The 56,223-nt window shown below is 72.5% G+C and carries 53 protein-coding genes, 1 pseudogene and 1 riboswitch (2 of these 55 cut by a window edge); of the genes and pseudogenes, 26 read left to right on the plus strand and 28 right to left on the minus strand.

What is annotated here, in order from left to right:
- From rpsF to rplI, 4 genes are all read left to right on the plus strand, one after another.
- Positions 1-65 carry the 3' portion of a 30S ribosomal protein S6 gene (gene rpsF, locus PV364_RS29135; RefSeq protein ID WP_319663375.1) on the plus strand. It extends 226 nt beyond the left edge of the window, so only the last 65 of its 291 coding nucleotides appear in the window; its start codon lies beyond the left edge, outside the window; it ends in the stop codon at positions 63-65.
- A 63-nt stretch (positions 66-128) separates the two neighbouring features.
- The gene (locus PV364_RS29140; RefSeq protein WP_319663376.1) at positions 129-716 is read left to right on the plus strand and encodes a single-stranded DNA-binding protein; all 588 of its coding nucleotides are present in this window, start codon (positions 129-131) and stop codon (positions 714-716) included.
- A gap of 41 nt (positions 717-757) precedes the next feature.
- On the plus strand, positions 758-994 hold the full coding sequence (gene rpsR / locus PV364_RS29145; RefSeq protein ID WP_026250812.1) for a 30S ribosomal protein S18: 237 nt from the start codon (positions 758-760) through the stop codon (positions 992-994).
- Positions 995-1,011: 17 nt separating this feature from the next.
- The gene (rplI, locus tag PV364_RS29150; protein ID WP_319663377.1) at positions 1,012-1,461 is read left to right on the plus strand and encodes a 50S ribosomal protein L9; all 450 of its coding nucleotides are present in this window, start codon (positions 1,012-1,014) and stop codon (positions 1,459-1,461) included.
- Between the two features lie 86 nt (positions 1,462-1,547).
- Here the strand turns inward: rplI and PV364_RS29155 are convergent, their stop codons facing one another.
- Positions 1,548-2,891, minus strand: coding sequence for an MATE family efflux transporter (locus PV364_RS29155; RefSeq protein WP_319663379.1), 1,344 nt, complete (start codon positions 2,889-2,891; stop codon positions 1,548-1,550).
- 452 nt (positions 2,892-3,343) lie between these two features.
- On the opposite strand from PV364_RS29155, the gene dnaB reads away from it, so the two are divergent.
- Positions 3,344-4,819, plus strand: coding sequence for a replicative DNA helicase (gene dnaB / locus PV364_RS29160; RefSeq protein WP_319663381.1), 1,476 nt, complete (start codon positions 3,344-3,346; stop codon positions 4,817-4,819).
- 72 nt (positions 4,820-4,891) lie between these two features.
- On the opposite strand, the gene PV364_RS29165 is transcribed toward dnaB, so the two are convergent.
- Entirely contained in the window at positions 4,892-5,761 is an 870-nt protein-coding gene (locus PV364_RS29165; protein ID WP_319663382.1) for a GNAT family N-acetyltransferase, read from the minus strand.
- Between the two features lie 375 nt (positions 5,762-6,136).
- Here PV364_RS29165 and PV364_RS29170 point away from each other — a divergent pair, with 375 nt between their 5' ends.
- Complete coding sequence (locus PV364_RS29170) at positions 6,137-6,769, plus strand: HAD-IB family phosphatase (protein WP_319663384.1); 633 nt, start codon at positions 6,137-6,139, stop codon at positions 6,767-6,769.
- A 255-nt stretch (positions 6,770-7,024) separates the two neighbouring features.
- Entirely contained in the window at positions 7,025-8,500 is a 1,476-nt protein-coding gene (locus tag PV364_RS29175; protein ID WP_319663442.1) for a globin domain-containing protein, read from the plus strand.
- Positions 8,501-8,563: 63 nt separating this feature from the next.
- On the opposite strand, the gene PV364_RS29180 is transcribed toward PV364_RS29175, so the two are convergent.
- The 6 genes from PV364_RS29180 to PV364_RS29205 form a co-directional block, all read right to left on the minus strand.
- Positions 8,564-9,091 carry an NUDIX hydrolase gene (locus tag PV364_RS29180; RefSeq protein WP_319663385.1) on the minus strand — a complete coding sequence of 176 codons (528 nt, stop codon included), beginning with the start codon at positions 9,089-9,091 and terminating at the stop codon, positions 8,564-8,566.
- Between the two features lie 103 nt (positions 9,092-9,194).
- Positions 9,195-10,091, minus strand: coding sequence for a LysR family transcriptional regulator (locus PV364_RS29185; RefSeq protein WP_319663386.1), 897 nt, complete (start codon positions 10,089-10,091; stop codon positions 9,195-9,197).
- Positions 10,092-10,316: 225 nt separating this feature from the next.
- Positions 10,317-11,450, minus strand: coding sequence for a cystathionine gamma-lyase (locus tag PV364_RS29190; RefSeq protein ID WP_319663387.1), 1,134 nt, complete (start codon positions 11,448-11,450; stop codon positions 10,317-10,319).
- A gap of 81 nt (positions 11,451-11,531) precedes the next feature.
- Entirely contained in the window at positions 11,532-12,443 is a 912-nt protein-coding gene (locus PV364_RS29195; RefSeq protein WP_319663389.1) for a fructosamine kinase family protein, read from the minus strand.
- Positions 12,440-12,976 carry a low molecular weight protein-tyrosine-phosphatase gene (locus PV364_RS29200; RefSeq protein WP_319663390.1) on the minus strand — a complete coding sequence of 179 codons (537 nt, stop codon included), beginning with the start codon at positions 12,974-12,976 and terminating at the stop codon, positions 12,440-12,442. The genes PV364_RS29195 and PV364_RS29200 overlap by 4 nt, the downstream gene beginning before the upstream one ends.
- Before the next feature lie 25 nt (positions 12,977-13,001).
- Complete coding sequence (locus PV364_RS29205) at positions 13,002-13,379, minus strand: phage holin family protein (RefSeq protein WP_319663391.1); 378 nt, start codon at positions 13,377-13,379, stop codon at positions 13,002-13,004.
- A gap of 57 nt (positions 13,380-13,436) precedes the next feature.
- Between PV364_RS29205 and PV364_RS29210 the strand changes: the two genes are divergently transcribed.
- Together PV364_RS29210 and PV364_RS29215 are read left to right on the plus strand one after the other, a co-directional pair.
- Positions 13,437-13,754 (plus strand): cupin domain-containing protein, encoded by a 318-nt coding sequence (locus tag PV364_RS29210; RefSeq protein WP_319663392.1) that lies wholly within the window; start codon positions 13,437-13,439, stop codon positions 13,752-13,754.
- Between the two features lie 118 nt (positions 13,755-13,872).
- Positions 13,873-14,091, plus strand: coding sequence for a DUF5326 family protein (locus tag PV364_RS29215; protein WP_319663393.1), 219 nt, complete (start codon positions 13,873-13,875; stop codon positions 14,089-14,091).
- 46 nt (positions 14,092-14,137) lie between these two features.
- Here PV364_RS29215 and PV364_RS29220 read toward each other — a convergent pair whose 3' ends face one another.
- The 3 genes from PV364_RS29220 to PV364_RS29230 form a co-directional block, all read right to left on the minus strand.
- Positions 14,138-15,601: an SPFH domain-containing protein gene (locus PV364_RS29220; RefSeq protein ID WP_319663394.1), complete on the minus strand. Its 1,464-nt coding sequence runs from the start codon at positions 15,599-15,601 to the stop codon at positions 14,138-14,140.
- 156 nt (positions 15,602-15,757) lie between these two features.
- Positions 15,758-15,958 (minus strand): hypothetical protein, encoded by a 201-nt coding sequence (locus tag PV364_RS29225; RefSeq protein ID WP_319663396.1) that lies wholly within the window; start codon positions 15,956-15,958, stop codon positions 15,758-15,760.
- Between the two features lie 29 nt (positions 15,959-15,987).
- Positions 15,988-17,346: a YibE/F family protein gene (locus tag PV364_RS29230; protein ID WP_319663397.1), complete on the minus strand. Its 1,359-nt coding sequence runs from the start codon at positions 17,344-17,346 to the stop codon at positions 15,988-15,990.
- A 62-nt stretch (positions 17,347-17,408) separates the two neighbouring features.
- Positions 17,409-17,536: riboswitch (TPP riboswitch) on the plus strand.
- On the opposite strand from PV364_RS29230, the gene thiC reads away from it, so the two are divergent.
- A complete protein-coding gene (thiC, locus tag PV364_RS29235) occupies positions 17,528-19,294 on the plus strand; it encodes a phosphomethylpyrimidine synthase ThiC (protein ID WP_319663399.1) in 1,767 nt (588 codons plus the stop codon). (Overlaps the previous riboswitch by 9 nt.)
- Positions 19,295-19,393: 99 nt before the next feature.
- On the opposite strand, the gene PV364_RS29240 is transcribed toward thiC, so the two are convergent.
- The 3 genes from PV364_RS29240 to PV364_RS29250 all read right to left on the minus strand — a co-directional run bounded on the left by PV364_RS29240 (position 19,394) and on the right by PV364_RS29250 (position 22,741).
- Positions 19,394-20,251, minus strand: a complete 858-nt coding sequence (locus PV364_RS29240; protein ID WP_319663400.1) for a hypothetical protein — start codon at positions 20,249-20,251, stop codon at positions 19,394-19,396.
- Between the two features lie 158 nt (positions 20,252-20,409).
- Positions 20,410-21,414 (minus strand): metallophosphoesterase, encoded by a 1,005-nt coding sequence (locus PV364_RS29245; RefSeq protein ID WP_319663401.1) that lies wholly within the window; start codon positions 21,412-21,414, stop codon positions 20,410-20,412.
- Between the two features lie 226 nt (positions 21,415-21,640).
- Complete coding sequence (locus tag PV364_RS29250) at positions 21,641-22,741, minus strand: LacI family DNA-binding transcriptional regulator (protein ID WP_319663402.1); 1,101 nt, start codon at positions 22,739-22,741, stop codon at positions 21,641-21,643.
- A 336-nt stretch (positions 22,742-23,077) separates the two neighbouring features.
- Between PV364_RS29250 and hisC the strand changes: the two genes are divergently transcribed.
- The 5 genes and pseudogenes from hisC to PV364_RS29275 all read left to right on the plus strand — a co-directional run.
- The gene (hisC, locus tag PV364_RS29255; RefSeq protein WP_319663403.1) at positions 23,078-24,151 is read left to right on the plus strand and encodes a histidinol-phosphate transaminase; all 1,074 of its coding nucleotides are present in this window, start codon (positions 23,078-23,080) and stop codon (positions 24,149-24,151) included.
- A gap of 124 nt (positions 24,152-24,275) precedes the next feature.
- On the plus strand, positions 24,276-25,781 hold the full coding sequence (locus PV364_RS29260) for a cytochrome ubiquinol oxidase subunit I (RefSeq protein WP_319663404.1): 1,506 nt from the start codon (positions 24,276-24,278) through the stop codon (positions 25,779-25,781).
- 11 nt (positions 25,782-25,792) lie between these two features.
- On the plus strand, positions 25,793-26,794 hold the full coding sequence (gene cydB / locus PV364_RS29265) for a cytochrome d ubiquinol oxidase subunit II (protein ID WP_319663406.1): 1,002 nt from the start codon (positions 25,793-25,795) through the stop codon (positions 26,792-26,794).
- Between the two features lie 22 nt (positions 26,795-26,816).
- Positions 26,817-30,308, plus strand: coding sequence for a thiol reductant ABC exporter subunit CydD (gene cydD / locus PV364_RS29270; protein WP_319663407.1), 3,492 nt, complete (start codon positions 26,817-26,819; stop codon positions 30,306-30,308).
- Between the two features lie 51 nt (positions 30,309-30,359).
- Positions 30,360-31,460: pseudogene (locus PV364_RS29275) on the plus strand (GAF domain-containing sensor histidine kinase); the annotation flags it as partial.
- A 27-nt stretch (positions 31,461-31,487) separates the two neighbouring features.
- Here PV364_RS29275 and PV364_RS29280 read toward each other — a convergent pair.
- The gene (locus PV364_RS29280) at positions 31,488-32,345 is read right to left on the minus strand and encodes an HAD family hydrolase (protein ID WP_319663408.1); all 858 of its coding nucleotides are present in this window, start codon (positions 32,343-32,345) and stop codon (positions 31,488-31,490) included.
- A 110-nt stretch (positions 32,346-32,455) separates the two neighbouring features.
- Here PV364_RS29280 and PV364_RS29285 point away from each other — a divergent pair, with 110 nt between their 5' ends.
- Positions 32,456-32,782, plus strand: a complete 327-nt coding sequence (locus tag PV364_RS29285) for a hypothetical protein (RefSeq protein WP_319663410.1) — start codon at positions 32,456-32,458, stop codon at positions 32,780-32,782.
- Here the strand turns inward: PV364_RS29285 and PV364_RS29290 are convergent.
- Positions 32,775-33,665: an LLM class flavin-dependent oxidoreductase gene (locus PV364_RS29290; RefSeq protein WP_319663411.1), complete on the minus strand. Its 891-nt coding sequence runs from the start codon at positions 33,663-33,665 to the stop codon at positions 32,775-32,777. The two genes, PV364_RS29285 and PV364_RS29290, sit on opposite strands and share 8 nt — an antisense overlap.
- Before the next feature lie 488 nt (positions 33,666-34,153).
- Between PV364_RS29290 and PV364_RS29295 the strand changes: the two genes are divergently transcribed.
- Positions 34,154-34,807, plus strand: coding sequence for a DUF6344 domain-containing protein (locus tag PV364_RS29295; RefSeq protein WP_319663412.1), 654 nt, complete (start codon positions 34,154-34,156; stop codon positions 34,805-34,807).
- 143 nt (positions 34,808-34,950) lie between these two features.
- Here the strand turns inward: PV364_RS29295 and PV364_RS29300 are convergent, their stop codons facing one another.
- Complete coding sequence (locus tag PV364_RS29300) at positions 34,951-35,784, minus strand: DUF6159 family protein (RefSeq protein ID WP_319663413.1); 834 nt, start codon at positions 35,782-35,784, stop codon at positions 34,951-34,953.
- A gap of 160 nt (positions 35,785-35,944) precedes the next feature.
- Here PV364_RS29300 and PV364_RS29305 point away from each other — a divergent pair, with 160 nt between their 5' ends.
- The 6 genes from PV364_RS29305 to PV364_RS29330 all read left to right on the plus strand — a co-directional run bounded on the left by PV364_RS29305 (position 35,945) and on the right by PV364_RS29330 (position 41,150).
- On the plus strand, positions 35,945-36,859 hold the full coding sequence (locus tag PV364_RS29305) for an ABC transporter ATP-binding protein (protein WP_319663414.1): 915 nt from the start codon (positions 35,945-35,947) through the stop codon (positions 36,857-36,859).
- On the plus strand, positions 36,846-37,763 hold the full coding sequence (locus PV364_RS29310) for an ABC transporter permease (RefSeq protein WP_319663415.1): 918 nt from the start codon (positions 36,846-36,848) through the stop codon (positions 37,761-37,763). The genes PV364_RS29305 and PV364_RS29310 overlap by 14 nt, the downstream gene beginning before the upstream one ends.
- Entirely contained in the window at positions 37,760-38,677 is a 918-nt protein-coding gene (locus PV364_RS29315; RefSeq protein WP_319663416.1) for an ABC transporter ATP-binding protein, read from the plus strand. The genes PV364_RS29310 and PV364_RS29315 overlap by 4 nt, the downstream gene beginning before the upstream one ends.
- 24 nt (positions 38,678-38,701) lie before the next feature.
- Complete coding sequence (locus PV364_RS29320) at positions 38,702-39,421, plus strand: ABC transporter permease subunit (RefSeq protein WP_319663443.1); 720 nt, start codon at positions 38,702-38,704, stop codon at positions 39,419-39,421.
- A 354-nt stretch (positions 39,422-39,775) separates the two neighbouring features.
- The gene (locus tag PV364_RS29325) at positions 39,776-40,384 is read left to right on the plus strand and encodes a YceI family protein (protein ID WP_319663417.1); all 609 of its coding nucleotides are present in this window, start codon (positions 39,776-39,778) and stop codon (positions 40,382-40,384) included.
- Positions 40,385-40,427: 43 nt separating this feature from the next.
- Entirely contained in the window at positions 40,428-41,150 is a 723-nt protein-coding gene (locus PV364_RS29330) for a rhomboid-like protein (RefSeq protein WP_319663418.1), read from the plus strand.
- Here the strand turns inward: PV364_RS29330 and PV364_RS29335 are convergent.
- The 9 genes from PV364_RS29335 to PV364_RS29375 form a co-directional block, all read right to left on the minus strand.
- On the minus strand, positions 41,086-41,907 hold the full coding sequence (locus tag PV364_RS29335) for an HAD family hydrolase (RefSeq protein ID WP_319663419.1): 822 nt from the start codon (positions 41,905-41,907) through the stop codon (positions 41,086-41,088). The two genes, PV364_RS29330 and PV364_RS29335, sit on opposite strands and share 65 nt — an antisense overlap.
- Entirely contained in the window at positions 41,904-43,181 is a 1,278-nt protein-coding gene (serS, locus tag PV364_RS29340; protein ID WP_319663420.1) for a serine--tRNA ligase, read from the minus strand. Before serS ends, PV364_RS29335 begins: the two co-directional genes overlap by 4 nt.
- Before the next feature lie 587 nt (positions 43,182-43,768).
- Positions 43,769-44,698 (minus strand): prephenate dehydratase, encoded by a 930-nt coding sequence (pheA, locus tag PV364_RS29345; protein WP_319663421.1) that lies wholly within the window; start codon positions 44,696-44,698, stop codon positions 43,769-43,771.
- A gap of 140 nt (positions 44,699-44,838) precedes the next feature.
- A complete protein-coding gene (gene efeB / locus PV364_RS29350) occupies positions 44,839-46,077 on the minus strand; it encodes an iron uptake transporter deferrochelatase/peroxidase subunit (protein ID WP_319663422.1) in 1,239 nt (412 codons plus the stop codon).
- Positions 46,074-47,969, minus strand: coding sequence for a copper resistance CopC/CopD family protein (locus PV364_RS29355; protein WP_319663423.1), 1,896 nt, complete (start codon positions 47,967-47,969; stop codon positions 46,074-46,076). The genes efeB and PV364_RS29355 overlap by 4 nt, the downstream gene beginning before the upstream one ends.
- 10 nt (positions 47,970-47,979) lie before the next feature.
- The gene (locus tag PV364_RS29360) at positions 47,980-48,435 is read right to left on the minus strand and encodes a copper chaperone PCu(A)C (RefSeq protein WP_319663424.1); all 456 of its coding nucleotides are present in this window, start codon (positions 48,433-48,435) and stop codon (positions 47,980-47,982) included.
- On the minus strand, positions 48,432-49,097 hold the full coding sequence (locus PV364_RS29365) for an SCO family protein (RefSeq protein WP_319663425.1): 666 nt from the start codon (positions 49,095-49,097) through the stop codon (positions 48,432-48,434). The genes PV364_RS29360 and PV364_RS29365 overlap by 4 nt, the downstream gene beginning before the upstream one ends.
- Positions 49,098-49,174: 77 nt before the next feature.
- Positions 49,175-49,939: a YcnI family protein gene (locus PV364_RS29370; RefSeq protein WP_319663426.1), complete on the minus strand. Its 765-nt coding sequence runs from the start codon at positions 49,937-49,939 to the stop codon at positions 49,175-49,177.
- A 97-nt stretch (positions 49,940-50,036) separates the two neighbouring features.
- On the minus strand, positions 50,037-50,843 hold the full coding sequence (locus tag PV364_RS29375; protein ID WP_319663427.1) for a hypothetical protein: 807 nt from the start codon (positions 50,841-50,843) through the stop codon (positions 50,037-50,039).
- A gap of 200 nt (positions 50,844-51,043) precedes the next feature.
- Between PV364_RS29375 and PV364_RS29380 the strand changes: the two genes are divergently transcribed.
- Complete coding sequence (locus PV364_RS29380; protein ID WP_319663428.1) at positions 51,044-51,490, plus strand: ATP-binding protein; 447 nt, start codon at positions 51,044-51,046, stop codon at positions 51,488-51,490.
- A gap of 114 nt (positions 51,491-51,604) precedes the next feature.
- Here PV364_RS29380 and PV364_RS29385 read toward each other — a convergent pair whose 3' ends face one another.
- Positions 51,605-53,074 carry an aminopeptidase P family protein gene (locus tag PV364_RS29385; RefSeq protein ID WP_319663444.1) on the minus strand — a complete coding sequence of 490 codons (1,470 nt, stop codon included), beginning with the start codon at positions 53,072-53,074 and terminating at the stop codon, positions 51,605-51,607.
- Positions 53,075-53,132: 58 nt separating this feature from the next.
- Complete coding sequence (locus PV364_RS29390; RefSeq protein ID WP_319663429.1) at positions 53,133-54,533, minus strand: PP2C family protein-serine/threonine phosphatase; 1,401 nt, start codon at positions 54,531-54,533, stop codon at positions 53,133-53,135.
- A 577-nt stretch (positions 54,534-55,110) separates the two neighbouring features.
- Between PV364_RS29390 and PV364_RS29395 the strand changes: the two genes are divergently transcribed.
- Both PV364_RS29395 and PV364_RS29400 read left to right on the plus strand, forming a co-directional pair.
- The gene (locus tag PV364_RS29395; RefSeq protein ID WP_319663430.1) at positions 55,111-55,755 is read left to right on the plus strand and encodes a bifunctional DNA primase/polymerase; all 645 of its coding nucleotides are present in this window, start codon (positions 55,111-55,113) and stop codon (positions 55,753-55,755) included.
- Positions 55,756-55,871: 116 nt separating this feature from the next.
- On the plus strand, positions 55,872-56,223 hold the 5' portion of the coding sequence (locus PV364_RS29400) for a hypothetical protein (protein WP_319663431.1). Its footprint extends 176 nt past the window's final position; 352 of the gene's 528 nt are visible here — the first part of the coding sequence; the start codon lies at positions 55,872-55,874; the stop codon falls past the right edge of the window.

The raw sequence follows: 56,223 nt of genomic DNA on the forward strand, positions 1-56,223 counted from the left end.
ACCGTCAGATGAACCTGAACGAGTCGGTCCTCCGGACCAAGGTCCTCCGCCCCGAAACCCACTGAGCCTGACGGCTCACGGCATTTCGGGATACCGAGCAGCCAAGAAAAGCCGAGAGGTCACCCACCATGGCAGGCGAGACCGTCATCACGGTCGTCGGCAATCTCGTCGACGACCCCGAGCTGCGCTTCACCCCCTCCGGTGCGGCGGTCGCGAAGTTCCGTGTCGCGTCCACCCCCCGCACCTTCGACCGGCAGACCAACGAGTGGAAGGACGGCGAGAGCCTCTTCCTCACGTGCTCGGTCTGGCGGCAGGCGGCGGAGAACGTGGCGGAGTCCCTTCAGAAGGGCATGCGCGTCATCGTGCAGGGCCGGCTGAAGCAGCGGACCTACGACGACCGTGAGGGCGTCAAGCGGACGGTCTACGAGCTGGACGTCGACGAGGTCGGCGCCAGCCTGCGCAGCGCGACCGCGAAGATCACCCGGGCGAGCGGCGGCGGTGCCGGCGGCGCCCGCGGCGGTCAGGGCGGTTACGGCGGCGGCGGTCAGGGTGGTGGCGGCAACTGGGGCGGTGGCTCCGGTGGCGGCCAGGGCGGCGCTCCCGCCGACGACCCCTGGGCGACCAGTGCTCCGGCCGGTGGCGGCCAGGGTGGTGGCGGGAACTGGGGCGGTGGCTCCGGTTCCGGCGGCGGCTACTCGGACGAGCCTCCCTTCTAAGGGCGGCGCACCACACTTCTTGATCACACTGGAGAGAGACAATGGCGAAGCCGCCTGCTCGCAAGCCGAAGAAGAAGGTTTGCGTGTTCTGCAAGGACAAGATCACGTACGTCGACTACAAGGACACGAACCTGCTGCGGAAGTTCATTTCCGACCGCGGCAAGATCCGTGCCCGCCGGGTCACCGGCAACTGCACCCAGCACCAGCGCGACGTCGCCACGGCCGTGAAGAACAGCCGTGAGATGGCGCTGCTGCCCTACACCTCGACCGCTCGCTAAGGAAGGGTGACTGAGCAATGGCGAAGATCATCCTCACCAATGAGGTCAGCGGCCTCGGCGCCGCAGGCGACGTCGTAGAGGTCAAGAGCGGCTACGCCCGCAACTACCTGATCCCCCGCGGTTTCGCGATCGCGTGGACCAAGGGTGGCGAGAAGGACGTCGAGCAGATCCGCCGCGCGCGCCGGATCCGTGAGATCGCGACCATCGAGCAGGCCAACGCCGTCAAGGCGCAGCTCGCCGGTGTCAAGGTCAAGCTGGCGACCCGCGCGGGTGAAGCCGGCCGTCTGTTCGGCTCGGTGACCCCGGCCGACATCGCCGTGGCCATCAAGGCCGCGGGCGGTCCGGACGTCGACAAGCGCCGGGTCGAGATCGGTTCGCCGATCAAGACGCTGGGCTCGCACAAGGTGTCGGTGCGCCTGCACCCCGAGGTCGAGGCCGGGCTCGACGTCGAGGTCGTCGCGAGCTGACCCGCACCGCGTGAGCGAAGGGCCCGGAACCACTGGTTCCGGGCCCTTCGTCCGTGCCGGTGTTCCGATCGGGCGGACCGGGCCGGTCAGGCGCGGACCGCCCCGGTGACGGCCCACTTGCCGGAACGGGCGCGCAGTCGCAGGGTGACCAGCCGGGTCAGCATCATCAGGTCCATCGCCCACCACAGTGCCGTCAGGCCGCCCCCGAGGGCGGGCACGGCCAGCGCGACCGGGGCGAAGACCACCAGGGTGACGATCGTGGAGCCGGCGAGGTAGGCGCCGTCCCCCGCGCCGATCAGTACGCCGTCCAGCACGAAGACGGCCCCGCAGACCGGCTGCGCCAGTGCCGCGACCAGCAGCACCGGCACGAGGGCGGAGTGCACCGCCGGGTCGGAGGTGAACAGCGGCGCGATCAGCGGCCGGCCCACCGCCGTCAGCAGCCCGATCAGGACACCGGCGGCGACACCCCACTGGACCATGCGGCGGCAGGCGGCCCTTGCCGCCTCGGCGTCACCGGCGCCCAGGTGGCGGCCGATGATCGCCTGCCCCGCGATGGCGAGGGCGTCGAGGGCGTAGGCGGCGAGTGTCCACAGGGCGAAGGTGATCTGGTGGGCGGCGATCGACACGTCCCCGAGCCGGGCCGCGACGGCCGTGGCGATCATGAGCACGGCGCGCAGGCTCAGTGTGCGGATCAGCAGCGGCGTTCCGGCCTGGGCGCTGGCCCGGACACCCGCCGGATCGGGCCGGAGGGAGGCGCCGTGCCGCCGGGCGCCGCGGACCACGACCGTGAGGTAGACGGCCGCCATGGCGTTCTGGGCGATCACCGTTCCCCAGGCGGAGCCGGCGATGCCGAACCCGGCGCCGTAGACCAGCAGCACATTGAGCGCGGCGTTGGCGGCGAAGCCGCCGACGGCCACGTGAAGGGGGGTCCTGGTGTTCTGCAGGCCCCGCAGGACGCCGGTCGCCGCGAGGACGACGAGCATCGCGGGGATGCCGAGCGCGCTGATCCGCAGATAGGTGACGGCGTACGGGGCCGCGGTGCCCGACGCGCCGAACAGGCCGGTGAGGGCGGGCGCCGCGGGGACGGTCACGGCCACGGCGGCGACGCTGATCAGGAGGGCGAGCCAGATGCCGTCCATGCCCTGGCGTATCGCGGCGGGCAGGTCGCCGGCGCCGACCCGGCGGGCCACGGCGGCCGTGGTGGCGTAGGCGAGGAAGACGAAGACGCCGACGACGGTGGTGAGGAGCGCGCCGGCCACGCCGAGGCCGGCGAGCTGCGCGGTGCCGAGGTGGCCGACGATGGCGCTGTCGGCCAGGAGGAAGAGCGGTTCGGCGACCAGGGCGCCGAAGGCGGGCAGGGCGAGGCCGAAGATCTCGCGGTCGTGGCGGCGGGCGGACTGCTGACGGGAGAACTCGGCGGTCTGAGGCACGCGGCCAGCGTAATCATCCACATGTAATAGGTGCAAGGGGTCTTCGTCCATTACCTGTCGCTGCACAGGGTGATCTGCTCCGCGTCGTTTGTCGCGATCTTGAGCCGAAGGGGGAAGTTTTTCTTGTCCACAGCGGGTGGATGAAGAAAGTGCAGGTCAGAGCCGTGATCATTGGGTGATTGTGTGCTTGTCCACGTCGCTGTCCCCCGGCCTGTACACAGCTTGGGCGGGCTTCTCCACAGGCGAAGCGGTTTCTTCAACAGGTCGTCCCCAGCCCCTGTGGATAACCGTCTTGGCTCCGGGCCCCGAGGACCCCTACCGTGGGGCGTCGCCCGACGCGCCACAGGCGTGCGCGGGCGTCTCGAATTCGTCAGAACTGTCAGAGCGATGGCGTAGGAAAGTACAGCCACGCCGCGGTAGCGGTGCGCGTCCACGGGAGGAGGTGGCAGGGGGTGAGCCAGCCAGAACCCGCGGAGGACCACTGGGGAGGAGAGCCGCCCTTCCCGCCGGACGGTCCCGGCGACCGGCTGCCCGTCGCCCGGTTCCGCCGCAAGGACGACCGCGACCGTGACCGCGACCGCGACGAGGACCGCGGTGGCGGCGGCTTCGAGCGCGTCCCCCCGCAGGACCTGGACGCGGAGATGTCGGTACTGGGCGGCATGCTGCTGTCCAAGGACGCCATCGCCGACGTCGTCGAGGTGCTCAAGGGCGCCGACTTCTACCGTCCCGCGCACGAGACGGTCTACGCGGCGATCCTCGACCTGTACGCGCGCGGCGAGCCCGCCGACCCGATCACGGTGGCCGCCGAGCTCACCAAGCGCGGCGAGCTCACCCGTGTCGGCGGCTCCCCCTATCTGCACAGCCTCGTCAACGCGGTGCCCACCGCGGCGAACGCCGAGTACTACGCCGAGATCGTGCACGAACGCGCGGTCCTGCGGCGGCTGGTCGAGGCCGGCACCCGCATCACGCAGATGGGGTACGCCGCCGACGGCGACGTGGACGAGATCGTCAACTCCGCCCAGGCCGAGATCTACGCCGTCACCGAGCAGCGCACCAGTGAGGACTACCTGCCGCTCTCCGAGATCATGGAGGGCGCCCTCGACGAGATCGAGGCCATCGGCTCCCGCAGCGGCCAGATGTCCGGCGTGCCCACCGGTTTCGCCGACCTGGACTCGCTCACCAACGGCCTGCACCCCGGCCAGATGATCGTCATCGCCGCCCGTCCCGCGATGGGCAAGTCCACGCTCGCGCTGGACTTCGCCCGCGCCTGCTCGGTCGGCAGCGGCATGCCCAGCGTCTTCTTCTCCCTCGAAATGGGCCGCAACGAGATCGCGATGCGCCTGCTGTCCGCCGAGGCCCGCGTGGCGCTGCACCACATGCGCTCGGGCAACATGACCGACGACGACTGGACCCGGCTCGCCCGCCGGATGCCCGACGTCTCCGCGGCCCCCCTCTACATCGACGACTCCCCGAACCTGTCGATGATGGAGATCCGCGCCAAGTGCCGCCGCCTGAAGCAGCGCAACGACCTGCGGCTGGTCGTCATCGACTACCTCCAGCTGATGCAGGCGGGCGGCTCGCGCCGCCCCGAGAGCCGCCAGCAGGAGGTCTCCGACATGTCCCGTAACCTCAAGCTCCTCGCCAAGGAGCTCGAGGTGCCGGTCATCGCGCTCTCCCAGCTGAACCGTGGCCCCGAACAGCGCACGGACAAACGGCCGATGGTCAGCGACCTGCGTGAGTCCGGCTCCATCGAGCAGGACGCCGACATGGTGATCCTGCTCCACCGCGAGGACGCCTACGAGAAGGAGTCCCCCCGCGCGGGCGAGGCCGACCTGATCGTGGCCAAGCACCGCAACGGCCCCACGGCGACGATCACCGTGGCCTTCCAGGGCCACTACTCCCGCTTCGTGGACATGGCCCAGACCTGACCGGCCGGTGCCGCCCGCCCGGACCCGGGCACGTCCCGCTCCTCCCCGTACGGCGTGCGGAGCCGCGGGGAGTCAGCCCAGGGCCAGCATGAGCGGGGTGTGGCGCCGGGCGTCGTCGCCGGGAAGGTTGCGGTCGCCCAGCACCATCAGGGTGTTCGGGAAGGCGGGCAGGACGCCGTGTGCGGCCGCCCAGGCGGGGAGGGTGTGGCGCAGGGGGTCCTCGGTGCGCAGGTCGAGGCGGACGGGGCCCTCGGCGTCGCGGGCGATCGCCGTGACGAGCCGCCGGGCGGCGGCCGTGGTGTCCGCGACGATCGGGCCGAGGACGAGGGTGCCGTCGTTGCGCCAGGCGGAGGCGTAGCCGGTGAGCCTGCCGTCCTCTTCGGTCACCAGGGTGCGTTCGGCGAACCGGGGGAGATCCCGCAGCAGCGGCGAGCGGTCGGCGCCGAACACCTCGGCGTCCAGGGCGAGCAGGGCCGGCAGGTCGGCCTCCCCGGCGGGCCGGGGCGCGGCTGGGTCCGGTTCGTCGGCGGCCGGCGGGCGGAAGCCGCCGCGGTGGGTGACGACGGTGCCGACGGTGCGGAAGCCGAGCTTCTCGTACAGCGGCCGGCCGCGGTCCGTGGCGTGCAGGGTGACGGTGTCGTCGCCCGCTTCGCCGAGGACGTGCGTCATGATGCGCCGGCCGACGCCGCGCCCCTCGTAGCGCGCGGCGACGAGCACCATGCTCACGGCGGCGAGGCCGCCCGCGTAGCGGGTGAGGACGGTGGTGGCGGCCAGGCCGCGGCCGTCGGGGGCGTCGATGCCCCAGCCGGTGCCGTGGGTGAGCAGGAAGCGCCACTTGCGCTCCTCGGCGCCCCAGTCACGGCTGACGGCGAGCTCCGAGCAGGCGGCGAGGTCGCCGGGGCCGAGGCGGCGGACGGGCAGTGGCGGCAAGGGGGATGTCATGCGGGAAGCGTGGCCGGGGGTGGCTGGGCGGCGGGCATAGTTTTCCCCTATGGGCATCGGCCGGGCCGGATGTCCTCCGCCCGTGGAACCCGGGACCTGCCGCGGGCCGCGGAGGCGACGGCTGTCCGGGCAGTCCGACCGGCCGTCGTGTGGCTGCCGTTGCACGCGTCGGGGCCGGGGACGGTGACGCATCACGGCCGACCGGCGCTGCGCCCCCGTCGGTACGTCCACCGCCGAGCACTGCGCGCGCTCCCACGTGCTGGTCGTGCCCTTCGCCGGGGACGTGCGCGAGCCGGCGGAAGAGGCGATGCGGCTGTTCGGCGCCGGCCGGGTGGTCGCGTACCGTCGCGGAGGGACCGGCGAGGGAGAGGGAACGTGGGACGGCTGCACATCTTCGACATGGACGGGACGCTGATGCACGGCTCCTCGGCGAGCATGGAACTCGCCCGGGAGCTGGGCCTGGTGGCCGAGTTCCGCGAGCTGGAGACGGCGCTGGCGGGCGGCCTCCTCGACCCGCCCGGCTTTGCCGAGCGGGCCTGGGGGATGTACGGCCTGCTGACCGACGCGCACCTTGCGGCGGCCTTCGAGGGCGCGCCGTGGCTCACCGGGATACGCGAGGTGTGGGCGGACATCGCCTCCCGCGGCGAGCACTGCGCCGTGATCTCGCTCTCGCCGGACTTCTTCGTCCGGCGGCTGCTGGCCTGGGGTGTGCACGAGGTGCGGGCGTCGGTCTTCCCCGAGGTGCCGTTCGCGCCGGACGCGCTGCTGGACCGGTCGGGGATCCTGCTCCCGCAGTCCAAGGTGACGGCGGCGGACGAGCTGTGCGCCCGGTTCGGGGTGAGCCGGCGGGAGTGCGTGGCGTACGGGGACTCGATGTCGGACACCGCGCTCTTCGCCGCGGTGCCGGTCTCGGTGGCCGTCAACGGCGACCACCACGTGAGCGGCCTGGCGACCCACGCCTACGCGGGACGTGATCTGCGCGAGGCGTATGCACTCGTCACCGGGTGACGGTGAATTCCCCGCCGGGAAGGGTGCCGCGGCGCTGGGGAATGCATAACTCCGGGTAATGCCCGCAGCGTACGCGGCGTTCCGTGTCGCATGGGGGCGGGCCCCGTAGGCAACCGAGCCTAACGGGATTCGTATCCGCGTTTCCCGTTCTTCCGGCTATTTGTCCATTCGGCGTGATGCGCCTGGCAGGCTCTCCGTGCAGAACGTGTGCCGACGACGGACACCGACCGGGAGAAGCTCGAGGCGAACCTGATCATGGACGCTCTGACCACGAACGTTACCGGGCCCGGCAAGGGGGCCGACGCCGACGCCGACGGATGGTTCAGTCCCCGCCGGCCCCCGGACGGACCGCGGACGCAGCACGACGGGACGGTGGGCGGCACGGGCGCGAGGGGCCTCGCGAACGGGACGCCCAGCAGACCGGTGCGGCCGATCCGGCCGGTGGGGACGGGTGCCCACCGGATATCCGCGCGGCCGGACGCCGGCGACGGCGGCACCGCGGTGCCGCGGCCGGTCCCGGACCCGCCGCCCCCGCCCCCCTCCCCGCCCTCACCGGTCCCGGACCCGCCGGCGCGGTCCGGGCCGCGTACCGCGGAACACGGGCCGAGCCCGGACGCGGTACTGATCCGCAGGACCATGGAGACCGTCGCCCCCGTCGCTGACAAAACGACGTCGTATTTCTATGCGCTTTTGTTCATACGGCACCCGGAATTGCGCGAACTCTTCCCGGCGGCGATGGACAGCCAGCGCGACCGATTGCTGAAAGCGCTTCTCACCGCCGCAGAACACATCGACGACGCCGAGACGCTGACCGAATACCTCGCCCATCTGGGCCGCGGGCACCGCAAGTACGGCACCCGCCCCGAGCACTACCCGGCCGTCGGCGAATGCCTGATCGGCGCCCTGACCCGCTACGCCGCCGACATCTGGGACGACGAGGTCGAGGCCGCCTGGGTGCGCGCCTACACGGCGATCTCGCAGATCATGATCAACGCCGCGGCCGCCGACGAGAAGCACGCTCCGCCCTGGTGGCACGCCGAGATCGTCTCGCACGACCTGCGCACCCCGGACATAGCCGTGGTCACCGTGCGGCCCGACCAGCCCTACCCCTTCCTCGCCGGGCAGTACACGACACTGGAGACCCCCTGGTGGCCGCGCGTGTGGCGGCACTACTCCTTCGCGTCGGCCCCCCGCGGCGACGGCCTGCTCGTCTTCCACGTCAAGGCCGTCCCGGCCGGATGGGTCAGCGGGGCGCTGGTGCACCGCGCCCGGCCGGGCGACATCGTCCGGCTCGGCCCCCCGTCCGGTTCGATGGTCGTGGACCACAGCGCCGACAACGGCCTGCTCTGCCTCGGCGGGGGCACAGGCATCGCCCCGATCAAGGCGCTGGTGGAGGACGTCGCCGAGCACGGCAGGCGGCGCGCCATGGAGGTCTTCTACGGCGCCCGCAGCGACCACGACCTGTACGACCTCGACACCCTGCTGCGGCTGGACCGCACGCACCCATGGCTGTCCGTCCGCCCGGTGGTCTCCGAGGGCGGCCCCGGCAGTCTGCACGGTCAACTGCCGGAGATCGTGCACCAGTACGGCCCCTGGCCGGAGTTCGACGCGTATCTGAGCGGTCCGCCCGGGATGATCCGCCGGGGCGTGGACAGTCTGCTGCGCAGCGGCATCCCCTCGCAGCGCATCCGCCACGACCTGATCGAGGAACTGGTCGCGGCAGGCGACTGACACCCTCCGGCCCCGCCCCCGCCTCACGAGGAAAAACGTTGCCGCACCACCGCCCGGCCCGGATCAGCCCAGATCGGAGGAGAGCAGCCCCAGCACGCCCTCGATGTTGCCGTCCAGGTAGTGCCGCAGGGTGAGCGGGACGACCTCCACCGAGGCGAGCCCCACCCGGCTGAAGGGGACGCGCACGATCTCGTACGTCCCCGAGGGCTCGTCCACCTCGGGGCCGTGCCGCCGGGCCGGGTCCATGGACGCCAGCCGGCAGACGAAGAAGTGCTGCACCTTCACGCCGTGCGAGCCGTCGCCGGAGATGTGCTCGACGGTGTCGACGAAGGCGGGGACGACGTCGGTGACCTTGGCCCCGAGCTCCTCGTCGAGCTCACGGTGGAGGGCCTCCACCACGGTGGCGTCCTCGGCCTCCACGCCGCCGCCGGGGGTGACCCAGTACGGGTTGAGACCGGGCTTGGTGCGCTTGATGAGCACGAGGGAGTCGCCGTCCAGCAGGATGGCGCGGGCGGTGCGCTTGACCACGGGACGGGTGGCCGGGGCGGTCGGCGGAGCGGGTGGGGCAGGTGTTCCGGTGTCCGGGGGCATGCCTGAGATCTGCCGCGGCGCGGGAGGGCGCAAACGCCTCCGGGACGGCGAATCGGAACGCGCAGTTCCCCCGGACGTCACCCGCCGGCCGCCCGGCGCCCGCTCACCAGCCGGCCGCCGCCCGGATGAGCCGCTCGTGCACCCGCGCGATGTGCGGCAGGGCGAGCGTCCCGGCGCGCACGGAGACGAAGTAGGTGCGCAGCGGGGGCACCGGCGGCTCCAGCAGCGCCGCGGCGGCCCCTCCGGTCAGCGCCTCGCAGCACAGGTAGCGCGGCAGTACGGCCATGCCGACGCCGGCCAGTACGCACTCCAGCACCGCCCGCAGGTCCGGCACCACGATCGCCGGCACGATCGCGGGGCTGCTGTCGAAGACCGCCGACCAGTAGTGGTCGAGCAGCGGCATGCCCTCGTCGTAGGAGATCACCGGGACGTCGTCCAGGGCCCGAACGCCGTGGGTGTGCACGGCCTGCGGCCCGCCGATGCGCTCCTGCCAGGCGGGGGCCGCGACCAGGATCTGCTCCTCGTCCCACAGCGGGGTGGCGGCCAGCAGGCGGTCCCGCGGGCGGATGGTGCCCAGGGACACGTCGTGGTGCCCGGCGGCGAGACCGGCCAGCGCCTCGTCCTCGCCCGCGAGCGCTATGCGCAGTTGCAGGCCCTCGGCGACCAGCGGCGCCAGCGCGGGCAGGGCGCGCAGCGAGGTGAAGGTGGGGGGTCCGGCGAGGTGGAGGGTGCGGTGGCCGGAGTCCTCGGCGATGTCCCCCTCGGTGATCTCCAGGAGGGCGTCGAGGTGCGGGGCGACCCGGTGGGCCAGGTCGTCGCCGACCGGCGTGGGGCTGACCCCGCGCGGCAGCCGCAGGAACAGCGGGCGGCCGACCTGCCGTTCGAGGCTGCGGATCTGGCTGGTGACCGCGGGCTGGGACAGGCCCAGCAACTGGGCGGCCCTGGTGAAGGATCCGGCTCGGTGCACCGTGACGAACGTGCGCAGCAGAGCCAGATCCATGGAACCGCTCCCTTGAAGCGTCTGTCGTGCCCGCAACTATAAATATATCGATAGGTCTGCATCGCAACTGTGATTGGACACTGACGCAGAGTCAACTAGCCTTGTTCGAGCGGATCTCCGCGCGTAAAGCCAGGGTGGTCCGAGCCACGAGGGGGGAGGCTCGGGCCACCCATTCTGCGTAGCACCGCCTACGTAGATATATCTGTTCTGCGTGAACGGCGGGCGCTACTTGGCGGCGTCGAGCGCGTGCAGCACGTCCCGCACGATGTCGGCCGCGTCCTCCACACCCACCGAGAAGCGGACAAAGCCCTCGGGCACCGCGTCCCCGCCCCAGCGCGCCCGGCGCTCGGCCGTGCTCGTCACGCTGCCGAAACTGGTCGCCTCGGTCGTCAGCAGCAGCGCGGACAGGAAGCGTTCGGCGTGCGCCTTGTCCGGGAGCGTGAAGGAGACGACGCTGCCGAAGCGGGCCATCTGCGCTGCCGCCACGGCGTGCGCGGGGTCCTCGGGGTGGCCGGGGTGGCGCACATCGGTGACCTCGGGGCGCTCCAGCAACGCGGCGGTCAGCGCCAGCGCGTTGGCGGCCTGCCGGTCCACGCGCAGCGCGAGCGTGGACAGCGAGCGGTGCGCCAGCCAGGCCTCCATCGGGCCCGGAATGGCGCCCACCGTCTTGCGCCACAGCCGTACCTGGGCGGCGAGTTCGGGGCGGCGGGTGGTCACGTAGCCCAGCAGCAGGTCACCGTGGCCGGACAGCGCCTTGGTGCCGCTGGCCACCGAGAAGTCCGCGCCGAGGTCGAGCGGGCGCTGACCGAGCGGCGTGGCCAGGGTGTTGTCCACGGCGACCAGCGCCCCGGCGGCGTGGGCCGCGTCGGCCAGGCGCCGGATGTCGCACACGTCCAGGCCCGGGTTGGACGGGGTCTCGATCCACAGCAGCTTCGCGCCGTGGAGCACCTCCGCCTGTGCGTCGCCCGCGGTCGGGGCGAGCCGTACCTCCACCCCGTACTCCTCCAGACGCCCCCGCAGGGAGCGGGTGGCCTGGTAGCAGTCCGAGGGGAGCACCACGGTGTCCCCGGTGCGCACCTGGGAGAGCAGCACGGAGGAGATCGCGCCCATGCCGGAGGAGAAGACCAGTGTCTCGGCGTCGGCGTCCGGGGACTCCAGGGCGGAGATGGCCTCCTCCAGCCGGGTCCACGTGGGGTTCTCGTCACGTCCGTAGGTGTACGGACCGGAGACGTCGCCCGGCAGGTGGAAATGCGCGGCGAAGACCGGGCCGGGCAGCGCGGGCTCGTGCGGCCGGGCCTCCGGGCGCCCGGCGTGCACGCTGCGCGTGCTGTCCCCGGGCGCGTTCTCGTACTCCGTCATCGCGCTCTCCTCGCTCTCCCCGCGACGTCGGACGTCACGGCGGACCATGTCGGTGTACGGCCCATCCAACCCGATCGGCCCTCAGGCCCGCGACAGGGCCTCCCGGGCGGCGCGGCCGGCGGCGGCGCCGTAGTGGCCGCCGAAGAGCGCCGCGTGCACCAGCAGCGGGTGCAACTGGTGCAGCGCCACCCGCTCCCGCCGCCCCGGAACCGGGCGCACCTCCTCGTACGCCGCGAGGATCCGCGGCATCTGCGGGCAGCCGAACAGCTCCAGCATCGCCAGGTCCGCCTCGGGGTCGCCGCCCTGCGCGGCGGGGTCGACCAGCCGGGCGCGGCCGTCGGCGGCGAACAGGACGTTGCCGGACCACAGGTCGCCGTGGATCAGCGCGGGCGGCCGCGGGGCTCCCGCGATCCGCGGCAGCAGCTCGCAGACCCGCTCCACCGACCGCACATCGGCCGGGGCCATCGCCCCGTCGCCGGCGGCCTGCCGCAGGAAGGGCAGCAGCCGGTGCTCGGCGTGGAAGGCCGCCCAGTCCTCCGGGGCGGCCGGCGGCGGCCCGGTGGGGGACGGCAGCGGGAGCCGGCCGAGGAAACCGGGGCCGGCGGGGCCCCAGGCCGCGGCCCGTACGTCGTGCAGTGCGGCCAGTTCACGGCCCAGCCGCTCGGCCTGGGAGGGCGTGGCGGGTCCGGGCTCGATCCACTCCAGGACCAGGGTGTTCCGGTCGGCCGCCAGCACCTGCGGCACCGCGACCGTGCCGGTGGAGCCGAGCAACCGCAGTCCCGCGGCCTCCGCGGCGAAGAAACCGTCCGGGGCGTCGTGGAGCGTCTTGGCGAAGACCGCGCCGGGTCCGCCGGGCCCGTCCAGCCGGGCCGCCGTGCAGATGGAACCGCCGCCCACCGGGACGGGATCGCCGGCGTCCCGGCCCAGCAGGGCCGACACGTCGGCAGCGAGGCCGGCGAGGCCGCCCCCGCCGGCGACGGCGGGCGGGTTCATGGCGCCGGGGCGGGCTCGCCGAGGGCGTCGCGCACGGTGTCCAGCAGGCCGTCGGCGGCGGCCTCGCACATCTCCAGGCAGAGCGCGAAGCCGTCCATGTCCCCGTAGTAGGGGTCCGGCACGTCGAGTGCGCCGGCGTCCGCCGAGCCCGCGACCGCCGGGTCCCAGCTGCGCAGCAGCCGTACCTTGGCGGCGTCCTGCGGGGTCGGCGCGAGGCGCCGCAGGGCCCGCAGGTGCCCGGCGTCCAGGGCGACGACCAGGTCCAGCCCGGCGAACCACTCGGGCTGGAACTGCCGGGCGACGTGCTCGTGCCCGTACCCCGCGGCACGGAGCACGGAGACCGTGCGGTGGTCGGCGCCGTCCCCCTCGTGCCAGGAGCCGGTGCCCGCGCTGTCGATCACGACGCGGCCGTCGAGCCCGGCCTCCTCGACGCGGGCGCGGAAGACGTGCTCGGCCATGGGCGACCGGCAGATGTTCCCGGTGCAGACGAAGCACACCCGGAACGGTGTGCGGGACGACGACGCAGCGCTCATGGCCTCCATGATGCAGCTCTCGCGCTCAGTCCTCGTCGGGCAGGAGCATGTTGAGCGCCCAGGACACGATGCTGATGATCAGCCCGCCGAGCACGGCGGCCCAGAAGCCCTCGACGTGGAAGTCCAGGCTCAGCTTGCCGGACAGCCAGGAGGTCAGCAGCAGCATCAGGGCGTTCACCACCAGGGTGAACAGTCCCAGGGTGAGGATCAGCAGGGGGAAAGAGAGCAGCTTCACCAACGGCTTCACCAGCCAGTTGACCAGGCCGAAGACCAGGGCGACCAGGATCAGGGTGAGAGCCTTGTGCGCCGTGTCGTCACCGGTGAGCGTGATGTTGCCCACGAGCCAGATGGCCACGAGCAGGGCCCCGGCGTTCGCGAGCGTCTTGACGACGAAGTTCATCATGGCTGAGATCGTCGCAGAAGTGATCGCGCAGGCACAGGGGTGCAAGGGAGCGGGCAAGTGAAGGTGTTCCGGCTGGACGACCTGGAGGCCGAACGCGCCGCCAACAACGGCGCGTATCTGAGCTTCCTGCGGGAGCGGAACATGTCCGCCGGGCTGTACGCGCTGGCGGCGGGCGAGCTCGACCCGCAGAAGCCGCACGACCAGGACGAGATCTACCTCGTGGTGAGCGGCCGCGCGCTGATCACCGTGGGGGAGGAGACGACGCAGGTCGCGCGGGGCAGCGTGGTCCACGTGCCGGCCCGGGTGCCGCACCGCTTCCACCACATCAGCGAGGACCTGCGGGTCCTGGTGGTCTTCTCACCGCCGGAGGGATGAGGGCCGCCGTCCGGGTCCCGTAGGGGGACGGTCAGGGACGGATGGGGCCCGCCGGGCCTCCGCGCCGGCCCCTCGCGGCCCTAGCCTTGGGAGCAAGGACGATACGGAGGAGGAAACGGTGAAGCTGTTCGAGGGCGTTCCCTGGTGGGTCAAGTGGATCGCGGTGCCGGTGATCGCGATCGTGGTCTTCGGCGGCATGATCGCCAGCGCGGTCGGCTTCCTGTTCTGGCTGCTGTTCAAGGTGCTGATCTTCGTGGCGCTCGTCGGCGGCCTGGTGTTCGTCGTGAAGAAGGTCACCTCGTCGTCCTCGTCGTCGGACTCCCACGACCGGTGGTGACCCGGCGGGGCCCGGCGACGGACCGGACCCCGCGGGTGCGCGCCGCTCAGTCCTTGAGCGGGACGCGTTCGGGGCGTTGCGGCGCCGAGCCATTGGACGACGGCTCGGCCCCACCGTTCATCTGGGCGAGCAGCTGACGGGCCAGCCCCAGGCCCGTGCCGCCCATGGTGAGCGCCTTGGCGAACATCTCGGACATGCCGTCCGCGCCGTTGAGCAGCACCATGTGGTCGACGTTGCCGAAGGCGGACGCGCCGGCCCGGACGATCTCCGGCCAGTTCTCGGCCAGTTGCTGGGCGACGACCGCCTCCTGGTTCTCCGCCAGCGCGGCGGCCCGCGCCTTGATCGCCTCGGCCTCCGCCAGACCCCTCGCCTTCGCGGACTCGGCCTCCGCCAGACCGCGGGCCTGGGTGGCCGCGGCCTCGGCCTCGCCCGTGGCCCGGGTGGCCGCGGCGCTCGCCAGACCGCTGAGCTTCGTCTGCTCCGCCTGCGCGGCGGCGGCCGACTTCACCCGGTTCGCCTCGGCGATCGCGGCCAGCTCCGTCTCCTTGGCCTTCGCCTCGGCCGCCGAGATCCGCGCGTCGCGCTCGGCCTCGGCCAGTGTCCGCTTCTCGTACGCGGAGGCGTCCGCCGGCTTGCGGACGTCCGCCTGGAGCTGCTGCTCGCGCCGCTGCGCCTCCAGTTCGGCGACCCGGGTCTCCTGCACCACGACCTCCTGCCGGGCCGCGGCCTCGGCGAGCGGACCCGCCTGCTGCGCGGCCGCGGTGGCCTTGTCCCGTTCGGCCATGTAACCGGCCTGCAGGATCTGGCTGTCCCGGGTGGCCTCCGCCATCCGGGCCGCGGCCTGCTGCTCGGCCTCGGTGGCCATCCGGTCCGCCTCCGCCTGCGCGATACGGGCGTCACGGTGGACGGCGGCCGCGTGCGGGGCGGAGAGGTTCTTGATGTAGCCGGTCGGGTCGACGATCTCGTGGATCTGCAACGAGTCGATGATCAGGCCGAGCTTCTCCATCTCCGAGCCCGACGCCGCCCGGGTCTCGGCGGTCAGCCGCTCCCGGTCGCGGATCATCTGCTCCACCGTCAACCCGCCGACGATGGACCGCAGATGACCGGCGAAGACGTTGTGCACCCGCTCGGCCATGAACTTCTGCTGGTCCAGGAAACGCCGCGCGGCGTTGGCGATCGACACGAAGTCGTCGCCGACCTTGAAGATCACCACGCCGTGCACCTTGAGCGGGATGCCCTGCTGCGTGACGCAGTCCACGTTCAGCTCGGCCTCGTTGAGGTCGAGCGACAGCTTCCGCACCACCTGGACACCGGGCATCACCAGCGTTCCGCGACCGGTGACGACGCGGAATCCCATGCCCTCCCCGACCCCGTCGGTACGGTGCTTGGAACCCGAGATGACCAGTGCCTCGTTCGGCTCGGCAACCCGCCACATGAGCCGGAACAGCACGACCACCACAATGAGAGCGACGAGCACCGCGCCCGCCGCGACGCCGATCACCATCGGCATACGCCCCCTTACGATTGGCCCCGATCGGGGCCGCGTACGGGAGTGTGCGCCTGCGCAAGACGCACCGGAAGATCCTGGCGCATCCTTGTCGCGTTCTTGATACGAACGGCTCCGTCCCCGTCAGCCGCCCCGTCGACTGCCCCTTCGGACGCCCCGTCAGCCGTACGCCGGCGCGACGTACACGGTCCGCGGCGGCAGGTACTCGACGACCACCACGACCGTGCCCTTCGCGATGCGCTCCCCCGCGGTCGCCGGGTACGCCAGGAAGGCCTCCGCACCCCCGCGGACCTGCACGATCACCTCGCCGACCAGCTCCGGGCCGACCGTGCCGGTCACCCTCCCCTGAAGCCCGATCACCTCGCCCACCCCCCCCGTACTCGCGCAGCTCAGCGCGCCCGCCGCCGGCGGCGCCCGCCGCCCGTGGGGACAGTGTCCCTCCCCGGGCGGTCCGCCGACACCACCAGCGCGGCCAGCGCGGTCGTCAGGGGCACGGCCACCACCAGCCCGATGCTGCCGACCAGGGTCCGGACGATCTCCTCGGCGACCAGCTCGCTGCCGGCCACCGCCAGCACGCCGCGCTGCGCGACGGAGAAGAGCAGCAGCAGGGGGAGCGCGGCGCCCGCGTACGCCAGCACCAGGGTGTTGACCACCGAGGCGATGTGGTCGCGCCCGATGCGCATCGCCGCCCGGTACAGCTTCCGCGGGCCGGCGCCCGGATCGGCCTCCCGCAGCTCCCACACGGCCGAGGTCTGGGTGACCGTCACGTCGTCCAGGACACCGAGCGAGCCGATGACGATGCCCGCCAGCAGCAGGCCGTGGATCTCGATGCCCGGGTAGAGGTCGTGGATCAGCCCGGTCTCGTCCGAGGTGTTGCCGCTCAGCACCGCCCAGTCGATGAACACCGATCCCAGCAGCGCGATCAGCAGCAGCGAGCAGAGCGTGCCGAGCACGGCCACCGAGGTACGGGCGTTGAGACCGTGGCACATGTAGAGCGCGATCAGCATGATGGCGCTGCCGCCGATGACCGCGACCAGCAGCGGATCGCTGCCGTGCAGGATCGCCGGGAGGATGAACAGCGTCAGCACCGCGAAGCTGATGATCAGCGCCACCAGCGCCAGGATCCCGCGCAGCCGTCCGACCAGGACCACCGCCGCCGCGAAGAGCCCGGCCAGCAGCCACAGCGGCAGCGACCGGTCCACGTCGGCGACCGAGTACTGCAACTCCTTGGGCGCGGCGGGCGCGTAGGTCAGCAGGACCTTCTGCCCCTGCGTGTAGTGCCGGGTCTGGCTCGGCTGCACGATCTCGGTGAAGGTACGGCCGGTGTCCTTGCCGGAGGTGACCTTGATGGTCGCCCGCTCGCAGATCGACGGGGCCGCCGACGGGGCGGGCGAGGGGCCGCCGGACGGCGTCGCGCCGGGCCCGCCCGGGCTGTTCGGCACCGCGTTGACGTCCGCGCACTTGACGTTCTCGACCCGCACCACGCGGCCCGACTGGGTCTGCTGGTCGAACCCGACGCCCGTGCGCTTGTGGGCCGGCACCCCGTTGGGCCAGAGCACCACCAGGCCGACCACCACCGCGGCGACGAACGGGATCAGCACCGCGGCGATGACCTTCCGCAGGTGCCGGGAGACCGGCGGCACGGGCCCGTGGCCATGGCTGTGCCCGTGACCGTGCCCGTGCCCGTGGTCACGACCGTGCCCGTTGCCGTGCTCGGGGGGCTGGGGTTGCGCATGAGGGGAGTCCACGCGCCGATCATCCCAAGGCCCACTGGTGTGCGCCGGAGAAGACCCGCTAGCGTGGTCGCACCTTTGCACACCGCGGGAGCTCGGAGCACCGGGCTGAGAGGGCGCTGAACGGCCGAGGGCCACCAGCTGCGCCGACCGCTGAACCTGTTACCGGGTAATGCCGGCGTAGGGAGTGGGTCTCATGACCATGCGCGATGCGAACGCGCGCGAAATCGGCTGGCACAAGGGCTATGTGACCGGGTCGCGCCCGGACATCGAGGTCCCCGTCCGCCGGGTGCACCTCACCAATGGCCGCGACGTGACGCTGTACGACACCTCCGGTCCGTACACCGACCCCACCGTCACCACCGATGTGCGCCGCGGCCTGGAGCCGCTGCGCGAGAACTGGATCGTCGCCCGCGGCGACACCGACGCGTACCCCGGCCGTCCCGTCCGCCCCGAGGACGACGGCATCAAGCACACCGCACCCCGCGGCGGGCTGCGCAATCTGGACGCCGTCTTCCCCGGCCGCCCGCGCCTGCCCCGGCGCGGACGGGAGGGGCGGGCGGTCACCCAGCTCGCGTACGCCCGGCGCGGCGAGATCACCCCGGAGATGGAGTTCGTCGCGATCCGCGAGGACGTCGCCCCCGAGGTCGTCCGCGAGGAGATCGCGGCGGGCCGGGCGGTGCTGCCGGCGAACGTCAACCACCCGGAGACCGAGCCGATGATCATCGGCAAGCGGTTCCTGGTGAAGGTCAACGCCAACATCGGCAACTCCGCCGTCACCTCCTCCATCGAGGAGGAGGTGGAGAAGATGACCTGGGCCACCCGCTGGGGCGCCGACACGGTGATGGACCTGTCCACCGGCCGCAACATCCACACCACCCGCGAATGGGTGCTGCGCAACTCCCCCGTCCCCATCGGCACCGTCCCCCTCTACCAGGCCCTGGAGAAGGTCGACGGCAGGGCCGAGGAGCTGACCTGGGAGATCTACAAGGACACGGTCGTCGAGCAGGCCGAACAGGGCGTCGACTACATGACCGTCCACGCGGGCGTCCTGCTGCGGTACGTCCCGCTGACCGCCCGCCGCAAGACCGGCATCGTCTCCCGCGGCGGCTCGATCATGGCGGCGTGGTGCCTGGCGCACCACAAGGAGAGCTTCCTCTACGAGAACTTCGAGGAGCTCTGCGAGATCCTCGCCGCCTACGACGTCACGTACTCCCTGGGCGACGGCCTGCGGCCCGGCTCCATCGCCGACGCCAACGACGAGGCCCAGTTCGCCGAACTGCGCACGCTCGGCGAACTCAACACCGTCGCGAAGCGGCACGGCGTGCAGACCATGATCGAGGGGCCTGGGCACGTCCCGATGCACAAGATCGCCGACAACGTGAGACTGCAGCAGGAGATCTGCGAGGAGGCGCCGTTCTACACCCTCGGTCCGCTGACCACCGACATCGCGCCCGCCTACGACCACATCACCTCCGGTATCGGCGCCGCGATGATCGCCTGGTGGGGCACGGCCATGCTCTGCTACGTCACCCCCAAGGAGCACCTCGGCCTGCCTGACCGCGACGACGTCAAGACCGGCGTGATCACCTACAAGATCGCCGCCCACGCCGCCGACCTCGCCAAGGGCCACCCCGGCGCGCAGGACTGGGACGACGCGCTGTCCGACGCCCGCTTCGAGTTCCGCTGGGAGGACCAGTTCAACCTGGCCCTCGACCCGGACACGGCACGGGCCTTCCACGACGAGACGCTGCCGGCAGAGCCGGCGAAGACGGCGCACTTCTGCTCCATGTGCGGCCCGAAGTTCTGCTCGATGAAGATCTCCCAGGACATCCGGAGGCAGCACGGCGGCACGGCCGAGGAGATCGAGGCCGGTATGGCGGGGAAGTCCAGGGAGTTCGCGGCGGCGGGCAACCGGGTGTACCTGCCGATCGCGGAGAGGGGCGGCGGGTCGGCCGGCTGACCCGGCCGCATCAGCGGAGGGGGCCCGCCAGGCGACCAGTCCCGGCGGGCCCGCCTCCGCGAAACCCACCGCGAACGGCTTGCCGCCGTCGTCCGAAGGTCAGTTGGGCGCGTGGTCGGGGCCGCCGTAGTCCGGGCTGGAGAAGTCGGGGCTGGAGAAGTCGGGACTGGTGAACCGGTGCCCGGGTTCCGGGGAGGACTCGGGGCCGGGGCTGGAGAAGTCGGGGCTGGAGTAACCCAGGCGCGGCATGCGGTGGTTGCCGTCGCCGCCCGGGCGGTCCGGAGGGGGCGGGGCGGAGTCGGCGGCCTTGGCCAGGGCCGCGTTCAAGAAGGGCTGGAGGCCGCGTTCCAGCAGGGCCCGGCGCCAGATCTCGCGCGCCGCCGCGATCTCGGGCGGTTCGTCGGGTGGGCGGTCGCTCTCGGCGGTGGGGTCGTTGCGCAGGGCCGTGAGGAGCAGGCCGATCATGCCGACGACGATGCCGCAGGCGGCGACCGCCGCGAAGAGCCAGCCGGCCTGGCGCAGCGGACCGGCGATGTTCGGCTCGGGGTGGCCGAGCGCCAGGGCGTAGCCCAGGACCAGGAAGATCACGGCGGCGGTGCCGGCGAGGACGGGTGTGAGGACGGCGACGATCGCGAACAGCCCGGCGCCCGAGCCGTCGGCGACGCCCGGTGCGGCGGCGGCGTACCCGATGCCGGAGACGGCGGCGACCCGCTGTTCGCGGCGTTGCTCGGACAGCGCCTCGCGGGCCTTGACGTAACTCTCGTACTCCGGGGCCGCGCAGGCGGAGATGGGCGCGGCGGCGCTGAGCGCCATGGTGCGCAACTGCTCGGTGTTGAGCGGGTTCCGGGCGTCCGCGAGGGCGGCCCGGGTGCTCTCCGAGTGCAGAGCCGTGTCGAGGACGCGCTCGAACTCCGGGCGGTCCTCGGTCAGCAGATGTGGAGCGCTGTTCATGTGCATCCCCCGATGCTCCGTCTCCGGTGCCGCCCCGAAGTCCGCGCTGGAGTTCCGGACCGGCTGGGCGGAAGCGGAGGAGAAGCTGCCTACGGATAACCCGATGGTAGAGCGCGGAGGTGACGGGGTGACAGAGTGTTTCCGGAAAATGGGGGTTTCGGGGGCTACAACGGCAGGCGTGCGACCAGGAGTTTGCCGTCCATGGTCACCCCGCCGTCCATCGCCACCGCGAGGTCGTCGGCGTAGACGTGCGGTCCCTCGATGACGGTGGTCCGGTCGGGGGAGTCCGCGGTGTACTCCCCGCCGACCTCGCCGAGCAGGTACGGGATGGGGCTGTGGCCGTGCACGACGCGCCGGCCGCCGTAGGTGTCCAGCAGTTCCCGTGCCGCCTGCGCCCCGGTCTCGCCGCGGAAGGCGAAGCGCCGGGTGAACTTGCGGAACAGCTCCCAGCACTCGTCGGCGTCGCCGCGCTGCAGGATGCCGGTGACCGTGTCGTTCATGGCGTCGATGGTGTCGCCGTACTCCAGGTACGCCGTGGTGTCGGAGTGCAGCAGGAGGTGGCCGTCGGCGAGGGCGGCCGCGTCCAGCCGGGACATCCAGGCGATGTGGTGGTCCTCGAGCCGCTCCATGTCGCTGGTCTGGCCGCCGTTGAGGCGCCAGGCGGCCAGGAAGGTGGCGGTGCCGGCGGCGGAGTTCACGGGTGTGTCACCGAAGCGGTGGGCGCCGTAGAGCAGCAGCTCGTGGTTGCCCATGAGGGCGCGGGTGTAGCCGCCGGCGGCGGCGGCCTCGGCGGACAGCTGCATGACCAGATCGATCACGCCGACGCCGTCCGGGCCGCGGTCGGTGAAGTCGCCGAGGAACCACAGCCGGGCGTTGCCGGCCGCCCAGTGGCCCTCGGAGTCGATCAGCCCGATCGCGTACAGGGCGTCGCAGAGCTCGCCGAGGTAGCCGTGGACGTCGCCGACCACGTAGAGCGGGCCGAGCGGCGGTTCGTCGGCGGCGCTGATGACCGGGAGGTCGCGCTGGGTGGGCGTGTACTCCTCGGGGAGCGGCGCCTCGTCGACGAGCGTGGGCTCGTAGCCGGACTGCGGGCCGGGAGGCGCCGGTGGCGCGCTCTGGGCCGCGGCCTGAGCACCCTGTGGACGCCCGCCGAACCCCGTGCCGAGCATGGGTCCCTGACCTGCCCCCTGAGTCATCGAACCCTCCACCGTCGCGCCGCCATCCGCCCATCATAGGAATGACGATGTCGCGACGTGACACACCTGGTGATAGCGATTTCATCTGGTCCGGACAAAACCCCCCGGGGCGGGCCCATCGTGCCCTGGAGGATACGGCTCCGCATCGGTGGGTCCGGGTGCGCGCCGCGGTGCCCCCGCTCCCCGCCGCTCGCGCGGCTCATCCCCCGGAGGGGCCCCGCGGCGGGTTCACCGTGGTGCGGGGGGAGCGCGGTTGGGAGGAGGTGCGGACGATGAGGTCCGTCGGCATGACCTGCTGCACCGGCCGGCCGTCGTCGACGCCTTCGATGGCGTCGATGAGCAGTTGGACGACCGCGGTGCCGATGCGTCCCGGTTTGAGGGAGAGCGTGGTGATGGGCGGCTCGGTTGCCGCGTAGACCATGCTCTCGCTGCAGCACACCAGCAGCAGGTCCTCCGGGACGCGCAGCCCGTAGCGGCGGGCGGCGGCCAGCAGGTCGGTGCCGTTGGGGTCGAAGAGGCCGTAGACCGCGTCGGGCCGGTCGGGGCGGGCGAGCAGCCGGTCGGCGGCGACGGCCCCGGCGCAGGGGTCGTGGGCCGGGTAGGACTCGACCACCGGTTCCTGCCCGATCCGCTCGCACCAGCTCAGATAGGCGCTGGTGGACAGCCGGGTGTAGGTGTCCGTGCTGGTGCCGGTGAGCAGGCCGATCCGGCGCGCGCCGGACTCGGCGAGATGGTCCAGGATGCCGAGCACGGCGGCCTCGTGGTCGTTGTCGACCCAGGCCTGGACGGGCAGGCTGCCGGCCGGGCGGCCGTCGCTGACCACGGGGATGCCCTGCCGGACCAGTTCGGTGACCATCGGGTCGTGGTCGGAGGGGTCGATCACGACGGTGCCGTCGAGCGCCACGTTGCTCCACACGTCGTGGCGGGACGAGGCGGGCAGGATGACCAGGGCGTAGCCGCGCGCGAGCGCGGCCGAGGTGGCGGCCCTGGCCATCTCGGCGAAGTACGCGAACTCGGTGAAGGTGAAAGGTTCTTCCCCGTAGGTGGTCACGGTCAGCCCGATGAGCCCCGACCGGCCGGTGCGCAGCGTTCGGGCGGCGGCCGAGGGCCGGTAGCCCAGCCGGTCGGCGACCTCACGGACGTGGCGGCGGGTGGCGTCGGGCAGCCGGCCCTTGCCGTTGAGCGCGTCGGAGACAGTGGTGATCGAGACACCGGCCGCGGCGGCCACGTCCCTGATGCCCGCCCGCTCCAGCCGGCGTCCGACGGGCCGGTTCGCCTGGTGGTTCCCTGCTGCTGTCATGGCGTGGTGATAGTAGGGCTCGGGTGGTCCGTTCGCGGGGGGCCCGCGTGGCGCATTGACAGAGACGTTTCTTCGTCCCGCGATCCGGGACGAGGCCTTGAATGCGCAGGTCGCATGAGGTTTCGACCGCTGGTTGCGCGACCGGCCGCCGGAATCCCAGGGGCATGTGCCCCTGGTCGGGAGCCGTATCAACTCACCCCTACGAGGGATGCGCGCCACCGCGCGCGCCACCGGCGCGCATGGCTTTCTCCAGCACGCCGCGGCGGCCGGGCGCCCCTCGGTGCCCGCATGCCTCAGGGCCTCCCCAGAGAGCAGGGCCGCTCATAGGGTGTGGGCATGAACCCCCGACTGCGCCGCGAACTGGACGGTATCCCCACCTACAAGCCGGGTCGACCCCCGGCGGTGGCGGACGGCGTGACGGCTTACAAGCTGTCCTCCAACGAGAATCCCTACCCGCCGCTGCCCGGTGTCCTCGAGGCGGTCACGGCCGCCGCGGGGAGCTTCAACCGCTATCCCGACATGGCCTGCACCGCCCTCCAGTCCGAACTGGCGGACCGGTTCGGCGTTCCCCCCGAGCACATCGCGACCGGCACCGGATCGGTCGGCGTGGCCCAGCAGTTGCTCCAGATCACCTCGGGCCCCGGCGACGAGGTCGTCTACGCCTGGCGGTCCTTCGAGGCGTATCCGATCATCACGCAGATCAGCGGCGCGTCCGCGGTGCCGGTCCCGCTGGACGCCGAGGAGACGCACGACCTCGACGCGATGGCGGACGCGATCACCGACCGCACCCGGCTGGTCTTCGTCTGCAACCCCAACAACCCCACCGGCACCGTGGTCCGCCGCGCCGCGCTGGAGCGCTTCCTGGACCGCGTCCCCTCCGACGTGCTCGTCGTCCTCGACGAGGCGTACAAGGAGTTCATCCGCGACCCCGAGGTGCCCGACGGCGCCGAGGTCTACCGGGACCGGCCCAACGTCGCCGTGCTGCGCACCTTCTCCAAGGCGTACGGCCTGGCCGGCCTGCGTGTCGGCTTCGCGATCGCGCACGAGCCGGTGGCGGTGGCGCTGCGCAAGACCGCCGTCCCCTTCGGCGTCAGCCAGCTCGCCCAGGACGCCGCGGTGGCCTCGCTGCGCGCCGAGGAGGCGCTGATGGACCGGGTGGACGCGCTGGTCGCCGAGCGGGCCCGGGTGTACGAGGGGCTGACCGCGCAGGGCTGGACGGTCCCGGTGACGCAGGCCAACTTCGTGTGGCTGCGGCTGGGGGACCGTACGGCGGACTTCGCGGCGCGGTGCGAGAGCGCGGGGGTCACGGTGCGTCCGTTCGCCGGTGAGGGCGTGCGGATCACGATCGGTGAGACCGGCGCCAACGATGTGCTGCTGCGTACGGCCGAGGCCTTCCGCAAGGAGCTGTAGCCCCCGGCGCTTCCTCCCTTTTGCCCCCTCCCACCCCCCGGTGCGAGGGGGCAAAAGTGTGTACGTCATACTGAGCTTGTGAATGCGTTCACTTTCACAAGCTCATCTAGACAGGAGGCGTGACGTGGACCTGGCACTGGACCCCGTCGTCGTCGCGCGATGGCAATTCGGCATCACGACCGTCTACCACTACCTCTTCGTGCCCCTCACGATCTCCCTCGCCGCCCTGACCGCCGGCCTCCAGACGGCCTGGGTGCGCAGCGGCAAGGAGAAGTACCTCCGGGCGACGAAGTTCTGGGGCAAGCTCTTCCTGATCAACATCGCCATGGGGGTGGCCACCGGCCTGGTCCAGGAGTTCCAGTTCGGCATGAACTGGTCGGACTACTCGCGCTTCGTCGGCGACGTGTTCGGCGCCCCGCTCGCCTTCGAGTCGCTGATCGCCTTCTTCTTCGAGTCCACCTTCATCGGCCTGTGGATCTTCGGCTGGGACAAGCTGCCACAGAAGCTCCACCTGGCCTGCATCTGGCTGGTCTCGCTGGGCACCCTCCTGTCCGCGTACTTCATCCTCGCCGCCAACTCCTGGATGCAGCACCCGGTCGGCTACCGCTACAACAAGGTCACCGGCCGCGCCGAACTCACCGACTTCTGGGCCGTGCTCACTCAGAACACCACGCTCGTGGTGGTCTTCCACACGCTGACCGCGGCCTTCCTGACCGGCGCCGCCTTCATGATCGGCATATCGGCGTACCACCTGGCCCGCCGCAAGCACGTCGCCGTCATGCGCACCTCGCTGCGCCTCGCCCTGGTCACCGCCGTCGTCGCCGGCCTGCTCACCGCGATCAGCGGCGACCGGCTGGGCAAGGTCATGTACCAGCAGCAGCCGATGAAGATGGCCGCCGCCGAGGCCCTGTGGGACGGCCAGTCCCCGGCCCCGTTCTCGATCTTCGCGTACGGCGACGTCGAGAAGGGCCACAACACCGTGGCCGTCGAGGTCCCCGGCCTGCTGTCCTTCCTCGCCCACGACGACTTCAGCTCGTACGTCCCCGGCATCAACGACGTCAACAAGGCCGAGCAGCAGAAGTACGGCCCCGGCGACTACCGGCCCAGCGTCCCGGTCGCCTACTGGGGCTTCCGCTGGATGATCGGCTTCGGCATGACCTCCTTCGCGGTCGGTCTGGCCGGACTCTGGCTCACCCGCCGCAGGTTCTGGCTCGCCGAGGACCGGCGCACCGGCGACGACGAGCCACCGCACCTGATGCTCACCAGGAACACCGCCCTCTCCCCGACGCTGTCCCGCTGGTACTGGCGGATCGGGCTGCTCACCATGGGCTTCCCGCTGATCGCCAACTCCTGGGGCTGGATCTTCACCGAGAACGGCCGCCAGCCGTGGGTCGTGTACGGGCTGCTGCGCACCGAGGACGCGGTCTCCCCCGGCGTCTCCACCGCCGAGATGCTGACCTCGCTGGTCGTCCTCACCGCGCTCTACGCCGTCCTCGCCGTCGTCGAGGTCAAGCTCCTGGTCAAGTACGCCAAGGCCGGGCCGCCCGAGCTCACCGAGGCCGACCTCCATCCCCCCACGAAGATCGGCGGCGACGCCGACGCCGACCGCCCGATGGCCTTCTCGTACTAGGGAGAGACGGCATGCACCTCCACGACGTCTGGTTCGTCATCATCGCCGTCCTGTGGACCGGCTACTTCTTCCTCGAGGGCTTCGACTTCGGCATCGGCGTCCTCACCCGGCTGATCGCCCGTGACCGCCCCGAGCGGCGGGTGCTGATCAACACCATCGGCCCGGTCTGGGACGGCAACGAGGTCTGGCTGATCACCGCCGCCGGTGCCACCTTCGCCGCCTTCCCCGAGTGGTACGCCACCCTCTTCTCCGGCTTCTACCTGCCGCTGCTGGTGATCCTGCTCTGCCTGATCATCCGGGTCGTCGCCTTCGAGTACCGCGCCAAGCGCCCCGACGAGCGCTGGCAGACCACCTGGGAACGGGCCATCTTCTGGACCTCCCTCATCCCCGCGTTCCTGTGGGGCGTGGTCTTCGCCGACATCGTGCACGGTGTGGCGATCGACCGGTCCGGTGACTACACCGGGCAGGTCTGGGACCTGCTCGGTCCGTACGCCCTGCTCGGCGGCCTGGTCACGCTCAGCCTCTTCACCTTCCACGGGGCGGTCTTCGCGGCGCTCAAGACGCTCGGTGACATCCGCGCACGGGCCCGCCGCTTCGCCACCGGCGCCGGTGCGGTCACCGCGCTGCTCGCGGCGGCGTTCCTGGTGTGGACGCGAGGCGACGGCGGGGACGCCGCGAGCCTGGCCACCGCGATCGCGGCCGTCCTGGCGCTGCTCGGGGCGCTCGGCGCGAATCTGCGCGGACGGGAGGGCTGGGCGTTCGCCCTGTCCGGGATCACGGTCGTCGCCGTCGTGGCGACGCTCTTCCTGACGCTCTTCCCGGACGTCATGCCCTCGTCGCTGGACCCGGCGTGGAGCCTGACGGTCGAGAACGCGTCCTCGACCCCCTACACCCTGAAGATCATGACCTGGTGCGCGGGGATCGCGGCACCCCTGGTCGTGCTCTACCAAGGGTGGACGTACTGGGTGTTCCGCAAGCGGATCGGCACCCAGCACATCGCCGAAGCGCACTGAGCGACACGAGGGGCTGTTTCACGTGAAACCCGTCGACCCGCGGCTGCTGCGGTACGCCCGCGCCACCCGCGTCTTCCTCGCCGTCTCCGTCCTGTTGGGCCTCGCCGGTGCGGGGCTGGTCATCGCCCAGGCGATGCTCCTCGCGAAGATCGTGGTCGGCGGGTTCCAGGACGGCCTCGGCACGGGGGAGTTGCGCACCCCGCTGCTGCTGCTCGCCGGGGTCGCGGCCGGCCGCGCGCTGGTCTCCTGGCTCACCGAACGGTGCGCCCACCGGGCCGCGGCGGAGGTGAAGTCCACCCTGCGCACCCGGCTGATCGACCACGCGACCCTCCTCGGCCCTGCACAGCTCACCGACCGCCGGACCGGCGAACTCACCGCCCTCGCCACCCGCGGAATCGACGCCCTCGACGGCTACTTCGCCCGCTACCTGCCGCAACTCGGGCTCGCCGTCGTCGTTCCCGTCGCCGTCCTCGCCCGCATCGTCACCGAGGACTGGGTCTCGGCAGCCGTCATCGCCGGCACCCTGCCCCTCGTCCCGCTGTTCATGGTCCTCATCGGCTGGGCCACCCAGGCCCACATGGACCGACAATGGCAGCTGCTCGCCGGGCTGTCCGGGCACTTCCTCGACGTCGTCGCCGGCCTGCCCACACTCAAGGTCTGCGGCCGTGCCAAGGCGCAGGCGGCGTCGATCCGGGCCGTCACCGCCGACTACCGGCGGGCCACGATGCGGACGCTGCGCATCTCCTTCCTCTCCTCCTTCGCCCTCGAACTGCTCTCCACGCTCTCCGTGGCCCTCGTCGCGGTCGGCGTCGGCATGCGCCTCGTGCACGGTGAACTCGACCTGTACACCGGGCTGGTCATCCTCGTCCTCGCACCCGAGGCCTACCTGCCGCTGCGCCAGGTGGGCACCCACTACCACGCGGCCGCCGAAGGGCTGTCGGCCGCCGACGAGGTCTTCGCCCTGCTGGAGACCCCGGCCCCGCGGCACGGGGACGCCGCCGCCCCCGACCCGCGGACCGCGGCCGTCGAGGCCGAGGGCCTCACCGTGGCAGGCCGCCTCGGTGCGGTGTCCCTGCGGGTCTCCCCCGGTGAGACGGTGGCGATCACCGGGGCCAGCGGCGTCGGCAAGTCCACGCTGCTGAGCGTGCTCCTCGGCTTCACCCGGCCGACCGCCGGACGCGTCCTGGTCGGCGGCACCGACCTCGGCGCCCTCGAACTCGCCGACTGGCACCGCCACATCGCCTGGGTCCCGCAGCGGCCCCACCTCTTCGCCGGCACCATCGCCGACAACGTCCGGCTCGCCCGCCCGGACGCCGACGACGCGCAGGTGCGCGCCGCCCTCGACGACGCGGGCGCCCCCGAACTCGACCCCGCCCGCCGGCTCGGCGAGGCCGGCTCCGGGCTCTCCGCGGGGCAGCGCCAACGGGTCGCGCTCGCGCGGGCGTTCCTCGCCGACCGGCCGATTCTCCTGCTGGACGAGCCCACGGCGGCGCTGGACGGCGGGACCGAGGCCGCCGTGGTCGAAGCGGTCCGGCGGCTCGCCGTCGGCCGCACCGTCCTGCTGGTCGTCCACCGGCCCGCGCTGCTGGCGATCGCGGACCGCGAGGTGCGGCTCGGCGACGGACCGGTGCGCACGGACATCCGGACCTCCGGGGTGGCGGGGTTCTCCCCGCGTCCGCCGGCGCCCGCCGAACCTGCCGACACGGACACGGACACGGACACGGACACCGGCGCCGGCGCGCCCGCCCGTTCCACCGGGACCCGGCCGGGGGAGACCGGCGCGGCGCGGCGCATACGGGCCGCGGCGTCGCCGCTGCGGCCGCGGTTCGTGCTCGCGCTGGTGCTGGCGGCGCTCGCGCTGCTGAGCGCGGCCGGCCTGATGGCGACCTCCGCATGGCTGATCGCGCGGGCCTCGCAACAGCCCCCGGTGCTCTATCTGATGGTCGCGGTGACGGCGACCAGGGCCTTCGGTATCGGACGCGCCGCGTTCCGGTACGCGGAGCGCCTGGTGTCGCACGACGCGACGTTCCGCGCGCTCGCGGACCTGCGGGTGGCCGTCTACCGCCGCCTGGAACGCCTCGCGCCGGCCGGGCTGCGCGACATCCGCCGCGGGGACCTGCTCTCCCGCCTCGTCGCGGACGTGGACTCCCTCCAGGACTACTTCCTGCGCTGGCTGCTGCCCGCCTCCGCGGCCGCGCTCACCGGCGCCGTGGCGGCCGGTTTCACGGCGTGGCTCCTGCCGGAGGCCGGGGCCGCCCTCGCCCTGGGGCTGCTCGCGGCGGGCGTGGCGGTACCGGCACTGTCGTCCGCGCTGTCCCGCAGGGCGGAGCGCGCCCTGGCCCCGGCGCGCGGGGCACTGGCCACGCAGGTGGTCGACGTGCTCACCGGCACGGCCGAGGCGGCCGTCGCCGGGGCGCTGCCCGCACGGCGCGCGAAGGCCGCGGACGCGGACCGGGCGCTGACCCGGATCGCGGCCCGCTCGGCGGCGGGGGCCGCGCTCGGCGCGGGCCTGAGCAGCCTGCTGACCGGGCTGACCGTCGTCGTGTGCGCGTTCGCCGGGGTGCAGGCCACCGCTGCCGGCCGGCTGGACGGCCTGGAGCTCGCGGTGGTCGTGCTCACCCCGCTCGCCGCGTTCGAGGCGGTCGCGGGTCTGCCCCTCGCGGCCCAGCACCGCCGCCGCAGCCTGCGCGCCGCACAGCGCGTCCACGACGTCCTGGACGCCCCCGAGCCCGTACGGGAGCCGGAGCACCCGGCGCGGCCGCCGCGGGCACCGCACCCGGTGGTGCTGCGCGCCCTGACCGCGCGGCACCCCGGGCAGCCGGTGCCCGCCCTCGACGGCGTCGACCTGGAACTGACCGCCGGCCGCCGCCTCGCCGTCGTCGGCCCGTCCGGCGCGGGCAAGACCACCCTGGCCCACGTCCTGCTCCGCTTCCTGGACCCGGAGTCCGGCGCCTACACCCTCGCGGGCACCGACGCGACGACCCTCGACGGCGACGCCGTCCGCCGCATGGTGGGGCTGTGCGCCCAGGACGCGCACGCCTTCGACAGCACGGTCCGGGAGAACCTGCGGATGGCCCGCCCCGGCGCCGCGGACGCCGAGCTGACGGACGCCCTGGCCGCCGCCCGGCTGGACATCGGCCTCGACACCCCCGTGGGGGAGCACGGCACCCGCCTGTCCGGCGGCCAGCGCCAGCGCCTCGCCCTCGCCCGCGCGCTGCTCGCCGGCTTCCCCGTCCTCGTGCTCGACGAGCCCGCCGAGCATCTCGACCTGGCCACCGCCGACGCCCTCACCGCCGATCTGCTGGCCGCGACGGCCGGCCGGACGACCGTCCTGATCACTCACCGCCTCACCGGACTGGCCGAGGTCGACGAGATCGTCGTCCTCGACCGCGGCCGGGTCGTGCAGCGCGGCACCTACGACGAGCTGGCCGTCGCCGAGGGCCCCTTCCGCCGCACGCTGGAGCGCGAACGCGCAGCTGACACGCGGACCGCGGCGCTTCCCGCACCGGCGTGAGGGCCGCTCCCGGCCTACGCTCGCCGTATGGCAGAACGACTCGCCAAGCTGCTCGACGCGGTCGGCTCCGTCACCACGGCACTGCTCGGCAACCCAGGGGCCGGGGCGCTCGACGTCGTCGCGGAGCAGGCCCGTGCGCTGGTGGAGGCCGACGCCGGGCTCGTTCTGCTGCCGACCGCCGAGGCCGGCCTGGAGGTCGTCGCGGCTTCGGCCGACCACCCGGCGGGCCTGGTCGGCACCGTCCTGGAGGGCGACAGCCCGGCCGTCGGGCCCCTGCTGGCGGGGGAGCCGGTCCACATCGAGGACGCGGCCACCGACGACCGCATGGGCGCGACCATCACGCCCCGCTTCGGGCCCAGCATGATGCTGCCGCTGCTGAGCAGCGGGCATGTGATGGGGGCGCTGGCCCTGCCACGGGTGCGCGGCGCCCCGGGCTACACCGAGGACGACCGCATGTTCGCCACGCAGTTCGCCGCGCAGGCCGCACTGGCGCTGCTGCTCGCCGAGGCGCAGCGGGACCGCAACCGGCTGGCGGTGTACGAGGAGCGCGACCGTATTGCCCGCGACCTGCACGACCTGGTCATCCAGCGGCTCTTCGCCACCGGGCTGATGCTCCAGGGCGCCATCCGCAAATCGGTGCCGCCCGAGGCCGAGGCGAGCATCGCGCACGCCGTCGACGAGCTGGACGCCACCATCCAGGAGGTGCGCACCGCGATCTTCGCCCTCCAGCAGGAGCCCGGTGACGACGCCCCGGCGGGACTGCGCGCCCAGGTGCTGCGGGAGACCTCCGTGGTCGCCCGGGGCCTGGGCTTCCCGCCGTCCGTGCGCTTCGTCGGCCCCGTCGACTCACGGGTCGGCGCGCTGAGCGCGCGCAACCTGATCGCCGCGCTGCGGGAGGCGCTGTCGAACGTGCTCCGGCACGCCGGGGCCACCCGGGTCGAGGTGGTCGTGGACGCCACCGCCGTGCTCGGCGACGGGCTGGAGGGGGTCCGGCTCATCGTCTCCGACGACGGGGTCGGCATCCCGGAGACCGGGCGGCGCAGCGGCCTGCGCAATCTGGCCCGGCGGGCCGAGGCGCTGGGCGGCGAGTCCACCTTCGGACCGGGCCCCGACGGCAAGGGCACCACCCTGGCCTGGGAGGCGCCCCTGTGACGGTGGCCTGGGCAGCTCAGCGGCCGCTCAGCGCTTCGAGAGCATCCGCTCGATGACCCGCGCGACGCCGTCGTCCTCGTTGGCGGCGGTGCGGTGCGTGGTGGCCGCCAGCACGTCCGGATGGGCGTTGGCGACGGCGTACGAGGTGCCCGCCCACGACAGCATCCCCAGGTCGTTGGGCATGTCGCCGAACGCGACCACCTCGTCGGCGCTGATCCCGCGGTCGGCGCAGCAGCGGGCCAGCGTGGTCGCCTTGCTGACGCCGGTGCCGCTGATCTCCAGCAGCGCGGAGGGGCTGGAGCGGGTGATCTCCGCGTACTCCCCGGCCGCGGCCAGCGCCGTGCGCAGGAAGACGTCCGGGTCCATCGACGGGTGCTTGGCCAGCAGCTTCAGCACCGGCTGACCGCCTCCGGCCGCCCCGACCAGCTCCTCCACGGGCGCCACGATCGCGTCGGGCACGGGTGAGTACGGCGGGTACTCCGGCTCGTACGCGAAGCCGCCGGTCAGTTCCACGGCGAAGGTCGTACCGGGCACGGTGGTGCGCAGGGCCGTGACCACGGACAGTGCGTCGCGCGCGTCGAGCGGATAGGCCGCGAGCAGCCGCCCCCGGTGCAGGTCGTAGACGGCGGCGCCGTTGGCGCAGATGGCCATGCCGTGGCCGGCGGTGTGCTCGGCGACGACATGCATCCACCGGGCCGGACGTCCGGTGACGAAGAAGACCTCGACACCCGCCGCCTCCGCGTCCGCGAGCGCGGCGATCGTCCGGTCGGAGACGGTCTTGTCGTCGCGCAGCAGCGTGCCGTCCAGATCGGTGGCGATCAGCCGCGGTACGGGGACCGAGAGGAGGGAGTCCGTGGACGGGGGAGGCTGGGTGGCTGAGGTCACCGCCCCATGGTCGCTTATCCGGCCGCGGATGGCTGCAGCCGGGGACCGGGTGCGATCACCGCCACATTCCGCGCCGCGGCATTGTCAGTGGCGGCTGTCACCATCACGGCATGGCACTCATGACGCGTTGTGAGGAACAGCCCGACCGGGAGCCGGTGCTCCTGGCCGATGCCGTGGCGACCGTCCTGGACGGGATCGGCTTCGGCTCCCGCGGGGAGATTCCCGCCCAGGTCCCCGTCCAGGTCCGCGTCGCCGATCCGGCGGCCGGCACCCCCGCCACCTGCGCCCGGTGCGGCTCCGCCGCCGTGTCGCACCGTACGACCGGTGGCCGCCGGGCCGGCCACGCCGACGTCTGCCCGGCGGGGCCACCGCCGGGCGCGCCGGCGGTGCCGCTCGCCCGGTGGCGGCGGCGGGGGACCGGGCACAGCCTCAGCTGAGCTGCGCGGGGGCCTCGGTGGCGATGCGCTCGAAGACCTTCTCGTCGGCCGCGTAGACCGAGTCCGCCACCGGCCAGTGCAGGACGATCTCGGTGATGCCGACCTCCGCGTAGCGGCCTGCGAAGTCCACGAAGGCGTCCAGGGACTCCAGTGGGCGCTCCGCCGTGGACCCGGTGAGCAGCACCCGCTCCAGCTCGCCCGGATCGCGGTCGATCTCCGCGCACGCGATCTCCAGCTTGTCGAACTGCCGGGAGACCACCGTCGGGCAGTCCTCGACCGGCACGTCGGCCGGACCCCTGGGGTCGCCGTACGTCACCCACGCCTGCCCGTAGCGCGCGGTCAGCTGCATCCCGCGCGGCCCCGTGGCCGCCACGGCGAACGGGATCCGCGGCCGCTGCACGCAGCCGGGGATGTTCCGCACCTCTCGCGCCGAGTAGAACTCCCCCTCGTAGTCCGCGACCGGTTCGGTCAGCAGCCGGTCCAGCACCGGCAGGAACTCCCCGAACCGGTCCGCCCGCTCCCGCGGCGTCCACGCCTCCTGGCCCAGCGCCGTGGCGTCGAAGCCGGTCCCGCCGGCGCCGATGCCCAGCGTCAGCCGGCCGTCGCTGACGTCGTCCACGGTGATGAGTTCCTTCGCCAGCGTCACTGGGTGCCGGAAATTGGGCGACGTCACCAGCGTGCCCAGGCGCATCCGCTCCGTTGCCGCGGCCGCCGCCGTCAGCGTCGGCACCGCCCCGTACCAGGGGCCGTCCCGGAAGCTCCGCCACGACAGGTGGTCGTAGGTGTAGCCGGTGTGGAAGCCGAGTTGCTCGGCCCGCCGCCACACCTCCCGTCCCTGCGCGGCCCAACGGTAGATCGGCAGAATCACAGTGCTCAGACGCATGGAACGACCATACGGCCCGGCCTTCGGGCCTCTCCCCGTGTCCACCGGCCGACGCCGCCGGTCGTCCCTGCCGAAGCCGCCGATGGGGGAACGCGGCATCCGTCCGGCCATGCCGCCGCAGCCGTGCACGGCGCGTGCGACCCCGCGCATCCGCCACCGGAAGCCGCGCCGGGGCTTTGGGCACGTCGGGTGGTCCTCGGCGCGGACACCGCCCGAGCGGAGCGGTCGGGAAGGCCACCACGGCCGGCCTCCCGCCCCTCAAGCCGGGCCTTGGGACCGTCGGGAACTAACACCGGTGTCCATGACCCGCAACTCGGGAGATTGTCAGGTGAGCGGGCCTCCGAACGGGGCTGAGGGGGCCCCGCTTGGGCCACCCGGGTGGTGTTGATCCGAATATCGCCACTCTCGAGGTGCGCTTCCGGGCATTTCGTGCTCACTTCCGCATCATCGGACTAGTCGCTCCCCGACTCACGAGGAAGTGAGAGGTCATGGCTGCCAACAATTACGCCAAGGCGTTCTGGAACGCCTTCGTCACGCTCCTTCTCAAGATGATCGCCGGTCTCGGCTTCGCCGTCCCGGCGGGCCGTACCACCGCCGCCGTCGCCCCGCGACCGGAGGCCGCCCCGCTCTCCCTGGTGGAGGCGCTGCTCGCCGAGACCGCCAGGGAGGTGAACGCACCACCCACGGGCGCGGCAGCGGAACGCCGCGAACCCGTCCTTCCGCCCCGGGTGCGGTCGGCCCGCCATCTCGTTCCCGCCGCCCGGCCGCGGCCCCGGCCCGACCGGGCGACACGGCAGGCCACCGCGCACCGCGCCGCCCTCGCCCGCCGTGCGGCCGTCCCGTCGCCGTCGGCCGGCTCGCCAGGATCCACCGCGTCGCACGAGTCGTCCGCCGCGCACGCCCTCGTCCCCCGCATCGCCGAGTGCCTGCGCGAGCTGTCGCTGCCGCCCACGATGAAGCAGCGCATCCGCGCCGAAGCCCACGGCGCCTCCCCGGTGGCACGCAGTGGTTCGCGCCGGGTCCGTGAGAACGCGTCCGGTCAGCCGGCGATGGCCGGTGCCGACGAGAGCTCGGCCAGGACCGCGGCCGAGGCGCACGCCCGCACGGCCGACCGCCGCCGCGACTGGGCCCTGTGCGCGTGAGCGTCGCGTACGCGCTGCCGCGGACCGCGGGACCGGTCGTGTCGCCCGGACCATCCGGGAGAGCCGACAGCCCGCACAGCCCGCACAGCCCCGACAGCCCCGACAGTCCCGTACGGCGCCAAGGGCCGGGCAGGAGAAGCCGGTCAGACCGGCTGACGTGCCACCGCCCGCTGGTAGAGCGTCATGCGGTAGATGCCGGAAACGGTCGCGGAGAGCAGGCCCGTCGCGAGGAACAGCGCGACGACGCAGCCCGCCGTGGCGACCAGGACCGTCACACTGTCCGACTCGACCGCGAGGATGAGTGCGATGATCGCGACGACCACCACCAGGGCGGTTGTCAGGGCCAGGCGTATCCCGCCGGCCACCCAGTTGCCCAGCTCCGACCGGCCCAGTGCCATTGAGCGGCGCAGGCCGGTGAAGAGGCCGGTGCCCTCGACGACGATCACGGGCAGTGCGAAGAAGGTCCACAGCGACCAGGACGTGCCGGCCAGTTCGAAGATCCAGGACACCCCCGCGGTCGACTCCAGGACCCGCAGCACCATCCCCAGACTGCTGCCCAGCAGGCACCACGCCAGCAGCGTCGGCAGTCGCCGCAGTGCCGCCCGCAGCGAGACGCGTACGGCCGGGCGCAGGCCCTGCCCCAGCGCGTGCACGGAGTGCAGCAGCGCCGCGTTGAAGTACGTACTGGTGCAGGACACCAGGAAGAACACCACCAGGAGCGCGATGAACTGCCCCGCGGTGGGCGACTGGTCGAGCCGCGCACGCTCCCAGATGCCCCGCAGCGGCTGAAGCCACGCGATGAGCAGGACGACCCCGAGGGCCCCCGCGCTCAGCACGGGAAAGCACAGCAGCGCCGGTCTGCGGCGCAGCACCCGCAGGACCGCCCCGACGATCCCCCGTTGCCCGCTCCCCGAGCCCGGCGAGCCGGCCGAACCGCCCGCGTTCCCCCGACGTTCCCCGTTCCCGACGCTCTCCACGACCGTCCCGCCCCTCCCGTACGAACTCCCCGCCGGCCGCAATGTATCCGGCGATCCCCCGTCGATCACCCGTCCCCTACGGGAACGTCAGTCCCAAGGACGACGGACAACCGCCCCCGAGACTGACGACGGGTGTGGCTCGCACCACTAGGTTCGTGGTGTGACTGTGATCGCTGCTGAAAGCCTGACGAAGCGGTACCCGAGGGTGACCGCTCTGGACCGGCTCACCGTGGACATCGAATCCGGGGTGACCGGGTTGGTGGGCGCGAACGGAGCCGGCAAGTCGACTCTGATCAAGATCCTGCTGGGGTTGTCGCCGGCCACCGAGGGCCGTGCCGCCGTGCTGGGCATGGACGTGGCGACCCAGGGCGCGGACATCCGTGCCGCGGTGGGGTACATGCCGGAGCACGACTGCCTGCCGCCGGACGTCTCCGCGACGGAGTTCGTCGTGCACATGGCCCGTATGTCCGGGCTGCCGCCGACGGCCGCGCGCGAGCGGACCGCCGACACGCTGCGCCACGTCGGGCTGTACGAGGAGCGCTACCGCCCCATGGGCGGCTATTCGACGGGCATGAAGCAGCGCGTGAAGCTGGCCCAGGCCCTGGTGCACGACCCACGCCTGGTGCTGCTCGACGAGCCGACGAACGGGTTGGACCCCGTCGGCCGCGACGACATGCTCGGGCTGATCCGGCGCGTCCACACCGAGTTCGGCATCTCCGTGCTCGTCACCTCGCATCTGCTCGGTGAACTGGAGCGCACCAGCGACCACATCGTGGTGATCGACGGCGGCCAGCTGCTGCGCGCCTCCTCCACCAGCGACTTCACGCAGGCCACCGCCTCTCTCGCGGTCGAGGTGACCGACCACGAGGAGGAGCTGCTGAGCAAGCTCACCGCCGCGGGGCTGAACGCGCACGCCGACGGCCATCTGCTGCTCGTCGACATAGAGGGCGACGAGACCTACGACACCGTGCGCGACGCCGTCGCCGAACTGGGCTCCGGCCTGGTCCGGATGGAGCAGCGCCGGCACCGCATCGCCGAGATCTTCCGGGGAGGGGACGACCGTGACGCAGCTTGAGGGACGCGGGCCTGCTGCCGGCGGCGCCCAGGACGTCATTCACGACATCGGGTACCGCCACTACGACGGGCCGCGGCTGGGCCGGGCGTACGCCAGGCGCTCGCTGTTCACGCAGAGCCTGCGGGGCGCCTACGGACTGGGCCGTTCGGTCAAGTCCAAGGTGCTGCCGATGACCCTGTTCGCGGTGATGTGCGCGCCCGCCGCGATCATCGTCGCGGTGGCGATCGGCACGAAGATGACCAAGTTGCCGATCGAGTACACCCGGTACGCGATCATCATGCAGGCGGTGATCGGCCTCTTCCTGGCGGCGCAGGCCCCCACGGCGGTCTCGCTGGACCTGCGCTTCAAGACGACGCCGCTGTACTTCTCCCGCCCGATCGAGGCGGTCGACTACGTCGCGGCGAAGTTCGCGGCGCTCACCTCGGCGCTGTTCATCCTCACCGCGACGCCGGTGCTGATCCTCTACATCGGCGCGCTGCTGGCGAAGTTCGACTTCTCCGACCAGACCTCGGGCTTCGCCAAGGCCCTGCTGGCCGAGCTGCTGCTGTCGATGCTCTACGCGGGCGTCGGCCTGGTGATCGCGGCGCTCACCCCGCGCCGCGGCTTCGGCGTCGCGGCGATCATCGCCGCGTTCACGCTCCCGTACGGCGCGGTCAGCAGCGTCCAGGCGGTCGCCTCCGTCCAGGGCGACAAGGACGTGGTCGGCTGGCTGGGCCTGTTCTCGCCGATCACGCTGATCGACGGGGCGCAGACCTGGGTGCTGGGCGCGTCGTCCTCCTTCGTCGACGCCGCGGGCCCGCCGAACGCGGCGGCCGGAATGGCCTACGTGGTTGTCCTGCTCGTCGCGATCGCCGGCTCCTTCGGCCTGCTGATGCGCCGCTACCGAAAGGCCGTTCTGTCGTGACCACCTTGTCCATCGACCATGTGTCCCGCTGGTTCGGCAACGTCGTCGCCGTCAACGACGTGACGATGACCATCGGCCCCGGCGTCACCGGTCTGCTCGGCCCCAACGGCGCCGGCAAGTCCACGCTGATCAACATGATGGGCGGCTTCCTGGCCCCCTCGGTCGGCAGCGTGACCCTCGACGGCACGGTGATCTGGCGCAACGAGCAGGTGTACCGGCACATCGGCATCGTCCCCGAGCGGGAGGCGATGTACGACTTCCTGACCGCCCGTGAGTTCGTGGTGGCCAACGCGGAACTGCACGGCCTGCCCGACCCGGGCGCGGCGGCCCAGCGGGCGCTGGCCACCGTCGAGATGGAGTTCGCCCAGGACCGCAAGATCGCCACCTACAGCAAGGGCATGCGGCAGCGCGCGAAGATGGCCTCCGCGCTGGTGCACGAGCCGTCGGTGCTGCTGCTGGACGAGCCGTTCAACGGCATGGACCCGCGCCAGCGGCTCCAGCTGATGGACCTGCTGCGGCGGATGGGCGACGAGGGCCGCACGGTGCTGTTCTCCTCGCACATCCTGGAGGAGGTCGAGCAGCTGGCGAGCCACATCGAGGTGGTCGTGGCCGGCCGGCACGCCGCGTCCGGCGACTTCCGCAAGATCCGCCGTCTGATGACCGACCGGCCGCACCGCTACCTGGTGCGTTCCAGTGACGACCGGGCGCTGGCCGCCGCGCTGATCGCGGACGGCTCCACGGCCGCCATCGAACTGGACTGGCACGAGCGGGCGCTGCGGATCCAGGCGATCGACTTCGCCGGTTTCACCGAACTGCTGCCGCGGGTCGCCCGCGAGCGCGGCATCCGGCTCTACACGGTCTCGCCGTCCGACGAGTCCCTGGAGAGCGTGTTCTCCTATCTGGTCACGGCATAGGGCGAGGAGCTTCCCGTGTTCCCACTGTTCAATCCCACCGTGGCCCGGCTGACGTACCGGGGTCTGCTCGGCCGGCGCCGGGCCCTGGTCCTGTTCGCCCTCCCCGCGCTGCTGCTCCTCATCTCGGCGGCGGTGCGCGCCCTGACCGGCGCGGACGACTCGACCGCCACGTCGGTCCTGGGCGGCTTCGCCCTGGCGACGATGGTGCCGCTGGTAGGCGTCTTCGCCGGCACCGGGGCCGTCGGCCCGGAGATCGACGACGGCTCGATCGTCTACCTGCTGGCCAAGCCGGTTCCGCGGCCGACGATCATCGTCACCAAGCTGCTGGTCGCGATCGGTGTCTCGGTGGTCTTCTCCGCCGTGCCGACGCTGGTCGCCGGTTTCATCCTGAACGGCAACAGCCAGGGCATCGCGGTCGCCTTCGCGGTGGCCGCGGCCGTCGCCTCGGTGACCTACGCGGCGGTCTTCCTGCTGCTGGGCGTCGTGACCCGGCAGGCCGTGGTCTTCGGCCTGGTGTACGCGCTGATCTGGGAGTCGCTGATCGGCTCGCTGGTACCGGGTGCCCGCACGCTGAGTGTGCAGCAGTGGGCGCTGGCGCTGGCCCAGCGGATCGCGGGCGAGGGGCAGATCACGTCCGACGTGGGGCTGCCGCTGGCGGTGGTGCTGCTGATCGGCGTCACCGTGCTGGCCACCGCCTACGCGGGGCAGCGGATGCGCGCGCTCACACTGGCCGGCGAGGAGTAGCCCGCCGCGCCGCGGACTCGGCCGCCCGGGTGGTCTTCACCGCCCGGGCGGCCTGGTGTGTTCGGGTCGTCGCGCATCGGATTGTCTGATGTGCTGAGTGACGTCCGAGACTCCGCTGCTCTGCGCCGTCGGTGTGTTCCTGGTCGCACTGGGGTTGCTCATCGCCCTCTTCCGCCCGGAGCTCGCCGAGCGCATCGACCTGCGCCTCGCCACCCGTCGCCGGCGTCGGAGGCGGTTCCTTCCGTTCCCTCGAAAGTGGGCTCCGTCACGTTCCTCCTTGAAGTTTCAAGGGAATGCCGTTACGGTGCAAGAGGTTGAAACGTAAACCAACCCCCCGACGAGGAGTAACCCACCATGGGCCTGTTCAGCCGCAAGACCGACGCCGAGACCGCGGGCACCCCCGACGCCGTGGCCACCGCCGACCTGGCGAACCTGACCGGCGAGTACACGATCGACCCGACGCACAGCGAGATCGGGTTCTCCGTCCGCCACGCCATGGTCACCACCGTGCGAGGCCAGTTCACCGAGTACGAGGGCTCGCTGAAGCTCGACGGTACCAAGCCGGCCAACTCCTCCGCCGAGCTGAAGATCAAGGTTGTCAGCATCGACACCAACCAGGCCCAGCGTGACGAGCACCTGCGCACCGGCGACTTCTTCGACGCCGCCACGTACCCGGAGATCACCTTCCGGAGCAGCTCCGCCGAGCAGGTCGACGCCGACACCTACCGCATGCACGGTGACCTCACCATCAAGGACACCACCAAGCCGGTCTCCATCGACTTCACCTTCAACGGCTCGGCCACCGACCCGTACGGCAACCTGCGCGTCGGCTTCGAGGGCTCGACCACCGTCAACCGCGGTGACTGGGGCCTGACCTACAACGCGGCCCTCGAGGGCGGCGGCGTCCTGATCAGCGACAAGGTCAAGCTCACCTTCGACGTATCGGCGATCAAGGCGGCCTGAACCGGCTGAGTGCCTCGGCCGTCCCTGTCGCAAGATGGTGGGGATGGCATCGAACGAACCGGCGCACGACGCCGGTGGCAGGCGACGCCGCGTCGCTCCGGGCGACGCGGCGCGCCTGCTGTTCTCCGAGGCCCGCGCGTGGGTGCGGTCCACTCCCGGCACCCACACCTGGCTGGCCGTCCTCGCGGTGACCAGTGGAATCCTCGCGGCCGTCTCGCCGCACATCCGTGCCTTCCTGCTGCACCACAACAGCACCAACCTGGAGGAGCTGGGCAGCCACCCGGTCCGCGTGCTGATCGTCAGCGCCCTGTGGATCGAGTCCCCGCCGGCCTTCCTGCTGTACTTCGTGCTCTACGAGACGGTGCACGCCCCCGCCGAGCGCCGGCTCGGCACCCGCCGCTGGCTCGCGGTGGCCGCCGTGGCCCACGTCGGCGCGACGCTCATCAGCCAGCAGGCCGTCTTCCTGGGCATCCACGCCGACCGGCTGTCGCCGTCACTGGCGCACTCGGTCGACATCGGCGTGAGCTACGGCCTCGCCGGGGTGGCGGGCGTGATCACGTACTTCCTGCGCCCCCCGTGGCGATGGGCGTACCTCGCCGCCGCCGTGGGATTCCTCGCGTACCCGCTGCTGCAGTCCGGACGGACGTACACCGACCTCGGGCACGTCACCGCCCTGCTGATCGGACTGGCCTGCCGCGGGCTCACACCGCGGGGAACAGCCGCTCCAGCACCACCGCGATACCGTCCTCGGCGTTGGAGGCCGTGACCTCGTCGGCGGCGGACTTCAGCGACTCGTGGGCGTTGCCCATGGCGACGCCGTACCCGGCCCAGTCGATCATCGGCAGGTCGTTGGGCATGTCCCCGAAGGCGACGGTGTCCGCGGCGGTCAGCCCCAGCCGGCGGGCGGCCAGCGACAGGCCCCTGGCCTTGGACAGTCCCAGCGGCAGCAGTTCGACGATGCCGGCCCCGGACATCACGACCCCGACCAGGCCGCCGGCGGCGGCCGTCGCCGCCTCGGCGAGCTCGTCGTCGCTCAGCCGCGGGTGCTGGATGTAGAGCTTGCTGATCGGCGTCGTCCACAGCTCGTCCAGCACCTCGACCTGGCCCACCGGCAGTTCCGACTCGAAGAGCCGGTAGCCGGGGCCGAGGACGATGTCGCCGTCCATGCCGTCGAGGGCGGCCGCGACGGCCAGCCGGCCGGTCGTCGCCTCGATCTTCTCCAGCGCCAGCCGCGCCGTCTGCCGGTCCAGCGTGACCGAGGTCAGCAGCCGCTGCTCGCCGGCGTGGTACACCTGCGCGCCCTGCATGCAGACCGCGAGGCCCTGGTAGCCCAGCGACTCCAGCACGTGCCGGGTGCGGGCGACCGGGCGCCCGGTGACGACGATGTGCGCGGCGCCCGCCTCGGTGGCCGCGGCGAGCGCCCGGCGGGAGCGCTCGGAGACGGTGTGGTCGGGGCCGAGCAGCGTGCCGTCGAGATCGGTGGCCACGAGGCGGTAGGGCAGGTGCGGGAGCTCGGCAGTCACTTGGCGACCGGCTCCAGCACCTCACGGCCGCCCAGGTACGGGCGGAGCACCTCGGGGACCCGGATCGAGCCGTCGGCCTGCTGGTGGTTCTCCAGGAGGGCGACGATCGTGCGCGGGATGGCGCAGAGGGTGCCGTTGAGGGTGGCCAGCGCGCGCGTGCCGTTCTCGTCCCGCATCCGGATGGACAGCCGGCGGGCCTGGAACTCGGTGGTGTTCGAGGTCGAGGTCAGCTCGCGGTACTTGCCCTGGGTGGGGATCCACGCCTCGCAGTCGAACTTCCGCGCCGCCGAGGAGCCGAGGTCACCCGAGGCCAGCTCGATCACCCGGAACGGCAGCTCCAGCGAGGTCAGCCACTGCTTCTCCCACTCCAGCAGGCGCTCGTGCTCGGCCTCGGCGTCCTCGGGGCGGGTGAAGACGAACATCTCCACCTTGTCGAACTGGTGCACCCGGATGATGCCGCGGGTGTCCTTGCCGTACGAGCCGGCCTCGCGCCGGTAGCAGGGCGAGAAGCCGGCGTAGCGCAGCGGCAGCTTCGCGCCGTCGATGATCTCGTCCATGTGGTACGCGGCGAGCGGGACCTCGGAGGTGCCGACCAGGTACAGGCCGTCCTTCTCCAGGTAGTAGACGTCGTCCTCGACCTGCCCGAGGTAGCCGGTGCCGGCCATGGCCTCGGGCTTGACCAGCGTCGGGGTCAGGACGGGGGTGAAGCCGGCCGCGGTGGCCTGCGCGATGGCCGCGTTGACCAGGGCCAGCTCCAGCAGGGCGCCCACGCCGGTCAGGTAGTAGAAGCGCGAGCCGGACACCTTGGCGCCGCGGTCGACGTCGATGGCGCCGAGCAGTTCGCCGAGGTCGATGTGGTCCTTGGGCTCGAAGCCCTCGGCGGTGAAGTCGCGCGGGGTGCCGAGCACCTCCTTGACGACGAAGTCCTCCTCGCCGCCGACGGGGGCGTCGGGGTGGACGATGTTGCCCAGCTGGAGCAGCAGGCGCTGCGCCTCCTCGGCGGCCTCGTGCTGCTCGGCGTCGGCGGCCTTGACCGCGGCCTTCAGCTGCTCGGCCCGCCCCAGGAGCTCGGCCCGCTCGTCCCCCTGGGCCTTGGGGATGAGCTTGCCCAGCGCCCTCTGCTCGGCGCGCAGCTCGTCGAAGCGGGTACTGGACGACCTGCGCCGCTCGTCGGCGGAGAGCAGGGCGTCGACGATGCCGACGTCCTCTCCACGGGCGCGCTGGGAGGCGCGCACACGGTCGGGGTCCTCACGAAGCAGGCGAAGGTCAATCACGGGGACAGGCTACCGGTGGAACGGGCCCGGACGCGACAAGTTAAGTGCTTTATGTAGCGTTATGTCCGATTTCAAAGAACGGACCCGGGAAATGCGGGGCGGCCGGAAATGACGTCGAGGTGACCGTCAACCGAATTCCGAACGTCCCTCCCCCGAGGGCATGTGGCCTGTGGACAACGGCAGTTGGGCCAGGTCCGGCAGGACGGGTTATCCACAGGGGGTCGGGTATTCCACCACCTTGTCCACAGCGGGTGTGGATGGACTGTGGAAGGCGGAGCAGATCATTCCGTCAGCCGGTCGTGGGCCCATGGATTCCCCGGTCAAACCCGACTCACACTCCCTTTCGAGTGAGAATTCTTCCCCCTATCGAGTTGTTCGAAGGTATTGGGGTGACGAATGCCGACCTGAGGGTCTGTGCGGTGGGATGGCGCTCCTGTGCCGATTTGTCGATCTGATCCCTACTCGTCATCCCTGCTCTGTCGACTTATCCCCAGCTTGCTCCCAAGGCCTGTGGATAACGCGGTGGACAACCGAGGGGCCCCCCGGTTGTTCACCGGCGGGCCCCTCGGGACGTGCGGAGCGCAGGGTCAGGCCCGTCCGTCCAGAGCCCTCCCCAGCCAGTCCGCGGCCGCGATGAACTCCTCGTCCGTGGTCCCCTTGCGCTGCTGCGCCGCGACCCGGTCCGCACGCGGGTACGAGCCGAGGAAGCGCACCTGCGGGCAGATCCGCTTCAGCCCCATCAGCGCCTCGCCGACGCGGCGGTCGGTGATGTGCCCCTCGCAGTCCACGGAGAAGCAGTACCGGCCGATGCCCTCGCCCGTCGGGCGGGACTCGATGCGGATCAGGTTGACCCCGCGCACCGCGTACTCCTGGAGCAGTTCCAGCAGCGCACCCGGATGGTCGTCGCCCAGCCAGAAGACGGCGGAGGTCTTGTCGGCCCCGGTCGGCGCGACCGGCCGGGCCGGTCGGCCGACCAGCACGAAGCGGGTCTCGGCGTTCACCGCGTCGTGGATCCCGGTGGCCAGCGCGTCCAGTCCGTACGTCGGGCCCGCGAACTCGCCCGCGAACGCCGCGTCGTGCCGGCCCTCCGCGACCAGCCGCGCGCCGTCCGCGTTGGAGGCGGCCGACTCCCACTGCGCGTCCGGCAGGTGCTCCGCCAGCCAGCGGCGCACCTGCACCTGCGCCGCCGGGTGCCCGGTCACGGTCTTGACGTCCGCCAGCCCCGTGCCCGGCCGCGTCAGCAGCGCGAACGCGATGGGCAGCAGGACCTCGTGGTAGATCATCAGCGGGGCCCCGGCCGCCAGTTCGTCGAGGGTGGCGGTGATGCCGCCCTCCATCGAGTTCTCGATCGGCACGAGTGCGGCCGCGGCCTCCCCGGTGCGTACCGCGTCGAGCGCGGCCTGGACCGACACTGCCGGCACCAGCTCCCGGGTGGCCGCCTCCGGGAGTGTGCGCAGCGCGGCTTCGGTGAACGTGCCCTCAGGACCCAGATAGGTGTAGCGGCTCGCCGGCGACATGAAGGTCAGCCTAGGCCCGGTCCTCACCTTCCCGCCCCGGCTACCGCTGGGGGGAACGCGGGTTCCGCCCTCCGGGCGGCAGGCGCCCATGTGACGACAGGACCCGGCGGCGACCCGTGGCGCCGCCGACGCGCGGTGCGCTACGCCTCCAGCAGTCGCTGCCCGACGTATTCGCCGGGCGCCGCCCCGCCCGGCACCGCGAACAGCCCGCTCGCCTCGTGCCGCAGGAAGCGGGAGAGCCCGTCGCCCCGGTCGAGCTTGCGCTGCACGGGGACGAAGCCCGTCAGCGGATCGGCCTGCCAGGCCACGAAGAGCAGTCCGGCGTCCGGGGCCCCGTCGTCGCGGAAGCCGTCGTGGTACGAGAAGCCGCGCCGCAGCATCGCGGCGCCGCCGTTCGACTCCGGCGCGGCCACGCGGACGTGGGCGTCGGCGGCGATGGCGAAGGTCCGGCCGTCCGCCTCGATCCTGTTCAGATCGGGCTTGGTGGTCTCCGTGCCGCCGGACAGCGGCGCGCCGTCGGACTTGCGGCGGCCGATGACCCGCTCCTGGCGCTCCACGGAGAGGTGGTCCCAGGTGTCCAGCAGCATCCGGATGCGCCGCACCACCGCGTACGAGCCCCCGGCCATCCACTCCGGCTCGCCGGAGGAGGGCACGAAGACCCGCTGCCCGAAGTCGGGGTCGGACGGCTTGGGGTTGTTGGTGCCGTCGATCTGGCCCATCAGATTGCGGGTGGTGCGGGGAACGGCGGTGGCCCCGGGGGCACGGTTGAAGCCGTTCATCTGCCAGCGCGGCGCCGCCGTTCCCGCCGCCTGCTTCTGCAGCACGCGCAGGGCGTGGAAGGCGACCAGCGGGTCGTCCGCCCCGATCTGGATCCACAGGTCGCCCTCGCCGCGCCGCGGGTCGAGCGCGTCGGCGGAGAAGGCGGGCAGCGGGGCGAGCGCCTCGGGCATCCGCGCCCGAAGCCCCGTCCGTGCGAAGAAGGAGCGGCCGAAGCCGAAGGTGACGGTCAGCGAGGACGGCCCGGCGTCCAGGGCGATCTGGTCGTCCCCGGCGGGCGCCCGGCCCGCGGTCATCGCCTCGGCCGCCGCCGACCAGCGGCGCAGCAGAGCGGCCGCGCCCCCACGTCCGGCGCCCGCGGCCAGGTCGAAGGCGACCAGGTGGCCGTGGGCCTGGGGGGCGGTGACGATGCCGGCCTGGTGCACGCCGTGGAAGGGCAGGCGTGCCGCGCCCACCGAGGCGAGCGCGGCCGGTTCGTCGCGGGCCGCGTTCGCCGCGACGGCGGATGCGCCGCCCACGGCCAGTCCCGCGGCGCCGGCCGCGCCGGCGGTGCCGAGCAGGCGGCGCCGCGAGATGTGCCGGTGGATCGGGTCGTTCGTCAACTGATCTTCACTGTCCTGGTGCGGGTGACCTGGTCGATGTCCGAGGTCCGTACGGTGACCGAGAGCGTCCACTGCCCGGGGATCGGGATCTGCACGTTCTCCGCGCTCCAGTGGCCGGTGTCGATCTTGCCCAGGGTGACCGGGATCGGGCCGATCTTCTGGGCCGGGAGCGTGAAGGAGACCTTCACCTCGGGCACGTCGCGCGCCTGGCCGTCGGGGGCGGTGATCAGCAGGTGCAGCTCGTTCTCGGCGGTGCTGCCGGGGTCGAGCGTCACCTCGGCCTCGCCCTTGCCGTTCGGGCCGCCGGTGTCGAACGGGATCCGCACGTCCAGGGGTTCCGGGACCGAGGTGACCGGGGCGGTCGCGCCCGCCGCCGCGCTCTCCTCGGCCGCCCGGCCCGGCTGCGTACCGGTGAGCAGGGTGGTGACGCCCAGGATCACGACCGCGACCGCGGCCTCGGCCAGCACGGACCTGCGCAGGCCCGCGCGCTCCGGGTCGGCGTCGCGCGCCTTGCGGTCCCGCTCCTTGGCCAGCGCCGCCTCCTGCCGGGCCAGCTGCGCGGTACGGACCGCCGGGTCGCCGCCCCGCCCCGCGGCCACCGGCTGGGCGACGGCCGCCGCGGCCCTGGCGCTCTTCGCGCTGCGCACGGGCTGCACGGCCTTGGCCTTCTCCGCGAGCCGCCCCGTCCAGCGCCGGGAGAGCCAGGCCAGCTCCAGCAGCAGCACGACCAGGCCGATCTTGACCAGCAGCAGCTGCCCGTACCCGGTGGAGACCAGGGCGTCCCACGACCCGAGCTGACGCCACGACTGGTAGACACCGGTGGAGACCAGGGCCGCCACGGCCCAGAAGGCGATCCGGGAGAACCGCCGCACCGCCGACCGCTCCACCGGCAGCCCCCGCCACAGCGCGACGAGCAGCGTGGCCAGGCCGCCCAGCCAGACCGCCATGGCCAGCAGATGCACGATGTCGACCGGCATGGCGACCGACGCCTGGATGCCGACCGAGGCGTGCTCGGCCATGGCCCAGGTCGCGGCGAGGCCCACGGCCACGACGGTGCCGCCGATCGACAGACCCCAGGCGAGGTCCTGGCGCTCCACCGGGTCCTCGCGCTTGGCGAAGCTGCCGAAGAGCACGGCGATGAAGACCGCCGACGCCGCGAGCAGCAGCAGCCGTGACAGCAGCGCGGCTCCGGGCCGGGTGTCCAGCACGTCGCTCACGCCGCCGAGGTCGAGAACGTCGCCGATGGAGCCGCCGCCCGCGTACGGGGCGCGCAGCAGCAGCAGCGCTATCGTCGCGGCGACCATGGTGGCCCAGCCGCCGGCGACCAGCCGGCGCAGCGGGCGCTGCTGGGCGCCCGCCGGCCAGCACACGCCCAGGAAGAAGGCGGAGCCGGCCATCAGGGCGAACCCGAGATAGGCGGCGTAGCGCCCCACGTCGTACAGGGCTCCGACCAGGCCGCCGCCCGCCTCCTGGGTGGGCAGGCTGACCGTGGTCTTCGAGGGCGCGCCGATGGAGAAGACGAAGGCCCCCGCCACCGGGTGGCTGTCGGCGGAGACCGCCTTCCAGGCCACGGTGTACGTGCCGTTGCCCAGTCCGGGCCGCAGCGCGACGACCGCCGTGTCGTTCCCCTCGCCGCCGTTGCTCGCGGCGCCGGTGTCGGCCCGCCGTCCGTCCGGTCCGAGGACGCGGACGGCGTCGGACGCCAGCAGTACGCCCTCGGAGAAGGTCAGCCGCACCTGCTGCGGCGCGGTCTCGACCACCGAGCCCTGTGCGGGGTCGGTCCTCACCAGCGCGGCGTGCGCGGAGGCGGGCGCGGCGCCGCCGAGCAGCAGGCCGAGCACGGTCAGTGGTACGGCCAGCAGTCGCAGCCCGGCCTTCGTCAGCTCCTTCATGGCGCCCTCCTCAGTCCCCCGGGCGATAGCCCGCCGGCTTGACCGGGACCCGTACGTCGATGGGGTCGGCGTCGTCGAAGCGCAGTTCCACGGACACCTCCTCACCGGCGACGGGCTTGTGCGTGAGCTTCATCAGCATCAGGTGGTTGCCGCCGAGCCCGAGGACCAGCCGCCCGCCGGCCGGCACGGTGAACGAGGTGACCCGCCGCATGGCGTTGCCGGCGGTGGAGTGCAGGGTCACCTCGCCCGCCAGGTCGCTGGTCACCGAGGTCAGCCGGGCGTCGCGGTCACCGGTGTTGGTCACCGTGAAGTACCCGGCCGCCATGTCCGCGAGCGCGGGCTGCGGTATGTAGGCGCCGCTGACCCGGAGTTCGGGACCGTCCGGTGAGGAGTCGCAGGCCGTGGCCCCGAGCCCCGGCCCGAGGGCGAGTAGGGCCGCGGCCGCCGGCAGGAGCGCGCGCCTCACGGCGTCCGCCCTTGGATGATCTTCGGCAGGTCGGCGGCGAACTGCTGCGAGGTGGTGCCGGACATGTAGAGCACGTGCGCCTTGTCGTCCTTCGGCGAGTACGCCACGACCTCGGCGCCGTGCGTGACGGTGATGCTGCCGTCCTTCTCCTTCACGGGCTTGTCCACGGCGATGCCGAGGGAGCGGGCGCCCGCCTGGATCGTGGCGAAGTCGCCGGTCAGGCCGACGAAGGAGGCGTCCATCGCGTCCAGCCAGGCGCCGAGCCGCGACGGGGTGTCACGCTCGGGGTCGGTGCTGACGAAGACCACGGTGAGCGCGGCCTGTTCGGCCTTGGTCAGCTTGGACTTGGCGATGGCGATGTCGCTCATCGTCGTCGGGCAGACATCGGGGCAGTGGGTGTAGCCGAAGAAGAGCAGCGTGGGCTTGCCCGCGGTCTCCTTGACCAGGTCGTACTTCGTGCCGTGCGTGTCCGTGAGGATCATGTCCGGCTTGTCGAAGGGCGTGTCGAGGACGGTCGAGGCCTTCTGTGTGGCGTCGGTGGACACCAGGGGGGCATCGGCGCCGGCGTCCGTCGAGCCGTCCGAGCCGCCGCAGGCGGTCAGGACGAGGGCGAGCGTGGCGGCGGCCGCCGCGGCGACCGCGCGGGTGGTGGTGGTACGCATCAGGGTTCCCCAGGAAGTTCGGTACGACGCCGGGTGACCGCCGCCGCGCACGGCGGCGGTCACCCGGCGATGCTGCGTCAGACGGCGGGGGTGCCGCCACCGGCGCCGCGGCGGCGGCCGGCGAGCACGCCGAAGCCGACGCCCAGCACGCCGACGACGATGCCGACCACGCCCAGGACCCGGGCGGTGGTGTCACTGGAGTCGGCGGACGCGGCCTTCTCGGTGGTGGCGCTCTTGCCGTCACCACCGGCCTCGGTGTCGGCGACGGGAGAGGGGGAGGAGGCGGCGCCGTGGCCGTGGCCGCCGTCCGCGTCGTCGGAGAGCGTCAGCACGGGAGCCGGGTGCTCCGGCTCGGCCTGGCCCTCCTGCTGCTCCTCGATCCAGCGCACGACGTCCTTGTTGTCGTACGTCTGGACGGCCTTGAAGACCAGTTGGTCGGCGTCCTCGGGGAGCGGGCCGAATGAGACCGGGAACTGCTGGAACTCGCCCGGGGCGATCTTCCCTCCGGTCCAGGTGATCTTGGTGACGGCCTCGGTGATGCTGCCGTCGTCGCTCGTGATGGGCTTGGCGAGCTTGCTCTTGACGACCTGAGCCGTCCAGCCGGGGACGGGCTGGAGGGAGACCGACGCGATCGGGTGGTCGGCCGGAAGGTTGACCTCGACCTTGATGGTCGACGCCTTGTCCTCCTCGTTGGGGACCTTGAAGGCCACCGTGCTGTAGCTGCCCTTGGCGGCGGTGCCCGGCTGCACGGAGACGTGCGCGAAGGCGGGCACGGCGGCGGCGAGGACGGCCGCTCCGCTGAGTCCGGCGAGGGCGACGGCGCGGCGCATGGCGATGTTCATGGGTGCAGACACTCCACGGGTGAAGAGGTGAGGGATGACGGATGGCACGCGTGCGGCGCGCGACTCCGTCTCCTCCGATCCGTGGAGCGGGTCGCGTTCAGGCCGCGAGGGCGTGCACCGGAGGCCCGCGCCGGGCGAGGCTGTGCCGCAGCGCCGCGGTGCGCGGCGGCCCGGAGCCGGCGGTCCGGCGGCGCGGCCCACCGGTGACGGACGGCGCGGTGAGCGCTCCCGCCACCAGGGCGCGCACCAGCGCGACCGCCTGCCGCAGGGCGGCGCCGGTGAGTTCGGCGAGACCGCGCATGCCCAGGGCGACCATGCGCCACAGCGCGGCCTCGCCGCGGCGCAGCAGCCAGCCCGCGGCGAGCGCGGCGAGCAGGTGCCCGAGCAGCATCGGCAGGCTGTAGGCCAGCATCGTGCTCTCGGTGTGAGCGTGCGTCATGCCGGTCATACCGGCCATGCCGCTCATGTGGCCCATGCCGCCGAGCGGCAGGGTGTGCGGGTCGATGCCCGCCTGGCGCACGATCTGCTGAGCCGTCGCCGGGGCGAGCGGCAGGGCCTGGTGGGCGCAGATCAGCCGCCCGGCGATCCGCACGATCCCGTCCGGCCGGGGGGCACCGTCCGGTCCGCACACCCCGCCCGCGTTGAACAGCACGTGCAGGGCCAGTTGTCCGGCTGCCAGGCCCGCCGCGATCCCGGGGAGCGAGCGCTCCCGTCCGGCGAGCGGCGCCACCACGGCGAAGACCATCACCCAGCCGGCCACCAGCGACCAGCCGGGCACCGCGTGGCCCGAGGCAACGGAGTGCGCGACCGCGGACAACGCCACACAGACCGCGGTGAACACCGCGGCCCGCAGCAGTCGCAGATCGGCGCCGGCGCGCACAGGAGAGGCCATGACGGGCGTCATCTTCTCACCGTGTCCCCCGTTCGCGTGCGGGGGGTCTCGCATTCCGGCGGTGTGTGCTATGGGTTCCGGCCGCCCGCGTACACCCATGTGCCGGGGCCGGGCATCGGCCGTATGGGCGTCATCACGTCAACACCACGCTTACCGGCCGTGTTTCGGGGCAATACGTATCGGTATGTCGAGCCGCAGCCAGGAGGCTGAGCATGAGCATCTGGTGGTCCCTCCATTTGCGGCGCGAGGCTGCGAGCGTTCCGCTCGCCCGTCGGCTCCTGCTGGGGACGATGGAGACCGCCGGGGTGGACCCAGACATCTCGTACGACTTGTCCGTGGCCCTCAGCGAGGCCTGTGCCAACGCTGTTGAGCACGCGAGTCACGGCGAGTACCGGGTGACCGCCCGTATCGAGGGCGACCGCTGCCGCATCGAGGTGGCCGACTCCGGACCGGGCTTCGCCCCGGACCTGCGCCGCACGCACCACGCCGTACGACCGCTGTCGAAGAAGGACCAGCACGCCGAGCACGGACGCGGGCTGTTCCTGATCGAGGCGCTGGTGGACCATGTCCACTTCCACAACCGGCCCGGTCACGGGGCCGTGGTCAGTTTCGACAAGATCCTCAAATGGCGGGACGACGCCCTGCTCAGGGTGTCGTGACCCGGGCCGTCCCCGCCCGGCGCCAACCGCCCGCCCGCGCGCGGTCCTTGCGCCGGTGCGGGCGGCCCCCCGTCCCGTCGGGACGGAACGGGGGCACCTCCCGCGCGCGTCGGCTCAGCCCCGCAGGCCGGCCATCCAGCTCTCGACCTCGCCGGAGCTGCGCGGCAGGCCCGCGCTGAGGTTCCGGTTGCCGTCGGCGGTGACGAGGATGTCGTCCTCGATGCGCACGCCGATGCCGCGGTACTCCTCGGGGACCGTCAGGTCGTCGGCCTGGAAGTACAGGCCCGGCTCGACGGTGAGGACCATGCCGGGCTCCAGCGTGCCGTTGACGTACGTCTCGGTGCGGGCCGCGGCGCAGTCGTGCACGTCGAGGCCGAGCATGTGGCCGGTGCCGTGCAGGGTCCAGCGGCGCTGCAGACCGAGTTCCAGGACGCGTTCCACGGGTCCTTCGACCAGGCCCCACTCGACGAGCTTCTCCGTCAGCACGCGCTGGGCGGCGTCGTGGAAGTCGCGGTAGGCGGCGCCGGGGCGGACGGCGGCGATGCCGGCCTCCTGGGCCTCGTACACGGCGTCGTAGATCTTGCGCTGGATGCCGGTGTACGTGCCGTCGACCGGCAGCGTGCGGGTGACGTCGGCGGTGTAGAGGGAGTGCGTCTCCACACCGGCGTCGAGCAGCAGCAGGTCGCCGGAGCGCACCGGGCCGTCGTTGCGGACCCAGTGCAGGGTGCAGGCGTGCGGGCCGGCGGCGCAGATGGAGCCGTAGCCGATGTCGTTGCCTTCGACGCGGGCGCGCAGGAAGAACGTTCCCTCGATGTAGCGCTCGGTCGTCGCCTCCGCCTTGTCCAGGACCCGGACGACGTCCTCGAAGCCGCGGGCGGTGGAGTCGCAGGCCTTCTGCAGCTCGCCGATCTCCCACTCGTCCTTGACCAGCCGCAGCTCGGACAGGAACTCCTTCAGCTCGGCGTCGCGCTCCGCGGTGACCTTGTCGGTCAGCGCGGCCTCGACGCCGGCGTCGTAGCCGCGGACGACCCGGACCGGGCCGGTCGCCTCGCGCAGCACGTCGGCGGCCTTGCGCACATCGGCGCAGGGCATCCCGAGCAGCACCTCGGCCTCCGCCAGGCTGTGCCGGCGGCCGGTCCACAGCTCGCCCTGGCCGTCGAGCCAGAATTCGCCGTTCTCCCGGGAGGAACGGGGCAGGAGGTAGGCGGTCGCATCGTGACCGGTATCACCGTTCGGCTCCAGGACCAGGACGGCGTCCTGGGTCTGGTCACCGGTCAGGTGCACGTACTCGGTGGCGGCGCGGAAGGGGTAGTCCGTGTCGTTGGCGCGGGTACGCAGGTTTCCGGCCGGGACGACCAGCCGCTCGCCGGGGAAGCGCGCGGACAGGGCGGCGCGCCGCTTGGCGGCGTACGCGGCCTGCTCCAAAGGCTGCAGGTCACGCAGCTCCGTGTCGGCCCAGCCGGACTTCATCACTTCGGTGAGCTCGTCGGAGACGGCCGGGTACAGGCCGTTCTTCCGCTGCTTGATGGGCTCGTCGCCTTCCGGGGTTTCTCCCCCAGCCTGGCGGCTGGGAGGTGCCCCCAGTTCGCGGTCCTCGGCCACGTCATGCCTCCTCGCTGTAGACCCACCCATCGTAAGTGGGTCAGTCGAAGCGGGCGGCCAGCAGGACGAGGTCTTCGGTGTCCTCGTGCGCGCCGCGGCCGTCCGGCAGCAGCGTGCGCAGCACGTGGTCGGCGAGCAGGGCAGGGTCCTCCCGGACGGCGCGCGGGGCACCCGCCGCGGCGGCGTGCAGTCGCGTGACGGCCCGGTCGGTGGCGTCGCCGGTGCGGTGCAGCAGCCCGTCGGTGTAGAGCAGCAGCGTCTCGCCGGGCAGCGCCCGGAACTCGGCGCCGGGCGCCTCCCAGCAGCTGAGCATGCCCAGCGGCGCCGACAGCGAGGTCTCCACGAACTCCACCCGGCGTTCGCCGACGACCAGCGGCGGGCAGTGCCCGGCCCCGGACAGCGCGATCCGGCCGGTGGCCGGGTCGACGTGGGCGTACAGCGCGGTCGCCGAGCGCGCCGGCTCGGTCAGCCGCAGCAGCAGCTCCAGGTCGGACAGCACCGCGACCGGGTCCTCGCCCTCCAGCACCGCGTACGCCCGCAGGGCCGCCCGCAGCCGTCCCATGGCGCCGACCGTGCCCGTACCGGACCCGGTGACCCCGCCGACGGACAGCCCGAGGGCGCCCTCCGGCAGTGCCATGGCGTCGTACCAGTCCCCTCCGCCGCCGGGGGCCGCGACGTGCGTCACAGCCAGCCGGACCCCGGGGATCCGGGGCAGGCGGGTGGGCAGCAGCTGGGCGCGCAGGCCGGCCGCGGTGGCGCGGAGGTGGTCCAGCTCGACCAGCCGGGCCAGGTGCTCGGTGGCGTGGCGGACGTACAGGCCGATCAGATGGCGCAGCCGCTCGCCCGGCTCGGCGGGCTCGTCGTAGAACCACACGGCCGACCCGAGCCGGCCGGCGCTCTCCGTGGCCAGCCGCACCGCGTAACTGGCGCCCAGGCCCAGCCGCACGGCGACCTCGCGGTGGCGCGGATCCAGGCCCGGTTCGTGGCACAGGTCGGGGTGGATCTCCTCGGCCGGCACCGTGCCGGGCGAGGCGGGCAGCGGGACCGTCTCCAGCGCGCCGAGCTCCGCCGGGCTGAGCCCGAGCCCGGTGACGGTGGCGGGGCCGCCGTGGCCGGCCGGACCGGCCGCGGCCAGCCCGCGCCGCGCGCCGGTCAAGGCGCCGCCCGCGCGCAGCATTTCGCGCAGCGCGTCCTCGACGCAGGCGGTGCGGGCGAGGCGTTCGGACAGTTCGTGCAGGGTCGTCAGGTCGTCGACCCACGACGCCAAGCCGTCCTGTGCCGTGCCCGGTTGACCGGCCGGTCCGTCCGTTTCGTCCGGCCCACCCTGTGCGGACCGGGCGTCCGGGTGGGATTGCTGTTCGACCGCGGGAGCGGCAGTGTGCGCCGACGTCGGAATGGGTGGGTTGATTCCGGCCACTTTCGGAAGTCCCGCCGTGCTCATGGTCGCCGGCTTTCGCGGCCTTTGACGCGATACGGCGGCGGCTCCGCAGAGCAGCGCATTTGTGTCAATAGCATCGCAAACCCCCAAGTCGTTCTGCGCCGCTATCAATGGATTACCTTCTACCGCCTCCTTAGGGGTGTGTCCAGGATTGCCCAGGTAGGTGCGGTGGTGTCGATGCGCCGTAAGGGTTGCGGGACTATGGCTGAAAAAGGGCACCGCGTGCCACAATTAGTTGTCGACTGGGGGGGTTCGACAGTGCGTCATATCCACAGCAGTGGGTACGTACGGGATGGGAGTTGGCGGCCTCAGGAACCCGGCGCCCGGCCAGAGCGTCCTAGACGGCGACGGCCGACCCTCCCCCCACGGCGGGGTGTTGCACAGCCAGCGGGACCGCACACGGAGCACGGAAACGCAGTACGCAGCACACCCTGGACGAACAAGCGCCATGTGTGCGCCACCCCCCGCCACGTTCCACGCTCGGCTCGAGACGTGATGCGCTGCCTCGTAAGCGGTGTGTTCCAGATTACGTTGTGTCATGGGCAGATCCCTGAGCGCCAACGGAAAGGAACGAGCGCGGATGCGTGAGATCCTCGGAAAGCGACGCAAGAGCAGTCCCGAGCTGCTGCGCGCGGCGCTCACCTGCGCCGAGCAGTGGCAGTGGCCCGTGGTGCCCGGAGCCGGGACGGACGGGCGCGGCGGTTGCGCCTGTCTGCGCCCCGACTGCCCGGTGCCCGGTGCCCATCCGCACGACCCCGGTCTCCTGGCGGCCACCCGTGATCCGCGGATGGTGCGCTGGTGGTGGACGCACCACCCGGACCAGCCCGTCGTCCTCGCCACCGGCGGGTGCGTCTGCGCGGTCAGCCTGCCGGCCGTCGCGGGGGCGCGGGCCCTCGGCGTCCTCGCCAAGCGCGGGGTGCGCGTCGGGCCGGTGGTGGCCACCCCGACCCGTGTCGTGGTCCTGGTGGAGCCGTACTCCCTGGAGGAACTGGGGGAGTTGCTCGACCGGCACGAATGGGTGCCGACCTCGCTGCGCTTCCACGGCCAGGGCGGCTACGCCGTGCTGCCGCCCTCGCCCGTCGGGGCCGGCGGTGCGCGCTGGGAGCGGCGGCCGGTCGTGGACCCGGGGGAGCGGGCGCCGTGGCTGCCGAGCGTGCGGGTGATCGTCGACACCCTGGTGCAGGCGGGGCGCACCGCGCCGGACGGCAGCCGGCTCTCGTACTGAGCCCCGGGTGCGAAGCGCCGTTCGCCGTCACTCTTTCGGGTAGGAGCGGGGCCACGGGGCCGTCAACTGCCCGTGGCCCCCGGGTTACCGCCCTTTTCTCCCGCTATGTTCTGCGCATGATGCGCGCGTCGAACCTTCGGATGGCCGCCCTCGTCTGTGTCGTCGTGGCGGCCGCGCTGGTCGTCCCGGCCGCCGCCGGCACGGGGTCCTTCGTCCCCGTCGAACCGGTGTCCGCCGATACCGACGGCGGGTTGCTGTCAAGCGGCTCCGAACTGCTGGGCGGCCGGCCCGAACTGGCCGAATCCGAACGCCAGACCGCATCCTGCGGTCCCGAGTTCGTCTCCCCGCGGGGGCTGCGGGCGCAGACCTGCACCGTCGCCGGGGAGGGCGACACATGGGCGCGCACGTACTGGAGCAACACCACCGGCCGGCGGCTGGACGGCGTGCTGACACTCCTGCTGCCGGACG

It is taken from the genome of Streptomyces sp. MI02-7b, assembly GCF_033793585.1.
Classification (GTDB): domain Bacteria; phylum Actinomycetota; class Actinomycetes; order Streptomycetales; family Streptomycetaceae; genus Actinacidiphila.

What these genes read in the sequence shown, in the direction of transcription:
- PV364_RS29140 (WP_319663376.1), top strand. Translation starts at nt 129, where the DNA reads ATGGCAGGCGAGACCGTCATCACGGTCGTCGGCAATCTCGTCGACGAC.
- rpsR (WP_026250812.1), top strand. Translation starts at nt 758, where the DNA reads ATGGCGAAGCCGCCTGCTCGCAAGCCGAAGAAGAAGGTTTGCGTGTTC.
- rplI (WP_319663377.1), top strand. Translation starts at nt 1,012, where the DNA reads ATGGCGAAGATCATCCTCACCAATGAGGTCAGCGGCCTCGGCGCCGCA.
- PV364_RS29165 (WP_319663382.1), bottom strand. Translation starts at nt 5,761, where the DNA reads ATGACATCCCCCTTGCCGCCACTGCCCGTCCGCCGCCTCGGCCCCGGC.
- PV364_RS29175 (WP_319663442.1), top strand. Translation starts at nt 7,025, where the DNA reads ATGGACGCTCTGACCACGAACGTTACCGGGCCCGGCAAGGGGGCCGAC.
- PV364_RS29180 (WP_319663385.1), bottom strand. Translation starts at nt 9,091, where the DNA reads ATGCCCCCGGACACCGGAACACCTGCCCCACCCGCTCCGCCGACCGCC.
- PV364_RS29185 (WP_319663386.1), bottom strand. Translation starts at nt 10,091, where the DNA reads ATGGATCTGGCTCTGCTGCGCACGTTCGTCACGGTGCACCGAGCCGGA.
- PV364_RS29190 (WP_319663387.1), bottom strand. Translation starts at nt 11,450, where the DNA reads ATGACGGAGTACGAGAACGCGCCCGGGGACAGCACGCGCAGCGTGCAC.
- PV364_RS29195 (WP_319663389.1), bottom strand. Translation starts at nt 12,443, where the DNA reads ATGAACCCGCCCGCCGTCGCCGGCGGGGGCGGCCTCGCCGGCCTCGCT.
- PV364_RS29200 (WP_319663390.1), bottom strand. Translation starts at nt 12,976, where the DNA reads ATGAGCGCTGCGTCGTCGTCCCGCACACCGTTCCGGGTGTGCTTCGTC.
- PV364_RS29205 (WP_319663391.1), bottom strand. Translation starts at nt 13,379, where the DNA reads ATGATGAACTTCGTCGTCAAGACGCTCGCGAACGCCGGGGCCCTGCTC.
- PV364_RS29220 (WP_319663394.1), bottom strand. Translation starts at nt 15,601, where the DNA reads ATGCCGATGGTGATCGGCGTCGCGGCGGGCGCGGTGCTCGTCGCTCTC.
- thiC (WP_319663399.1), top strand. Translation starts at nt 17,528, where the DNA reads ATGACCATGCGCGATGCGAACGCGCGCGAAATCGGCTGGCACAAGGGC.
- PV364_RS29240 (WP_319663400.1), bottom strand. Translation starts at nt 20,251, where the DNA reads ATGCACATGAACAGCGCTCCACATCTGCTGACCGAGGACCGCCCGGAG.
- PV364_RS29245 (WP_319663401.1), bottom strand. Translation starts at nt 21,414, where the DNA reads ATGCTCGGCACGGGGTTCGGCGGGCGTCCACAGGGTGCTCAGGCCGCG.
- PV364_RS29250 (WP_319663402.1), bottom strand. Translation starts at nt 22,741, where the DNA reads ATGACAGCAGCAGGGAACCACCAGGCGAACCGGCCCGTCGGACGCCGG.
- hisC (WP_319663403.1), top strand. Translation starts at nt 23,078, where the DNA reads ATGAACCCCCGACTGCGCCGCGAACTGGACGGTATCCCCACCTACAAG.
- cydB (WP_319663406.1), top strand. Translation starts at nt 25,793, where the DNA reads ATGCACCTCCACGACGTCTGGTTCGTCATCATCGCCGTCCTGTGGACC.
- PV364_RS29285 (WP_319663410.1), top strand. Translation starts at nt 32,456, where the DNA reads ATGGCACTCATGACGCGTTGTGAGGAACAGCCCGACCGGGAGCCGGTG.
- PV364_RS29290 (WP_319663411.1), bottom strand. Translation starts at nt 33,665, where the DNA reads ATGCGTCTGAGCACTGTGATTCTGCCGATCTACCGTTGGGCCGCGCAG.
- PV364_RS29295 (WP_319663412.1), top strand. Translation starts at nt 34,154, where the DNA reads ATGGCTGCCAACAATTACGCCAAGGCGTTCTGGAACGCCTTCGTCACG.
- PV364_RS29325 (WP_319663417.1), top strand. Translation starts at nt 39,776, where the DNA reads ATGGGCCTGTTCAGCCGCAAGACCGACGCCGAGACCGCGGGCACCCCC.
- PV364_RS29330 (WP_319663418.1), top strand. Translation starts at nt 40,428, where the DNA reads ATGGCATCGAACGAACCGGCGCACGACGCCGGTGGCAGGCGACGCCGC.
- pheA (WP_319663421.1), bottom strand. Translation starts at nt 44,698, where the DNA reads ATGTCGCCGGCGAGCCGCTACACCTATCTGGGTCCTGAGGGCACGTTC.
- PV364_RS29355 (WP_319663423.1), bottom strand. Translation starts at nt 47,969, where the DNA reads ATGAAGGAGCTGACGAAGGCCGGGCTGCGACTGCTGGCCGTACCACTG.
- PV364_RS29365 (WP_319663425.1), bottom strand. Translation starts at nt 49,097, where the DNA reads ATGCGTACCACCACCACCCGCGCGGTCGCCGCGGCGGCCGCCGCCACG.
- PV364_RS29370 (WP_319663426.1), bottom strand. Translation starts at nt 49,939, where the DNA reads ATGAACATCGCCATGCGCCGCGCCGTCGCCCTCGCCGGACTCAGCGGA.
- PV364_RS29375 (WP_319663427.1), bottom strand. Translation starts at nt 50,843, where the DNA reads ATGACGCCCGTCATGGCCTCTCCTGTGCGCGCCGGCGCCGATCTGCGA.
- PV364_RS29380 (WP_319663428.1), top strand. Translation starts at nt 51,044, where the DNA reads ATGAGCATCTGGTGGTCCCTCCATTTGCGGCGCGAGGCTGCGAGCGTT.
- PV364_RS29390 (WP_319663429.1), bottom strand. Translation starts at nt 54,533, where the DNA reads ATGAGCACGGCGGGACTTCCGAAAGTGGCCGGAATCAACCCACCCATT.
- PV364_RS29395 (WP_319663430.1), top strand. Translation starts at nt 55,111, where the DNA reads ATGCGTGAGATCCTCGGAAAGCGACGCAAGAGCAGTCCCGAGCTGCTG.